Origin of the sequence: Streptomyces sp. NBC_00885, from assembly GCF_045207475.1 — a bacterium.
In the GTDB taxonomy this organism is placed as follows: domain Bacteria; phylum Actinomycetota; class Actinomycetes; order Streptomycetales; family Streptomycetaceae; genus Streptomyces.
Window position 1 is genome coordinate 2,210,001 of sequence record NZ_CP108796.1, and the last position, 57,671, is coordinate 2,267,671.

Genomic DNA, 57,671 nt, shown 5'->3' on the forward strand with positions numbered 1-57,671 from the left:
CGACGACCACCGGAAGGATCATCGGGCGCCGACGGTAGGTGTCGGAGACCCACTTGCCCGCCACGCGGCGGACGAGTTGCTGCAGCTGGTGCGGCTCGGCGACGCCGTCGGAAGCCGACTTGGCGATCGCTTCCTCGATCTTCGGGAGCACCGCGCCGAAGGCGGTGTCCTCGATTCCGGAGCCGCGGGCGTGGATGTGCGGACCGCCGACGACCTTGCCGGTGCTCGAGTCGACCACGAGGAAGACCGAGATGATGCCCTCGTCGCCGAGGATCCGGCGGTCCTTGAGGGAGGCCTCGGTGACATCGCCGACCGAGAGGCCGTCGACGTACACATAACCCGCCTGGACCTTGCCGACAATCTTGGCCTTGCCGTCGATGAGATCGACGACGACCCCGTCCTCGGCGATGACGATGTGGTCCTTCGGGACACCTGTCAGGGCCCCGAGTTCGGCGTTGGCGCGCAGGTGGCGCCATTCGCCGTGAACCGGCATCAGGTTCTTCGGCTTGCAGATGTTGTAGAAGTACAGGAGCTCGCCGGCCGAGGCGTGGCCCGAGACATGGACCTTGGCGTTGCCCTTGTGGACGACGCTCGCGCCCCAGCGGGTCAGCCCATTGATCACGCGGTAGACCGCGTTCTCGTTGCCAGGAATCAGGGACGACGCCAGGATCACGGTGTCGCCCTGGACGATGCGGATCTGGTGGTCCCGGTTGGCCATGCGGGACAGGGCCGCCATCGGTTCGCCCTGGGAGCCCGTACAGACCAGGACCACTTCGTGGTCCGGGAGGTCGTCGAGCGTCTTCACGTCGACGACCAGCCCCGCAGGGACCCGCAGATAGCCCAGGTCGCGTGCGATGCCCATGTTGCGGACCATCGAGCGGCCGACGAAGGCCACGCGGCGGCCGTACTCGTGGGCCGCGTCGAGGATCTGCTGGATGCGGTGGACGTGGCTGGCGAAGCTGGCCACGATGATGCGCTTCTGGGCGTTCGCGAAGACCGTACGCAGGACGTTCGAGATGTCGCGCTCGGGCGGGACGAAGCCCGGGACCTCCGCGTTCGTCGAGTCCGAGAGCAGGAGGTCGATGCCCTCCTCGCTCAGCCGGGCGAACGCGTGCAGGTCGGTGAGCCGGCCGTCCAGCGGAAGCTGGTCCATCTTGAAGTCGCCGGTGTGGACCACCATGCCCGCGGGCGTGCGGATGGCGACGGCCAGCGCGTCCGGGATGGAGTGGTTGACCGCGATGAACTCGCAGTCGAACGGGCCGATGCGCTCGCGGTGGCCCTCGGTGACTTCGAGGGTGTACGGGCGGATGCGGTGCTCCTGGAGCTTTGCCTCGATCAGCGCGAGGGTCAGCTTGGAGCCGATCAGCGGGATGTCCTGCTTCATTCGGAGCAGGAAGGGGACGCCACCGATGTGGTCCTCGTGGCCGTGCGTGAGAACGATGCCGTCGATGTCGTCGAGGCGGTCCCGCAGGGTGGTGAAGTCCGGCAGGATCAGGTCGATTCCGGGCTGCTCCTCCTCGGGGAAGAGGACGCCGCAGTCGACGATGAGCAGTCGGCCGTCGTATTCGAAGACCGTCATGTTCCGGCCGATCTCACCGAGACCGCCGAGTGGGGTGACGCGCAGGCCACCCTTGGGAAGCTTCGGCGGGGCGCCGAGTTCAGGATGCGGATGACTCAAAAGACTCTCCTCACCACGCACGCCACGTACCGCTCGGCACGTGGCGTACATGACATTCGTGCACTTGCTGTTGTCTTGGTTCCGACCGGTTTCGGTCGGCCTTCTTCGCGTATTCAGTTATGAAGTCTGTGTTTAGAGCTCTACCCCACCGGCCGCGAGGTCGATCTTGAGCTGCGCGGTTTCCTCCGGAGAGAGCTCCACCAGGGGAAGCCGGAGCGGTCCGGCCGGGAGGCCCTGCAGGGCCAGTGCGGCCTTGGTGGTGATGACGCCCTGGGTGCGGAACATGCCCGTGAAGACGGGGAGCAGCTGCTGGTGGATCTCGGTGGCCTTCTGGACGTCACCTGTGAGGTGGGCGTCGAGGAGGGCGCGGAGCTCCGGGGTGACGACATGGCCGACGACGGACACGAAGCCGACGGCGCCGACCGAGAGCAGCGGGAGGTTCAGCATGTCGTCGCCGGAGTACCAGGCGAGACCGCTGCGGGCGATGGCCCAGCTGGCGCGGCCCAGGTCACCCTTGGCGTCCTTGTTGGCGACGATACGCGGGTGATCGGCGAGGCGCACCAGAGTTTCGGTGTCGATCGGGACGCCGCTGCGGCCGGGGATGTCGTAGAGCATGACGGGCAGTTCCGTCGCATCGGCGATGGCCGAGAAGTGACGGAACAGGCCCTCCTGCGGGGGCTTGTTGTAGTACGGCGTCACCGCGAGCAGGCCGTGCGCGCCGGAGCGTTCGGCCGTGCGGGCGAGCTCGATGCTGTGGCGCGTGTCGTTGGTGCCGATACCGGCGACGATGTGGGCCCGGTCTCCGACGGCTTCCAGTACGGCTCGTACGAGCTGGTCTTTCTCCGCGTCGCTGGTGGTCGGCGACTCACCGGTGGTGCCATTGATGATCAGGCCGTCGTTGCCTGCGTCCACCAGATGGGCCGCCAGGCGCTGTGCGCCGGCGAGGTCGAGTGCGCCGTCCGCCGTGAAGGGCGTGACCATGGCGGTGAGGACCCGCCCGAAGGGGGTCTGCGGAGTGGAGATCGGAGCCATGGGTAACACGCTACTCGCTGCTCAGTACGCAGTGTCCCCTCGGGGGACGTGACGTAGGACGTGACATGCGGAGCCCGGCACTGCCTGCTCGGGGGTTCAAGCAGTGCCGGGTCCGTTTGATCAGCCTAGATGAACTTCATGAAACACCGCAATGCGGACACTTCTCCGGGCCGACCCGCACATCTGTGCTCAACGGGACGATTGTGCCCTATGGGGCGATGCGCCCATTGGCATTGAAGGCCGCGTAGGTGAGCGGCATGAGCCTTGCCCAGTGCTGCTCCATCTTCTCGCCGACCATCTCGATCTCCCGCTGGGGGAAGGACGGGACCTTCGCCAGCTCGTGCTGCGTGCGCAGGCCGAGGAAGTGCATCAGCGAGCGGGCGTTGCAGGTGGCGTACATGGACGAGAACAGGCCGACGGGCAGGACGGCGCGGGCGACCTCGCGGGCGATGCCCTCGTCGAGCATCTCCTTGTACGTCTCGTACGAGCGGCGGTACGAGTCGATCATGGCGTCGCTGACGACCTTGTGCTGCTCCGGGCTGCCGTCGATGAAGACGTACTTGCCGGGGCGGCCCTCCTGCACGAGCTTGCGCTGCTGGCCCGGGACGTAGAAGACCGGCTGCAGCTCCCTGTAGCGCCCGGACTCCTCGTTGTAGGACCAGCCCACACGGTGGCGCATGAACTCGCGGAAGACAAAGATCGGGGCGCTGATGAAGAAGGTCATCGAGTTGTGCTCGAAGGGGCTGCCGTGGCGGTCCCGCATCAGGTAGTTGATCAGTCCCGTGGAGCGCTCGGGGTCCTTCTGGAGCTCCTCCAGAGACTGCTCGCCTGCCGTGGAGACGCGGGCGGCCCACAGCACGTCGGAGTCACCGGCGGTGTGCTTCACCAGCTCGACGGTGACATCGCTGCGGAAACTGGGCGTGGCTGTCTCGGCGGGGGTGTCGGGCACCAGGAGTCCTTCCGGTTGAACGCATAGGCGGCGCCCACTTTAACGACGGAACGCCTCGGCAGTGCCTCTGGCCCCTTTGAGTAAATCTGGGAATGTGGGCACCAAATGACTGCTTTTGACGTCTCTACCAGTAGACCACCGACACGTTGCCAAGGAGAGTGTTGTGATGTTCCTCCCCCAGCTACCGCTGGGCGGTGCCCCCAGGCCCGAGGCCTCCCTGCTCTTCGGGCTTCCCGCGCTGGAATCCGGCCGGGCGGCGGGGCATTCGCAGCAGTCCGAGGCGTCCGACGGGCGCTGACTCTCTCCCCCCACATGCCCTACGTGGGGGCACCCCCATGGCCCCCCGGGGGTGGTCGGGCCATAGGTGCCTCGGTAGCCTCACCGGGCACAGCCGAATCGAGTGTGCTGGTGAGTGAGGATCAGTCGTGCCCCTGCCTTTTCTGACGGCCGACCGTGCGTTCGGCACGAGCGATGACGACGTCGCGCTGCCCTTCGACGATCACGACCGCTGGCGGCGTCCGTACCGTCCGGGTCCCTGGCGGGTCGGCGCCGCGGCGCTGTTGCTGCTGCTCGCCTCGTTCGTCCTCATCGCTGCGATGATCATCGCGTTCGCCGGTGCGCTGCCGGGTGCGGGCGTCTGTCTGGGCCTGGGGCTCGCGCTCATCTTCACCTCGCTGAGGCTGCTGCGGGCGGGCGTCTGGGTCAGCCGGCACGGCGTTCGGCGCGTGGCCTTCTTCTCGACCGCGACGGTGCCGTGGAACCGCATCGTGGCGGTACGCACCGTGCAGCAGCCCGTGCGCTGGCTCGGGCTGCCGCGCACCGTACAGGGGCAGGCGCTCGTCGCCGTACCGCAGGGCGGGGAAGCGCTGCCCCTGCTGACCGATCACAACGCGGACTTCCTGTCACGCACCGAGGCGTTCGACCGGGCGGCGGACTCCATCGAGGCCTGGGGTGCCGAGTACCGCGGGGCCTGACCGACAGTTCCGCCGCCGGACCCCGCTTCTCAAACCCCGGAGGGGCTTGTTCTGCGCAGCGTGATCGCGCGCTGCATCGCCTTGCGGGCACGCGGGGTGTCGCGGGCATCTTGGTAGGCCACGGCCAGCCGGAACCAGCAGCGCCAGTCCTCCGGCGACTCTTCGGTCTCGGCCCGCCGCTTCGCGAAGATCTCGTCGGCCGCGTCACGGTCGATCCGCCCGCCGGGCGTGCGGTCCGGCTCCTGAACCGGCAGCCCGCCTTCGGCCTCCAACTCCCGGGCCAGCCGATGCGCGTTGCGCGCGAAGCTGGTGTTGTGCCAGAGGAACCAGGCGCCGACGACCGGCAGCAGGAACGCCACCGCGCCCATCCCCATGGCGGCGGGCTCGCCGGTCAGGACGAGCAGCACGCCCTCCAGCGCCACCACGCCGAAGACGAGCACCAGCGCGGCGGCGAGGAAGAAGTACGTGATCTTTCCACCCATGGCCGTCAGCCCAGGTCGAGGAAGTTTTCCAGGCCGAAGGTGAGGCCCGGAGTGGATACGACACGGCGGGCGCCCAGCAGGATGCCCGGCATGAAGCTGCTGTGGTGCAGCGAGTCGTGGCGGATGGTCAGGGTCTCGCCCTCGCCGCCCAGCAGTACTTCCTGGTGGGCGAGCAGACCGCGCAGCCGTACGGCATGCACGGGGACACCGTCGACGTCCGCGCCGCGGGCGCCGTCCAGCCCGGTGACGGTCGCGTCCGGCTGCGGGGCGCAGCCCGCCTCCGCGCGCGCCGCCGCGATGAGCTGTGCGGTGCGGGTGGCGGTGCCGCTCGGGGCGTCGGCCTTGTTCGGGTGGTGCAGTTCCACGACCTCGACGGACTCGAAGTACGGCGCGGCCTGCTGTGCGAACTTCATGGTCAGGACCGCGCCGATGGAGAAGTTCGGAGCGATGAGGACACCGGTCCCGGGCGATGCGGCGAGCGAGGTGCCCAGCTGCGCGAGGCGCTCGTCGGTCCAGCCGGTGGTGCCGACGACCGCGTGAATGCCGTGGCGTACGCAGAAGTCGAGATTGCCCATCACCGAGGCCGGCGTGGTCAGTTCGACCACGACCTGGGTGCCGGAATCGACCAGGGCCTCCAGCTTGTCGCCCCGGCCGAGAGCCGCGACCAGGTCCATGTCTTCCGCGGCCTCGACGGCTCGTACCGCTTCCGAGCCGATACGGCCCTTGGCACCGAGAACGGCCACGCGCAGCTTGCTCATTGCTCTCTTCCTTAACGTTAGGAGACCGCTTCGTGGAGGCGGTCCGCCTGCTTGTCCTTGAGCGGGCCGATCACCGACAGGGAGGGACGGTGTCCCAGCACCTCGCCTGCTACCGCGCGTACCTCGTCGGGCGTGACGGAGGCTATCTGCCGCAGCATGTCGTCGACGGACATCTGCGAGCCCCAGCACAGTTCGCTCTTGCCGATGCGGTTCATCAGCGCGCCCGTGTCCTCGAGGCCCAGCACGGTGGATCCGGAGAGCTGGCCCACGGCGCGGCCGATCTCCTCGTCCGAGAGCCCCTCGGACGCGACCCGGTCGAGCTCGTCACGGCAGATCTTCAGCACGTCGTGGACCTGGCTGGGGCGGCAGCCCGCGTAGACGCCGAAGAGACCGGTGTCGGCGAAGCCGGAGGTGTACGAGTACACGCTGTAGGCCAGGCCGCGCTTCTCGCGGACCTCCTGGAACAGGCGGGATGACATACCGCCGCCGAGGGCGGTGTTCAGTACCCCGAGCGCCCAGCGGCGCTCGTCGGTGCGGGCGAGGCCGGGCATGCCGAGGACGACATGGGCCTGCTCGGTCTTGCGCTCCAGCAGCTCGACGCGGCCGGCGGTGCGCAGGGTCCGGTTCCCGTCGCGGGGCGGGGTGGGGGCCGCGTCCGTACGGGACAGAGCGCCGGCTTTCTCGAAAGCCCTGCGGACCTGGCGTACGACGGTGGCGTGGTCGATATTGCCCGCGGCCGCGACGACCAGATGGGTCGGGTCGTAGTGCTTCTTGTGGAAGCGGCGGATGCGGTCGGCGCTCAGCGCGTTGACCGTGTCGACCGTGCCGAGAACGGGACGGCCGAGGGGGCTGTCGCCGAACATCGTGTGCGCGAACAGATCGTGCACACAGTCGCCCGGGTCGTCCTCCGTCATCGCGATCTCTTCGAGGATGACGCCGCGCTCGGCGTCGACGTCGTCCTGGAGGATCAGCGATCCGGTGAGCATGTCGCAGACGACGTCGATGGCGAGCGGCAGGTCGGTGTCGAGCACACGCGCGTAGTAGCAGGTGTACTCCTTCGCCGTGAAGGCGTTCATCTCGCCGCCGACCGCGTCGATCGCCGATGAGATGTCGAGGGCGGAGCGCCGTCGCGTGCCCTTGAAGAGGAGGTGCTCCAGGTAGTGCGTGGCGCCGCCGAGCGAGGGCGTCTCGTCGCGGGAGCCGACGTTCGCCCAGATACCGAAGGTGGCGGAGCGTACGGAGGGCAGGGTCTCGGTGACGACGCGCAGGCCGCCGGGCAGGACGGTGCGGCGGACGGTGCCGATGCCGTGCTCGCCCTTGAGAAGCGTTTGGGTACGGGCGACGGCCCGCGCCTCCGAAGAGGTGCGGGCCGTCGTCCTGGAACTACGGGACGTCACTTGGCAGCGTCGTCCTTGTTCTCGTCGGCGGACTCTTCGCCCTCGATCACGGGGATCAGGGAGAGCTTGCCGCGGGAGTCGATCTCGGCGATCTCGACCTGCACCTTGGAGCCGACCGCGAGCACGTCCTCGACGTTCTCCACACGCTTGCCACCGGCGAGCTTGCGGATCTGCGAGATGTGCAGCAGGCCGTCCTTGCCCGGGAGCAGGGACACGAACGCACCGAAGGTGGTCGTCTTGACGACCGTGCCCAGGTAGCGCTCGCCGACCTCCGGCATGGTCGGGTTGGCGATGCCGTTGATCGTGGCGCGGGCGGCCTCGGCGGCCGGTCCGTCGGCGGCACCGATGTAGATGGTGCCGTCGTCCTCGATCGTGATGTCGGCGCCGGTGTCCTCCTGGATCTGGTTGATCATCTTGCCCTTGGGGCCGATGACCTCACCGATCTTGTCCACCGGGATCTTGACGGTGATGATCCGCGGGGCGTTCGGGGACATCTCGTCCGGGACGTCGATGGCCTCGTTCATCACATCGAGGATGTGGAGGCGGGCGTCGCGGGCCTGCTTCAGCGCGGCGGCCAGGACCGAGGCGGGGATGCCGTCGAGCTTGGTGTCGAGCTGGAGCGCGGTGACGAAGGTCTTCGTACCGGCGACCTTGAAGTCCATGTCACCGAAGGCGTCTTCCGCACCGAGGATGTCGGTGAGGGCGACGTAGTGCGTCTGGCCGTCAATCTCCTCGGAGATCAGACCCATGGCGATACCGGCGACGGGGGCCTTGAGCGGCACACCGGCGTTCAGCAGCGACATGGTCGAGGCGCAGACCGAGCCCATCGACGTGGAGCCGTTGGAGCCCAGCGCCTCGGAGACCTGGCGGATGGCGTACGGGAACTCCTCGCGCGTCGGCAGCACCGGCACGATGGCGCGCTCGGCGAGCGCGCCGTGGCCGATCTCGCGGCGCTTCGGCGAACCGACGCGGCCGGTCTCACCGACGGAGTACGGCGGGAAGTTGTAGTTGTGCATGTAGCGCTTGCGGGTCACCGGGGAAAGGGTGTCCAGCTGCTGCTCCATACGGAGCATGTTGAGGGTGGTGACGCCCAGGATCTGGGTCTCGCCACGCTCGAACAGCGCCGAGCCGTGCACACGCGGGATGGCCTCGACCTCGGCGGCGAGCGTACGGATGTCCGTGACGCCGCGGCCGTCGATGCGGACCTTGTCCTTGATGACGCGCTCGCGGACCAGCTTCTTGGTCAGCGCGCGGTAGGCACCGGAGATCTCCTTCTCGCGGCCCTCGAACTGCGGGAGCAGCTTCTCGGCGGCGACCTCCTTGATGCGGTCGAGCTCGGTCTCGCGCTCCTGCTTGCCGGCGATGGTGAGCGCCTGCGCGAGCTCGCCCTTGACCGCGGCGGTCAGCGCCTCCAGGACGTCGTCCTGGTAGTCGAGGAAGACCGGGAACTCGCCGGTGGGCTTGGCGGCCTTGGCGGCGAGGTCCGACTGGGCCTTGCACAGCGCCTTGATGAAGGGCTTCGCGGCCTCGAGACCGGCAGCGACAAGCTCCTCGGTCGGCGCCTCGGCGCCGCCCTTGACGAGCTCGATGGTCTTCTCGGTGGCCTCGGCCTCGACCATCATGATCGCGACGTCGCCGTCCTCCAGGACGCGACCGGCGACCACCATGTCGAAGACGGCGTCCTCGAGCTCGGTGTGCGTCGGGAAGGCGACCCACTGGCCCTTGATCAGGGCGACACGGGTGCCGCCGATCGGGCCGGAGAAGGGCAGGCCGGCCAGCTGCGTGGAGCAGGAGGCGGCGTTGATCGCGACCACGTCGTACAGGTGGTCGGGGTTGAGCGCCATGATCGTCTCGACGATCTGGATCTCGTTGCGCAGGCCCTTCTTGAAGGAGGGGCGCAGCGGGCGGTCGATCAGGCGGCAGGTGAGGATCGCGTCCTCGGAGGGCCGGCCCTCACGACGGAAGAAGGAGCCGGGGATCTTGCCGGCTGCGTACATCCGCTCCTCGACGTCCACCGTCAGGGGGAAGAAGTCGAGCTGGTCCTTGGGCTTCTTGGAAGCGGTGGTGGCCGACAGCACCATGGTGTCGTCGTCCAGGTACGCCACGGCGGAACCGGCGGCCTGCTTGGCCAGGCGGCCCGTCTCGAAGCGGATGGTGCGGGTGCCGAAGGAACCGTTGTCAATGACGGCCTCGGCGTAGTGGGTCTCGTTCTCCACTAGCGTTTTCTCCTCGTCTTCGTCCCCTCGCCCGTGTGGCGGGGGACGGTGGCCGAGAAGCGCTCGTTCTGCGGGCCGGTCTTCGATCGAAGCACCCGGGGCTTGGTTCTCCGGGGGCCACTACCGAGGACCGGCGGCGGTGAGGCGGCTTCTCGTTCGTTCGTTCGTTCGTTCGGTATTGCGTTGTCGTTCGGTACTGCCTTGTGCGACCAGACTAAATGCCGTCCGGCAGGTCGCGCACGTACAGCAAAGGGAGCGGCCCCCTAAGAGTGGGAACCGCTCCCTTCACGGCGTCTTACTTGGCACCGCCGGCCGCACCGCGGCGGATGCCCAGGCGGTCGACCAGGGCACGGAAGCGCTGGATGTCCTTCTTGGCCAGGTACTGCAGCAGACGGCGTCGCTGGCCCACCAGGATCAGCAGACCACGGCGGGAGTGGTGGTCGTGCTTGTGCGTCTTGAGGTGCTCGGTCAGGTCCGAGATCCGGCGGGAGAGCATCGCGACCTGGACCTCGGGGGAGCCGGTGTCGCCCTCCTTGGTGCCGAACTCGGCCATGATCTGCTTCTTCGTAGCGGCGTCGAGAGACACTCGGTACTCCTCTTTGATGTTCGATGCGCCCACGAGTGCCCCTGGTCTTGATCTCAGGGGAGCTTCCGTGACTCGGAGGCGAAGGTCCGATGAGCGCTGCACCCAGATGCTCCGGGAGCGCGTACACAAACGGCCGTCACCCACAGTACCAGCCCCGGGACGGGCTCTGGACAGCCCCTCTAGCTGGTCATGGAGCGGGCCATGTTGAAGACGTCCAGTACGGCCAGGCAGAGCGGGACCAGCGAAAGCAGCACCGCGCCCTCGGCGAGGTCGAGCAGTCGGCCCCAGAAGGGCGAGAGGCCCTTCCGCGGGATGATCAGGCCGATCGCGGTGATCAGGGCGGCGCCGGCGGCGACGGCCGCGGTGAGCCAGATCGTACGGATGTCCAGGCTGCCGCGGTCCCCGTACATCAGCAGATCCTTGACCAGGTCGACGGGCGGGTTCAGGGAGAGACCGAGGACCAGGAGCGCGATGGCGGCGATGCCGGCCACGAGCGTGCAGGCGACCTGTGAGGTGTAGCGGAAGAGGCGGGCCCGCAGCAGCATCGCGAGACCGGCGGCCAGGGCGAGGAACTGGCCCCAGACGCTGTTCGAGAATCCGAGCACGGCTGCGCAGGCGACGACGACCGCGGCGCAGCCGCCGACCAGGCCGAGCAGCATTTCGTGGCCGCGGCGGGCCTGGGCGGCGATCCGCTCGCCGTCGACGGGCTGGGCGTCGGGCGTCTCGGTGGGGTCGGCCTCGAAATCGTCCTCGGCGGCGCTGCGCGGCGAGGCGTAGCCGATCGGCAGCCGGGCGAAGCGGGCCGAGAGGCCGGGCAGGAATGCGACCAGGCCTATCGCGACGGGGGCGACGACGGAGGCGGTCTCGGTGGCGGAGGCCTCGGTGATGATCGCGACGAAGGTGGCGATGGTGCCGGTGGCGCTCAGGAAGGTGGTGGCGACGAAGGGGGCGTCACCGCTCGGGGTGAGCGCGACGAGGGCGACCGAGGCAACCAGGACGGTCACGCAGCCGAGCAGGAACTGCAGCTTTCCGGGACCGTGACCGGCGTCCGGGCCGACGATGCCGGAGCCCGCGATCAGCAGCAGCGGCAGGGCGCCGAGGCCCAGCGCGACGGCGGTGGCCCGGTCGGAGTAGACCCGGGCGCGTACTCCCGCGAATGAGGTGAGCAGAAGTCCGGCCGCGCCCGCGATGATGCCGGGCAGGCTGTGCATGTCGTGGCGGACCGGGTCGGCGAACCAGAGCACGAAGCCCATCAGGACCAGCAGCAGGACGCCGCCCACCAGCCCGGCGCCGCGCAGGAGTTCGTCGCTCCACAGGTGCCGGTCGCGGGTGACGGCGGAGGCGACGGCGTCGGAGACGTCGTCGAAGACGGCGGGCGGCAGCGACTCCGCGAAGGGGCGCAGGCTCAGTACTTCGCCGTCGAGCACCTGCTGGGCGGCGAGCGAGCGGGCGCCGTCAAGTACGTTGCCGTCGCGGCGAACCAGGTGGTAACCGGTCGGAGTTCCCGGAGCCTGGGTCTGGCCGGTGAGGCGCAGAATCTCCGGGTAGACGTCGGCGACGGCGATGTCCTCGGGAAGAGCGACATCGATACGGCTGTCCGGCGCCACGACTGTGACGCGGCAGAAGCCGGTCGCTGCGGTCGTACTCACGTGTCTGGACCCCCTGATTCGCGGTTGCGCACGGTGCGCGCGCCACCCTACCGGGACACACCCGATGGGTCTGCAAGTAGGATCACCGTCGCGCGGAGGGAAGTCCGCAGCAAAGGCAGTCACGGGGGCGCCGGCGCGGAATTCGCCCGTCCGTCTTCCGTCCGTATCGAGGGATTGATGCTCCGGTGAGCCAGATCGTCGTGAAACGCCCGCCGAGGTCGCTGCCACCTGAAGTGCCCACGGAGGAACTGACTCTGGAGGCTCCTCCGGAACTGCCGCGGGGTCAGCAGGAAGGCATGCTGATGCAGATCCTGCCCGTCCTGGGCATGGGTTCCTCGGTGGTCTTCTTCTTCTCGCCGCAGGCGCCTCCGTTCATGCGCATCATGGGCGTGATGATGCTGGTTTCGACGGTCGGAATGGTCGTTGCCCAGATCGTCAGGTTCCGCAAGGGTACGCAGGGGCAAATGGCGGATGTCCGCCGCGACTACCTCAAATACCTTGCCCAGACGCGGCGTACGGTGCGCAAGACCGCGCGCAAGCAGCGCGACGCGCAGTTGTACCTGCACCCGGCCCCCGAACAGCTGTGGTCGCTGGTGGCCGAGGGCTCCCGGGTCTGGGAACGACGTGTGGGCGACGGGGACTTCGGGCAGGTGCGCGTCGGCCTCGGCGCGCAGCAGCTGGCCACGCCGCTCGTCGCTCCCGACACCGCGCCGGTGGACGAACTGGAGCCGCTGTCGGCCGGTGCCATGCAGCAGTTCCTCGCGGTGCACGGCTCGTTGGACGGGCTGCCGATGGCGGTCTCGATGCGTGCCTTCTACCACGTGACGGTCTCCGGCGAGCCGGAGTCCGCGCAGTCAGCCGCGCGGGCGCTTGTGTCCCAACTGGTGACACTGCACTCCCCCGACGACCTGATGCTGGCTGTCGTGACGGCGCCGGGCGCCGTCGAGCGCTGGGACTGGACGAAGTGGCTGCCGCACACGCAGGTGCCCGGACAGGTGGACGGCGCAGGGACCAAGCGGCTGTTCGGCGACGACCTCGGTGAGCTGGAGCAGCTGCTGCACAGCCGCCTGGACGGCCGTCCGCGGTTCAGCCGGGAGAACCAGCCGGTCATGGATCAGCCGCACGTCGTCGTCGTACTGGACGGCGGGATGGTGCCGCCGGACTCGCTGTTCGCGGCGGCCGAGGGGCTGCAGGGCGTCACCATAGTCGAGGTCGTTTCCGGCGATCTGGACGAGCCGCGCGGCGGTCTCTCGGTGGTCGTGCGTCCCGGGCGGCTGCGACTGGAGTCCGGTGCCCGGGTGGCGTACGAGGGGTTCCCGGACGGGATTTCGCTGCCGGCAGCCGAGGCGCTCGCGCGTCAGCTGGCGCCGCTGCGCATCGGCGGGGGCGACGACGACGAACCGCTGCTCGCCAACCTGGACTTCACGGATCTGCTGAACCTGGGTGACGCGGCCGGGGTCGATGTGGCGCGCACCTGGCGCCCGCGTTCGGTGGCCGAGCGTCTTCGGGTGCCGATCGGAGTCGGCGAGGACGGCCAGCCGGTCATGCTCGACCTCAAGGAGGCCGCGCAGGAGGGCATGGGCCCGCACGGTCTGTGCGTCGGCGCGACCGGTTCCGGAAAGTCCGAGCTGCTTCGCACGCTGGTGCTGGGCCTTGCGGTCACGCACTCGTCGGAGACCCTCAACTTCGTTCTCGCGGACTTCAAGGGTGGTGCGACCTTCGCGGGAATGTCGCAGATGCCGCACGTCGCGGCCGTGATCACCAACCTCTCGGACGACCTCACGCTGGTCGACCGCATGGGTGACGCGATCCGCGGTGAACTTCAGCGACGGCAGGAGCTGCTGCACAAGTCCGGCAACTACGCGAACATCCACGACTACGAGAAGGCACGTGCCGCCGGCGCTCCTCTGGAGCCGCTCGCCTCGCTGGTTCTCGTCCTCGACGAGTTCTCCGAACTCCTCACCGCCAAGCCCGACTTCATCGATATGTTCATCCAGATCGGCCGGATCGGCCGTTCCCTCGGTGTGCATCTGCTGCTCGCCTCGCAGCGCCTGGAAGAAGGCAAGCTGCGCGGCCTGGACACGTATCTCTCGTACCGGATCGGTCTGCGGACCTTCTCGGCGGCCGAGTCGCGCACCGCGATCGGTGTGCCCGACGCGTACCACCTGCCGTCGGTGCCCGGCTCCGGCTATCTGAAGTTCGGCACCGAGGAGATGACCCGTTTCAAGGCGGCGTATGTCTCGGGCACGTACCGCACCGGAGGCCCGGACCTGTCGGTGGGCCAACTGCCCATCGAGCGGCGGCCCGCTGTCTTCACCGCGGCTCCGGTGCCGGTGGTGTACGCGGCTCCCGACCCGGCCGCCACGGCCGCGGCCGCCGCCGACGACGAGGCGCTGGCCGACACGGTGCTCGATGTGATCGTGCGCCGTCTGGAGGGACAGGGTGTGCCCGCACACCAGGTGTGGCTGCCGCCGCTGGACGAGGCGCCCACGCTCGATCAGTTGCTGCCGGGTCTCGCGCCGACCGCCGAGCGGGGTCTCACCGCGACGGAGTACACGCGCCCCGGCGGTCTCACCGTTCCGCTGGGTCTGATCGACAAGCCCTTCGAGCAGCGCCGCGAGGTGCTGTACCGGGACTTCTCCGGAGCGGCGGGCCACATGATGGTCGTCGGCGGTCCGCAGTCCGGAAAGTCGACACTGCTGCGGACGCTGATCTCGTCGTTCGCGCTGACGCACACGCCGAGCGAAGTGCAGTTCTACGCACTGGACTTCGGCGGTGGCGGTCTGGCCTCGCTGTCCGACCTGCCGCATGTGGGCGGAATCGCCTCGCGCCTGGACCCGGAGCGGGTGCGCCGTGCCGTCGCCGAGGTGATGGGCGTACTGAACCGGCGCGAGGAGTTCTTCCGCGCCAACGGCATCGACTCCATCGCCACCTACCGGCGCAAGCGGGCCGCGGGTGAACTGCCGGGCGAGGCCTGGGGAGACGTCTTCCTGGTCATCGACGGCTGGGGCGGTTTCAAGAACGACTACGAGATGCTGGAGCCGGTCGTCGCGGACCTCGCGGCCCGCGGTCTGGGCTACGGCATCCATGTCGTCATCACCGCCGCCCGCTACATGGAGGTGCGCGCGGCGCTCAAGGACCAGATGCTGGGGCGTCTCGAGCTGCGGCTCGGTGACGTCATGGACTCCGAGTTCGACCGCAAGGTCGCGGCGAACGTCCCGCCCGGTGTGCCGGGCCGTGGCCAGGTGCCGGAGAAGCTGCACTTCATGACGGCTCTGCCGCGTATCGACTCGATCAGTGGCTCCGGCGATCTGGCGGAGGGCACCGCCGCCTTCGTCCAGGCCGTCAAGTCGAACTGGGCGGGCTCCCCGGCTCCGGCCGTGCGGCTGCTGCCGCGCCGGCTGCCGGCGGAGCAGCTGCCGAAGGGCTTCGAGTATCCGCAGCACGGCATCGCGATCGGCATCGACGAGACAAACCTGGAGCCGGTGTTCATCGACTTCGAGACCGATCCGTTCCTGCTGATCTTCGGTGAGAGCGAGTCCGGGAAGACGGCGCTGCTGCGGCTGATCGCCAAGCAGATCACCGAGCGCTACACCCCGGAGCAGGCACGGATCGTGGTCGGCGACTACCGGCGCACGATGCTGGAGGCCGTACCGTCCTCGCATCTGCTCGAGTACGCGCCGATGACGTCCGCGATGGAAATGCACATGGACGCGATCAACACGGTCATGGGCAAGCGCGCGCCGAAGCCGGACATCACTCCGCAGCAGCTGCGCGACCGCAGTTGGTGGACGGGACCGCAGCTGTTCGTGTTCATCGACGACTACGAACTGGTTGCCACCAACTCCGGCAACCCGCTCTCGGTGCTGGTGGAGAATCTGCCCTTCGCACGCGATGTCGGCATCCGTTTCATCATCGCGCGCAGCCAGGCCGGAGCTTCCCGCGCCATGTACGAGTCCTTCATGCAGCGCATCAAGGAACTGGGCGCGCAGGGCGTCATCCTGTCGGGCGACCCCGGCGAGGGCGACATCCTCGGCAATGTCCGGGCGCGGCCGATGCCTCCGGGGCGTGGCACCTTCGTCTCGCGCAAGCGGGGCGCGCCGCTGATCCAGGTCGGATGGCTGCCGGACCACCAGTAGGGTGGTTCGCGCACCTCGTTCGACACGTCTGGGAGGGACCGCGCCGATGGCTGACGCAAGCGAGAAGGAACGCCAGAAGGAAGAGCTGTACGCCCTCGACATCTCCGGTGTGGAGTGGCTGAGCGCACCCGGCACCAGCAAGGACGAGGAGCGCGTCGAGATCGCCCATCTGCCGGGTGGGGCGGTCGCGATGCGCTCGTCGCTGGACCCGGAGACGGTGCTGCGGTACACGGAGGCCGAATGGCGTGCCTTCGTCCTCGGCGCGCGCGACGGCGAGTTCGATCTGAGGTAAGTGGACGTACGACAAGGGGGGTTGCCCGCCAGTGGCGGGCAACCCCCCTTGTGCGTTCGGCCGATGCCCGTCAGTGCATCATGCGGAAACGGGCAGCGTTGCCCTTGTCCGTGTCCTGGTAGCCGATGACCGATTCGTCGAGCAGGCGCGCGATGTGGGCCAGGTCGGCGTTCAGGCCGTCCATGTCCGTGGCGAGGTTGCTCTGGATCTCGATGTAGGCCGTCTTGGCTTCACCGTCCCAGTTGCCGGCGACGGTCTTGACGTGCGACAGCAGGTCACGGAGCTGCTCGTTCAGGTACTTCGAGGTGCCACGGACGTCACTGGCGGCGGTGGTCACTGTGTCGTAATTGACAGCAGTCGTCATGCTTTACTCCTGGTAATTCGGCGAGGTCCGGACGGCTCAGATGCTGAGGATGGCGCTGCTGCCCTGCGAGGACTCAGCCTTGCGGAAGGTCTGAATGCGCTCGGTCTCCTGCGCATCGAAGCCGTCGGCGCTCATCTTCACGAGGTTCTGGAGGTTCTCCAGGTCGCGCTGCACATTGCGCAGACGCAGGTTCAGGTCCTTCTGAACCCGGTCGTACTCCTGGGCCGCCGCGCCCTTCCAGCCGGCCTGGATCTGGTCGACGACGCTGTTGAGCGACCCGATCCGGCTGTTCAGCTCGCCCTGGAACTTGTCGATCTGCTTGGACAGACCGGTGATTTCGCCACTGGTTACATTCAGGTCTTTGCCGCTACCCGACATCGTGCCCCTTCTTCCTTCGACGGTGACGTAGACGGAAGCCATGTGGATGCCGCCCCCGTGCGGACCGGTCCTCACCGGGTCCTACCGCCACTCTAGCCACTTGATATGACAGTTCCAACTGCAAAGGGCTGTATGGGACTTGGCTCACTGGGACCGTTTGCGCCGGGTGTCCCGGATGACCGTTGCCGAACCGCCGACCACCGCCACCAGTACGACGCCGATGCCCAGCGCATAGGTTGCGTAACGCTCGTTGCGTTCTTGGACGGTCTCCGTCATCGCCAGATGCGCGGCTTCCGGAGCAGGCGGCTTCGGCGGCCCGGGGTCCGCGCTCGGGGCGCTGATCGGCTTGCCCTCGCCGCTGAGGGCGCGCACCGGGTCGACCACGCCCCAACCGACGAAGTTGTCACGGCCATTGATGCTGCGCTCGGCGGTCTGCTCGATCTGGGCGATGATCTGCGCCACGGTCCAGTCGGGGTACTTGGCCTTCAGCAGCGCCGCGACTCCCGCGATGTACGGCGCCGAGAAGCTGGTGCCGTTGTCGACGCACTGGCCGTTGCCGGGGACGGTGGAGACGACGTCGACGCCGGGAGCCGCGATCCCGACGAACTCGCCCGCCTGGGAGAAGGCCGCCCGTTCGTTGTTACGGTCCGACGAGGCGACGGCGAGGACGCCCGGGAACGCCGCGGGATAGGTGTTCCTCAGCTTGCCGTCCATGCCGTCGTTGCCGGCGGACGCGACGACGACGGCCTTCGCCCTGATGGCCCGCTGCACGGCCTTGCCCAGCTCCGAGTCGAGCGCCAGCGGCTTGACCGTGTCCTGCGAGATATTGATGACGTCGGCGCCCTTGGCGACGGCATGGTCGATCGCCGTGGCCATCGTCCTGTCGTTGCCGCTGTTGTTCTCGTCGTTCTGGCGGATCGGGATGATCGTGGCCTCGGGCGCCAGGCCGACGAAACCGGTGCCCTTGCGAGGACGCGCGGCGATGATGCCCGCGACCTTGGTGCCATGGCCGACCAGGTCGACCGTGCCGTCGGTCTTGCCGCGTTTCTCGTCCTGGTTGTTCTTGTCGGGCTTGAGCAGATCCCTGCCCGCGGAGGCATCGACGGCCGACTTGAGCTGGACGTTGTCGTTGTCCACGCCGGTGTCGATGACGGCGACGCGTATGCCCTTGCCCTTGGTGTCCTGCCAGAGTTCGTCGAGCAGGACCCGCTGGAGCGGCCAGGGAATCCCCTCGATCTGCTGCTTCATCGGGAATGTGCACTCGCCACTGCCGTCGATGCCCAACTCGTGGGGGACATCGTCAGCGTGGGCGGGAGGCGTGGCCGCCAGGCCCGTCAGCGCCGCCGCGACGGTCAGCAGGACGGTCTTCCTGCGCAGATACGGCATCGGTCGCACCCCCTACGAACCCTGCGGCTGGCGCGCGCTGTTGGTGTCGAGGCGCGGCCCCTTGGACAGGAACTCCGACCAGGTGATCGGGACGAGCGTCGGGGTGACCTTCTCGTAGCCGAGCCGGATCTGTGCCTGGCTGGGCTCGGGGCGGCCGTCCTGCGGCTTCTCCTGACCGCCCGTGCCTATGTCGGAGCGGTCCTTGTCACTGTCGCCGTTCGCCTGGACCGCGTACCGCAGTCCGGTGTCGGTCACCAGGAACAGCGACCCGTCGGGCTTGGTCTGGTTGCCCTGCACCTGGGTGAACAGCAGGCCGGTTCCCGGGGTGACATAGGTGCTGGTACCACCCGCAGTGATCTCGGCGGGGTACGCGGATCCGGCCCAGGTCGACAGCGTCGTACGGCCCTTGCCGTCGACCTCGCGCAGCACGCTGCAGACCGTGTTGCGTTCGCCGCCCGCGTCATTGACCTGCTTGGAGCGGAGCGAGGGCCAGTGCTTCTCGGCGAAGAGGAAGTCGTCCTCGGGCGCGATCGACTGCGCGTCGACGGTGGTGGCCTCGCCGCCCATGTTGAGCTTGTCGGTCTGCGGGGAGTTGATGAGCAGCCAGGCGACGAAATCGGAGACCGGCTGCACCTTGCCGGCCAGTACGACGTAGTGCTGGGGGCCGGAGCCGGTCTGGGCCTGGAGCACCATGCCGATCTGGTCCTGCTTGTCCGTCAGCCCGCCGCCGACGCCGGCCTTGGAGCCGACCTGACCGGGAATCACCGGGAAGTCGACCGGGCTGCCGTCGTGCAGGGTGGCCAGCCAGTCGTCCGTGACGGTCTGGGGCTGCTTGCTGCCGACGAGGGTGCGGGTGAGGAACGAGGCGTCGGTCCCCGTGCCGCGCACCAGGTACTTCGTACCGGCCGCGTCCACCAGGTAGCGCTGCTTGTCCTTCTCGCTCTGGACGTACAGGACTTGGCCGGCGCTGAGGCGCTGCTTGCCCTCGGTGCGCTTCAGATCGCGGTCGCCGAGGACGAAGGTCGCCTTCTGCACACTTGACCCCTTGCCGGCGCCGGGCTGCTCGCACACGGCCCAGCGCTTGGCCTCGGCGGCGTCCGAGGCGGACGGCAGCCGGTCGGGTGCGTAGGGAATGCCGAGAATGGGGCCGCGCGGGGGCTTGCCGGAGTCCAGGATGTCGTCGCTGACCTGGATCACCTTGAACTGCTGGGGCGTGAGCAGCAGTCGGGCGGACGCGAGGTTCAGTACGGGGTGGAGCAGGACCTTCTTGTTCTTGCCCTTACCGGTCGTCAGGACCACGTAGCGTGTGGTGGAGCTCTTGCCGACGATCACGTTGGCGAAGGGCTTGTCCCAGTCCTTGGGCGCCTTGGGCTTGAACATGCCGAAAGCACCGAAGCCCGCCGCGATCAGCGCGCCGACGATCAGGCTGGGGATCACGGCGCGCATCGGGCGCGGCGCCCCCTCCTCCGTACCTGTCGCGGAGGGTTGGAGGAATGCCGCCACCGTGCGCTTCTTCGCAAAGGTGTACGCGTTGAGCTCATCCCGCCGTGATGCCATGAGTCCCCATTGATAAAGAAGGCACTGTCTCCCCGCGGGGGCCTTGTGGTGAGCACAGTCCCCCGGGCCCGGCTTGCCGGACCGGCCCCCTACTATGCCTGTTGATCGATGGTGCTTGTGGGGCGGGTAGGGTGATCCAGCCGTCAGATGCCTTGCTGGGCAGGGCTGGACAGGGGTGATCGGGATGAATTGGGGCCTAATGAACTGGGGGGTGCCTGAATAATGGCTTCCGCGACGCGGGTACGGCCCTCGGCCCACGGCCAGACCTCCGCGCGGCCCGCAGCGCCGTCCCCGGCACCGGCCGCACCCCGGCTCAAGGCACGACCCGGGCACTTCGGTTCGTTCCGACTGCAACAACTCGTACTGATCGAGATCGCCGCCGCTCTGCTTCTTGTGGCGTGGGTGATCGACCCCTTGATGCTCGTCCCGGCCGCCGTGGTGGCCGCGTTGCTGGTGCTGCTCGCGCTGTTGCGCCGGCACCGGCGCTCCCTGCCCGAATGGCTCGCGACCGTCTTCGCCCTGCGCGCACGCAGGCGCAGGGCCGCTTCACTGGTTTTGCCCGCCGATACGGAGCCGGGCCTCGCGCCCGCCGTCGAGTGCGACCCCGCCCTGCGGACGTACACCTACAGCGACCGCGACCGGCGCCCGGTCGGCATGATCGGCGACGGAACCTTCCTCACCACCTTGCTGCAGGTCGAGTCCGACGCGACGGCCCTGCGGCCCGAACGCACCGCCAGGCCACTGCCGATGGCTCTCATACGGGACGTGCTCGACGTCGACGGCATACGGCTGGAGTCCGCCCAGATCGTCCAGCACACGCAGCCCGCGCCCGCACCACACCTGCCGCAGCAGTCGGTGGCCGCGCGCAACTACGCACCCCTGCAGGCCCAGACCGGCTCGCCCGCGCTCCGTATCACCTGGATCGCGCTCAAGCTCGACCCGGAGCTCTGCCCAGAAGCCGTCGCGGCGCGCGGCGGCGGTCTCGAAGGCGCGCAGAAGTGCCTCGTGCGCAGCGCCGACCAACTGGCGAGCCGGCTCACGGGCGCCGGGTTCAGGGCGACCGTGCTGACCGAGCAGGAGCTGACGGCAGCCATCGCCACGTCCTCGTGCGCCAGCCCCATGGCCATCGCCCAGGCGGGCCGGGCGGAGGCGCCCGCCCGGCGCACCCAGGAGACGTCGCGCACCTGGCGCGTCGACGACCGCCGCCACACCACGTACTGGGTGGGCCGCTGGCCCCAACTCGGCGGCGGCGGGGCCCCGATGCCGCAGCTTGTCGCCCTGCTCACCTCGATTCCCGCGCTGGCCACGACCTTCAGCCTCACGCTGGGCCAAGGTGACCGGCAGGGTGTGTCGGTCACCGGGCATGTCCGTATCACCGGGCGCAGCGACGAGGAGCTGGTCGCCGCCCGCCATGAACTGGAGCGCGCCGCCCGCGGAGTGAAGACCGGTCTGGTCCGGCTCGACCGCGAACAGCTGCCCGGGATGCTCGCCACTCTGCCTCTCGGGGGAGCCCGCTGATGCCTTCGTCTGCCGCCAGGCCGCGTATCGGCTTCGGACTGATCGGACCACGCAGGGACCGTCACGCGCTGTCGATGGACCAACTGGCCGCGCTCGCGCTGCCGGTCGGTGACGACGGCGTGGTCATCGGCGTGGACGCCCAGGCCAAACCGGCCGTGCTCGGCATCAACCGGCCAACCCCCTACGACGTCACGCTGATCGGCGGCCTGTGGACGGCGCAGGTACTCGCGCTGCGCGCAGCGGCGACGGGAGCGCGGGTCACGGTGGAGACGGGCCGGGGGCACGCCTGGACGACGCTGGCTCAGGCCGCGGGCGGGGGGACGCAGGTCATCTCGCTGCACGACGTCGGGCGGGTGCCGCCGCAGGGTGCGTCCGCGGGCAGTCCGGTTGTCGTCGTCCGCGACTGCGGAATGCGGCCGCCGCGCGGCCGGGTGGTCTCGGGCCCCTGGCAGTCGGTGCTCACGCTGCTGCCGTATCTCAGTCCAGTGGCCCCCCGCTTGATGGAGAAGTCCGCTCTGGTCGGCATCCAGCGCGTCTCGCCGGACGAGGCCGCGCAGATCGGCCGCATCATGCATCTCCCCCGTGCCGAGACGGAGGCCCTGTCCACCCTCGCTGACGGCGTCACACTCTGGTGCACCGCGCGGGACCGGCAGTTCGTCATGACCCAGGCCACGGACGCCGAGACCGGATTGTTGGGCAGCGCCCGGCGGATGGACTGACGAGGGAACGACGGTCGCAAGTCCGTGGGCACTTGTACCGATTTGACCTGTCGGCTTCCTTGCGCTTGGCCGCACCCGGCTCACTTGGGGGCGCGGCGTGACGTACGGGACAGTGGACGACGGGCGGTCGGGCCTGCCGGTCGGGCGTTGTTGACGATTAGGGTGGGACATGACGCGGCAGGAGAACCTGCGGGCATGGTGGCCGCGTCCCCAGGGGGAGAGCCGGGCCGATCGGACGAAGAGGTCGCCCCCCACCCACGACGGCACAAGGGTGCTCGACCACACCAGGAGGCAAAGTGAACGGCGATCGGGACGAGATCCACGGGGGCTGGAACATTCCCGTCGATGATCAGTCCGACGCGGAGCCCGCCGAGCTGACGGGTGAGTTCACCATCGACTACACCCCGCCGGCCTGGTACACGCAGAACGCGGGCGACACATCGGGCGGGGGCGCCGGGCAGACGCCGCCTCCCCCGCCGCCGAACGGGGCGCCTGTGGCCGTGCCCGGGCTTCCGGCGGGCAGTGGCTTCGAGCCGAACTGGGCGCCGACGCCTACGCCTCCTCCGGCGCAGGTCCCGGCACCCGCGCCCGCGCCATCACCCGCCCCCGCGCCCGCGCCCGTACAGCAGGCACCTGCTCCTGCGCCTGCGCCCGTCCCCGTGCAGCAGACGCCTCCCACGGCTCCGGCTCCGGCTCCCGTCGCCGAGGCGGCCCCCGAGCCCGCGCCGCAGCCCTTCGGTGGCGGCGATCTGGAGAGCGGGGCGACCATGAGGTTCTCCCCGGCCGCTCTGAAGCGTGAGATGGAGGAGCGGGCGGCGGCCAAGCAGGCCGAGGCCGCTCCCGAACCGGCCCCGGAGAGCGCCGCGGAGGGTTCCGGCGAGCCCCAGGCGGACGCCACGGGCGTGCCCGCCGTGACGTCGGATACGGCCGCGGATGCGGATGCGGATGCGGATGCGGATGCGGAAGAGACGCCGGCCGAGGACGTCGTCGACGGTGGCGACGAGGCCGAGGCCGACGAGCCTCGTGACGAAGACGCCTCTGAGGGTGCGGCCGCGGAGCCGGCCGACTCCGTGCCGCAGGACTCGGTACCGCAAGACGCCGTGCCGCAGGACTCCGTGCCCGCCGTGCCCGCCGTGGCCGACGAGCCCCAGGACGCACCGCCCGCCCCTGCGCCCGCACAGCCCTGGGCGCCCGTGGCGCCCGCGCAGGTGCAGGGTGGCGAGCCGCCGCTGCCCCTGCCGCCCGCCTTCCAGCCGGCCGCGCCGACCTCGGCGCCGCAGTGGCCCGTGTCTCCGCAGACCGCCGAGCAGTCCGCGGCTCCGCAGGGCGGTTACGGCTTCCCCCAGCCAGGCCAGGCGAGCCAGCCGGGTCAGGCCGGACAGCCCGCGCCCGCAGCCCCGCAGAGTGGTTACGGCTTCCCCCAGCCCGGGCAGCAGCCCGCACAGCAGGGCGGTTACGGCTTCCCGCAGACCGGGCAGCCCGCACAGCCCACACCCGCCGCCCCACTGCCGCCGGCCGTTCCCGGCCCCAACACCCCCGGCCCCCCGGGCGGTTACGGGTTCCCTCAGCCCGGCCAGCAGCCCGGCGCGAACGCACCCGTACCACTGCCGCCCCAGATGCCCCAGGCGCCGCAGACGCCGAATCTTCCCGCGCCCGCCACGCCCCATCTCCCCGCGCAGCAGTCCCACCCGCAGGCCCACCCACAGGCGCTGCCCCAGCCCCAGCCGCCGGTCGGGCCCTCCGATCCGCGTGCCGGTGCCGCCTGGCCCACTCCGGTCACGCACGACCAGCGCGAGCGTTCCGTGCCGGGTGCGCCCCTCGGGTACACCGCAGCCGTCGAGCTGTCCTCCGACCGCCTCCTGCGCAACAACAAGCAGAAGGCCAAGAGCAGCCGTAACCCCGGCGCCTCCGCCCGGTTCAAGATCGGCGGCAAGAAGGAAGAAGCCGAGCGCCAGCGCAAGCTCGAACTCATCCGTACGCCGGTGCTGTCCTGCTACCGGATCGCGGTCATCAGCCTCAAGGGCGGTGTCGGCAAGACCACGACGACCACCGCGCTGGGCTCGACCCTGGCCACCGAGCGGCAGGACAAGATCCTGGCGATCGACGCCAACCCCGACGCGGGTACGCTCGGCCGTCGCGTGCGCCGTGAGACCGGGGCGACCATCCGGGATCTGGTCCAGGCGATCCCGTACCTCAACTCGTACATGGACATCCGCCGGTTCACCTCGCAGGCGCCCTCCGGTCTGGAGATCATCGCCAACGACGTGGACCCGGCCGTCTCGACGACCTTCAACGACGAGGACTACCGGCGCGCGATCGACGTGCTGGGCAAGCAGTACCCGATCATCCTCACCGACTCCGGCACCGGTCTGCTCTACAGCGCGATGCGCGGGGTGCTGGATCTGGCCGACCAGTTGATCATCATCTCGACGCCGTCCGTGGACGGTGCGAGCAGTGCGTCGACGACGCTCGACTGGCTGTCGGCGCACGGGTACGCGGACCTGGTGCAGCGGTCCATCACGGTCATCTCCGGAGTCCGCGAGACCGGCAAGATGATCAAGGTCGACGACATCGTGCAGCACTTCCAGACGCGCTGCCGCGGGGTGATCGTGGTGCCCTTCGACGAGCACCTCGCGGCCGGTGCCGAGGTCGACCTCGACATGATGCGGCCCAAGACCCGTGAGTCGTACTTCAACCTCTCGGCCCTCATCGCCGAGGACTTCGTACGCGCCCAGCAGCAGCAAGGGCTGTGGACGGCGGACGGCAACCCGCCGCCGCACCTGGCTCCGCCGATGCCGGGCCAGCAGCAGGTGCCCGGTCAGCAGGTACCGGGCCAGCCGATGCCCGGCCAGCCGTACCCCCCTCAGCAGCCCCACCAGCCGCTGCCTCACCAGCCCCAGCCCCAGCCCCACCAGCCGCATCCGCAGCCGCCGTACGGAGGCCAGCAGCCCTATCCGCAGGGTCCCTACCCGCAGGCTCAGCCGCCGCAGCCGTACCCGGGCCAGCAGCCGCCCCAGCAGCCCTACCCGCCGCAGGGCTGGCAGCAGTCGCACCCCTCCCAGGCCCAGTCCCCCGCGAACCCGGCCGGACCGCCGCCCGGACAGCCCGGGCACCCCGGACAGCCCGCTCAGCAGGGCCAGTCGGGTGGTCCTGGACAGCAGGATCTCCAGGGGCCTGTGCCGCCCGGCGGATGGCCTCAGCAGCAGCCTCCGCAGGCACCGCCAGCCCCTCAGCAGTAGCGCAGCAGAGGTCTCGACCAATGAGGGCCCGCACCGTCCCGACGGCGCGGGCCCTCAGCGCATTCGCGCAGCCCAGACGACATCTGACGGACCGTTGACTCGACTCGGCCACCGCTGATAAACCTTCGCTTCACCAGCTGGCGAGCCAGGCATCAAGCCGCCTTTCCGAGCGAGTGACGACGCGAGGTCCCCGTCTCATGGTCCATAAGAATGCGCCCCGCATCCGACTGCTGCTGGCCTCCGGCGCCGCCATACTGCTGGCCGGTTCGGCGACCCCTCCAGCCGGGGCCGCCGACGACGGTGGCAAGAACGACGGTGGCAAGAAGGTCCTCACCGTCGCCGTCTCGCAGAGCGTGGACTCGCTCAGCCCGTTCCTCGCGCAGAAGCTGGTCAGCACCAGCGTCCACCGGCTGGCGTACGAGTACCTGACGAACTACGACGTCAAGGACGCGCACCCGATCCCCGGTCTCGCCACGGAGTGGAAGACGTCCCCGGACAAGCTGACGTGGACGTACACCATCCGCAAGGACTCCACGTGGTCCGACGGACAGCAGGCGACCGCCGAGGACGCCGCCTGGACCTTCAACAAGATGATGACGGACCCGAACGCCGCCACCGCCAACGGCAGCTTCACAGCCAACTTCAGGAAGGTCACGGCGCCGGACCCCGAGACCCTGGTCATCGAGCTGAAGAAGCCGCAGGCCACCATGCTGGCGCTGGACGTCCCGATCGTGCCCAAGCACATCTGGGAGAAGGTCGGCGACTTCTCGAAGTTCAACAACGACAAGCAGTTCCCGATCGTCGGCAACGGCCCCTTCGTCATCACCGACTTCAAGGTCGACCAGTTCGTCAAGCTCAAGCCCAACAAGGACTTCTGGCGCGGCGCGCCCAAGTTCGACGAGCTGGTGCTCAAGTACTACAAGGACGGTGACGCGGCCGTCGCCGCACTGCAGAAGGGCGAGGTCTCCTTCGTCCAGGGCCTCACCCCCGCCCAGGCCACCGCCCTGGGGCGCGACAGGAACATCAAGGTCAACGACGCTCCGGGCCGCCGCTTCTTCGCCCTCGCCACCAACCCGGGAGCCAGGTCCAAGGACGGCAAGACCTTCGGCAGCGGCCACAAAGCGCTGCTCGAACCGGCCGTACGCAAGGCCCTGTTCCATGCCACCGACCGCAGGACGCTTGTCGACAAGGTCTTCCAGGGCCATGCCGTGGAGGGCGAGGGCTATATCCCGCCCCGCTTCGGCTCGTACTTCTTCAAGCCCGAAGCGAGCCAGAGGATCGCCTACGACCCGGCGAAGGCGGCAGCCCTCCTCGATCGGGCGGGCTACCGGAAAAACAGCGGCGGCAAGCGCGTCGGCAAGGACGGCAAGCTGCTCGATCTGCGCATTCTCTGCCACGCCACCGACCCCAACGACAAGGCGGTCGGCAAGTACCTGCAGGAATGGTGGGGCGAGCTCGGCGTCGGGCTCAAGGTCGACTGTCTGGACAATGTCTCCGACCCCTGGATCAAGGGCGATTACGACCTGGCCTTCGACGGCTGGTCGGTCAACCCGGACCCGGATTTCGTCCTGTCCATCCACACCTGCTCCGCGCTCCCGGCCACGCCCGAGGACGCCGGCGCGACGGACAACTTCATCTGCGACCAGCAGTTCGACGGGCTGTACGCGCAGCAGACCGCGGAGTACGACACCGCCAAGCGGGCCGCGCTGGTCAAGCAGCTGCAATCGCGGCTGTACGACACGGGCTACATGAATGTCCTCGCGTATCCGAACGCCGTCGAGGCCTACCGCACCGACCAGATCAAGTCCATCACGACGATGCCGGAGGCCGCGGGCAATCTCTGGGGCCAGGACGGTTACTGGAGCTGGTGGTCGGCCGAGCCGGCCGCGGGTGACGGCGGCTCCGACAGCGGCACCTCCACGGGCGTCGTGGTCGGCATCGGCGTGGTCGTGGTCCTCGGCGCCGCAGCTGGTTTCCTCCTCGCGATGCGCCGCCGTTCCACCGCGGAAGACCGTGAGTAGCCGATGAGCACCACGAGCACGACCGGCACGACGGGCACTGCCGCCGTGGCCCGGGCCCCCGAGGCCCGTGCCGCGAGCGGCAGCACCCGCGCGTACATCCGCTATGTGGCGGGCAAGCTGGGCGGCGCGGCCGTCTCGCTGCTCGCCGTCCTCGTCACGAGCTTCTTCCTCTTCCGGATCATTCCCGGCGATCCGGTGAAGGCCATGACGCACGGCGCGCCGACGTCCGCCGAGCAACTGGCCGCGCTGCGACGCCAGTTCGGCCTCGACCAGCCGATGTGGCAGCAGTTCACGGACTACTGCGGCAAAGCGCTGACCGGCGACCTCGGCAGGTCGTACCAGTTCCACGCGCCCGTCGGGGAGCTGATCACACAGAAGCTGCCCGCGACGCTCCTGCTCACCGGTGTCGCCGTGGTGATCTACTCGGCGATCGGGCTCTGGCTCGGCACCCGCTCGGCCTGGCGCCACGGCAGCACCGGCGACCGGCTCAACACGGGAGTGGCGCTGACCCTGTGGTCCGTTCCGTCCTTCTGGCTCGGACTGCTCCTGATCATCACCTTCTCGGTGGGGGTGGGGCCGATCCCCGGTCTGTTCCCGACCGGCGGCATGGAGTCGGGCGACGCGACCGGTTTCGCGTACGCCGTCGATGTGGCCCACCACATGGTGCTGCCGGTGATCACCCTGGTCGCGGTCGGATACGCGCAGACGCTGCTGGTGATGCGCTCCTCGCTGCTGGACGAGATGGGCAGCGACTATCTGACGACGGCACGGGCGAAGGGGCTGCGGGACGACGCGGTACGCCGCAGGCATGCGGTGCCCAACGCACTGCTGCCCACCGTCACCATGGTCTTCATCAACCTGGGCCATGTGGCGGCCGGTTCGATCCTGGTGGAGACGGTGTTCTCCTGGCCGGGGCTCGGCGGGCTGTTCTACCAGGCGCTGAGTGTGCCCGATCTGCCCCTCGTCCAGGGCCTGTTCGTGGTCTTCGCGGGGGCGATGATCCTGATGAACCTGCTCGCCGACCTCCTCTATCCGCTGCTCGATCCCCGGGTGGGCCGATGACGACCGCCGCAGCTCTCACGTGGACGCGGCGCCGCGATTCGGTGTCCCGCTTCTGGCACGCGTACCGCACTCACCGGGCGGGGCTCTTCGGCCTCGGCGGGCTCGCCGTCATCGCCCTGATCGCGCTCGCCGCGCCGCTGCTCGTCGGCAGCGACGTGCAGAGCGTGACCAACGCGCCCGGCACCGCGCTGGAGCCGCCGAGCAGTCAATTCCCTCTCGGCACCGACCAGTTCGGGCGCTCCCTGCTCGGGCTGCTGGTGTGGGGCGCGCGGATCTCCCTCACCGTCGGGCTGCTCGCGGCCTCCCTCTCGGTGGCCATCGGCACGCTCGTCGGCATCATCGCCGGTCATTACGGCGGCTGGTTCTCGACGGTCCTCATGCGGGTCACGGACTGGTTCCTTGTGATGCCGACGCTGGTGCTGGCGATCGTCCTGGCGACCGTGATGTCCCGGAGCGTGTGGACGGTGATCCTGGCGATCGGCGTCACCAGCTGGCCGACCACCGCCCGGCTGGTGCGGGCGCAGACGATCGCGGTCGAATCGCGTCCGTACATCGAACGCGCCAGGGCACTCGGCGGCGGCCACAGCCACGTCATGACCCGCCATGTGCTGCCGAACGTCATGCCGCTCGTCCTCGCCCAGACGACGCTGGGCATCTCGACCGCGATCCTTACGGAGGCGACGCTGGCCTTCCTCGGGCTCGGCGATCCGTCCGTGGTTTCCTGGGGCGGCATGCTCCAGGACGCACGGGAGGCGGGCGCTGTCTCGTCCGGCCACTGGTGGTATCTGGCGCCGCCCGGGATCGCGATCGCGCTGGTGGCGCTCGCGTTCACGCTGTGCGGGCGGGCCATCGAGGCCGTGCTCAACCCGAAGCTGGGGGTGACCCGATGACGGCGCAGCGCCTGCTCGAAGTCAAAGACCTCTCGGTGACCTACGGTTCGGGGGCCCGGGCGGTCCCCGCCGTACGCGGCGTCGATCTGAGCGTGGCCGCCGGGCAGAAGCTGGGCATCGCGGGCGAGTCCGGCTGCGGCAAGTCCACCGTGGCACTGGCGCTGCTGCGACTGCTGCCCGCCTCCGCGCACCTGAGCGGCGAGATCCTCCTCGACGGGGAGGACGTCCTCACCATGAAGTGGGGGCGGCTGCGGGCCGTGCGCTGGGCCGGTGCGTCGATCGTCTTCCAGGGCGCGATGCATTCGCTCAACGCGGTGCACCGGATCGGCGACCAGATCGCCGAGCCGATTGTGCTGCACCACAGGACCACACAGGCCGAGGCGAACAGACGCGTCCGCGAACTGCTGGCGCAGGTCGGGCTGCCGGTCGCCCGCGCGGACGCGTATCCGCACGAACTGTCCGGCGGCCAGCGCCAGCGCGTGATGATCGCGATGGCGCTCGCCTGCGAACCACGGCTGATCGTGGCGGACGAGCCGACGACCGCCCTCGACGTCATGATCCAGGCGCAGATCCTGCGGCTGATCGAGCAACTGGTCGCCGAGCAGGACATCAGCCTGCTGATGATCAGCCACGATCTGGCCGTGCTGGCGGACACCTGCGACCGGCTGGCGGTGATGTACGCGGGCCGGATCGTCGAGGAGGGCCCGGCGCGGGCGGTGTACGGCGCGGCCTCGCACCCGTACGGGCGGGCCCTGTCCGCTGCCTTCCCGCGCATCGGCGACGCGGCCGCCCGCCGGGCGCCACGCGGTCTGCCGGGCGATCCGCCCGATCCCTCCGCGCTGCCGGGCGGTTGTACGTTCCACCCGCGCTGCCCGGTCGCGGTGGACGCCTGCGCCCACGAGGACCAGACCCTGGTCGCGGCCGGCGAGGGGCACCTGGCGGCATGCGTGCATGTGGGCGCGCCCGTACGGACGGAGAAAGCCCTGTGACCACCTTGCCCACCCCCCTCCTCTCGGCCGCCGGACTGCATGTCACCTTCCCCGGGCGGCGCGGCGGCCCGACCGCCCGTGCCGTCGACGGGGTCGACCTCGACATCGGCGCGGGCGAGATCGTGGCCCTGGTCGGCGAGTCCGGCTGCGGCAAGACGACACTGGCGCGCTCGCTGCTCGGCCTCGTGGCGCCGACGTCGGGGCGGGTCACCTTCGGCGGCATGCCGCTCGGCTACGGCTCGCGTGCGCTCAAGGCCTACCGCAAGCGCGTGCAGCTCGTCCTCCAGGACCCGAGCGGCTCGCTCAACCCGCGGCACACGGTGTATGAGGCGGTGGCCGAGGGCCTGCGGATCCACGGGTACCCGGGCGACGAGCACTCGGCGGTCTCCCGGGCCCTCTCGCGCGCGGGCCTGCGTCCCCCCGAACGCTTCTTCCTCCGCTACCCGCACGAGCTCTCCGGCGGCCAGCGCCAGCGCGTCGTCATCGCGGGCGCGCTGGTCCTGGAGCCCGAACTGATCGTCGCGGACGAGCCGGTGGCCTCACTGGACGCGTCCGTACGCGGCGAAATCCTCGCGCTCCTGCTGCGCCTGCGGGACGAACTGGGCCTGTCCGCGCTCGTGGTGACCCACGACCTCGGTCTCGCGTGGAACATCGCGGACCGGGTGGCGGTGATGTACCTGGGCCGGATCGTGGAGTCGGGCACGGTCGAGGAGGTCCTGACGTCGCCCCGCCACCCCTACACCCAGGCCCTGCTCTCGGTCCTCCCGGAATCGGACGTCCCCCCGGTCATCCTCACGGGCGAACCCCCCGACCCGTCCCGCATCCCGCCCGGCTGCCGCTTCCACGCGCGCTGCCAGGTGCTGGCGTCGGGGGAAGCGGAGAGGGCGGGGGTGGCGGAGATGTGCAGGACGGGGGAGGTGGGGGTGCTGGGGAGTGGGGCGGGGGTGGCGTGCCACCTGGCGTGAGGGGGTTGTGTCCCCCAACCCGCCCCTTCCCGAAACTGGGGGCTTCGCCCCCAGGCCCCAGAAGAGGTTCACGTGGGGCTGACGCCCCACACCCGAAGCGGCAGCTTCGCGCCGCAGCCCGCAGGTGCGGGCCAGGGCTGACGCCCCCACTGCCCCGCTGGCAGCAGCTTCACGCCGCCGACCCGCAGGTGCAGGCCCGGACTGATGCCCCACTCTCCCCTGCGGCAGCGTCACGCCGCAGGCCGCAGGGGCGGGCCCGAACTGATGCCCCCACTCCCCCTGCGGCAGCTTCGCGCCGCGAGCCGTCGACGCGGGCCCGGCTCAGGTGCGGGCGTGAGTCCGCGGCCCCGGAGGCCCACTCCCCGAACCCCCGCCCCGCGGCAGGCCCGAGCAGCCGGGCGGACCGAGAGGAGCCTACGCCGCGCCCGTCAGCTCGCGGCACTTCTTCACGTCCGCCGCAATCGCGTCCAGCAGCGCATCGATCGACTCGAACTTCTCCTGGCCCCTCACATACGCCAGGAAGTCCACCGCCACATGCAGCCCGTACAGATCCAGCCCCACCCGGTCGATCGCGTACGCCTCCACCGTTCGCTCCGTACCGTCGAACTGGGGGTTCGTGCCGACCGAGATCGCCGCCGGCATCCTTTCGCCGTCCGCCGTCAGCCAGCCCGCGTACACCCCGTCCGCCGGGATCGCGGTGTGCGGCAGTGTTTCCACGTTCGCCGTCGGGTAGCCCAGCTCGCGGCCGCGCTGCGCGCCCCGCACCACCACGCCCTCGACACGGTGCGGGCGGCCCAGGATTTCGGCCGCTCCCTCGACGTCGCCCTCGGCGATGAGGCGCCGGGTCAGGGTCGAGGAGAACGGCTCGCCGCCCCCCGCCGCGCCGCTGACGTAGAGGTCGACGACCTCGACCTCGTAGTCGTACGTCGTGCCCAGCTCGGCGAGGAATCCGACGTTCCCCGCCGCCTTGTGGCCGAAGCGGAAGTTCGGGCCTTCTATGACCGCCCGCGCGTGCAGCTTGTCGACGAGCACCTTCACGATGAAGTCCGCGGGCGACAGCTTCGAGAACTCGGTCGTGAAGGGAAGGATGAGGACCGCGTCGACGCCCAGCTCGGCCATCAGCTCGGCCCGCCGGTGGTGCGGTGCGAGCAGCGGCGGGTGGCTGCCGGGGCGGACGACCTCGCTGGGGTGCGGGTCGAAGGTCACGACGACGGAGGGCACGCCGAGCTCGCGGGCGCGGGCCACGGCCCGGCCGATGATCAGCTGGTGTCCGCGGTGCACACCGTCGTAGGAGCCGATGGTGACGACGCTGCGTCCCCAGTCCTGGGGGATGTCCTCCAAGCCACGCCAGCGCTGCACTGTGACCGCTCCTCGCCCGAACCTGTGTACGTCATTGCCGATTACGCAGGTCTAAGACTGCCATGCCCGCGGCCGTCGGTTCGCATCGGCTCCGGGCTGCCGCCACGGGCGCGGCCGAGCCGGGCACCTCCGCGGCAGAGGTCGCGTAGTGAACGCGCCCCCCAGTACACCGCCGTTCACTCCGAGCGCCTCCCCGATGTGGTGAATCCCGGGTGCGCGGCGGATAGACCCTTGGGCGAGGGGGATCGTGGAACGGGCAGTGGCCCTGCCCGTTCCACGATGGGACCTCAGGGGCCGACCCGGTCAGCCGAAGACGGCGAGGCTCTTGGCCTTGCCCTTCTGCTCCTCGACCAGTGCCAGGAAGCGGCCGTCGGGCCCGAAGACGGCCACGGGCGCGGTGTCGTACGCGGGCATGTCCAGCCGTACACCGTTGATGAGAAGCTTGGCGCGCTTGTCGTCCACGTCCCAGCGGGCGAACGCCGCGGCGGCAGCGTCGGCGATCGGCATCACGATCAGCTCCTCCTGGAGCTGCTCCAGCGTCTTCGCCGCGTCCAGGCCGTAGGGACCGACCCGGGTGCGCCGCAGCGCCGTGAGATGCCCGCCGACACCGAGACCGGCCCCGAGGTCACGGGCGAGGGCGCGGATGTACGTACCGGACGAGCAGACGACCGAGACGACCAGGTCGACGACCTGAGTCCCGTCCTCGGCCTCCGCCTCCCGTACGTCGTAGACGCGGAAGGCCGAGACGGTCACCGGGCGGGCGGGGATCTCGAAGTCCTCGCCCCCGCGCACGCGCGCGTACGACCGCTTGCCGTCGATCTTGATGGCGCTGACCTTGGACGGCACCTGCATGATGTCGCCGCTCAGCGCGGCCACGCCCGCGTCGATCGCGTCCCTGGTCACCTTGGAGGCGTCCGTGGAGGACGTGATCTCGCCCTCGGCGTCGTCGGTGACGGTGTTCTGCCCCAGCCTGATGGTGCCGAGATACTCCTTCTCGGTCAGTGCGAGGTGACCGAGGAGTTTGGTGGCCTTCTCGACGCCCAGGACCAGCACACCGGTGGCCATGGGGTCCAGCGTCCCCGCATGCCCGACGCGGCGGGTCCTTGCGATCCCGCGCATCTTGGCGACGACGTCGTGCGAAGTGAAGCCGGACGGCTTGTCGACGATGACAAGGCCGTCCGGCGTCTTGTTCTGCTGCGTCATTCGGAGGCTTCGTCCCCACCCGCGGCGGACATGTCATCGGTCTCCGGCTTGCGGTACGGGTCGGCCTCGCCGGCGTACGCCGCGCCCGAGGACGCCTCGCGCACCTTGGCGTCGGAGGCCCGTGCCTTGTCGAGGAGGTCCTCGATCGTCTTGGCGTTCTCCGGGAGGGCGTCCGCCACGAAGGTCAGGGTCGGCGTGAACTTCGTCCCCGCCGCCGCTCCGACCGCCGACCGCAGGACGCCCTTGGCGCTCTCCAGCCCGGCTGCCGCGCTCGCCCGGTCCTCGTCGTCGCCGTAGACCGTGTAGAAGACCGTGGCCTCCCGCAGGTCGCCGGTGACGCGGGTGTCCGTGATGGTCACGTGCGTGCCCAGACGCGGGTCCTTGATGCCGCGCTGCATCTTCTCGGCGACCACCTCCCGGATGAGGTCCGCCAGCTTTTTCGCCCGCGCGTTGTCGGCCACTGGTCCTTCTCCCTTTTCCTGCTGTGCCCAGCTCATTCAGTCTTCGTCGCTGTGGAGCCTGCGTCGAACCGACAGCAGCTCCACCTCGGGCCGGGCGGCGACGAGGCGCTCGCACCGGTCGAGTACATCTGTGAGATGCCCGGTCTCCCCGGACACCACGGCCAGGCCGATCTGGGCCCGGCGATGGAGATCCTGACCGCCGGTCTCGGCCGCGCTCACCGCGTACTTGCGCTGGAGCTCGGCCACGATCGGGCGGATCACGGAACGCTTCTCCTTCAGCGACCGTACGTCGCCGAGAAGCAGATCGAAGGACAGTGTCCCCACATACATGTATGTCCGGATGTCCCGCCGGTACGGGTTCGACGGCCCCGCCAACGACTTGGCAGGGACACAAGAACCGTACACGCAACGGCCGGGGCCGATCGACGGAAATACGTCCCGTCGACCGGCCCCGGTCAGAGGTGTCGATCAGCCGCGAGGCTTCTCGCGCATCTCGTACGTCGCGATGACGTCGTCGATCTTGATGTCGTTGAAGTTTCCGAGGTTGATACCGCCCTCGAAGCCTTCGCGGATCTCAGTGACGTCGTCCTTGAAGCGGCGCAGACCCTCGATGTTGAGGCTCTCCGCGATGACCTTGCCGTCGCGGATGAGGCGGGCCTTGGTGTTGCGCTTGACCTCGCCGGAACGGATGAGAACACCCGCGATGTTGCCCAGCTTGGACGAGCGGAAGACCTCGCGGATCTCCGCCGTACCGAGCTCGACCTCTTCGTACTCCGGCTTGAGCATGCCCTTGAGGGCCGCCTCGATCTCCTCGATGGCCTGGTAGATCACCGAGTAGTAGCGGACGTCGACGCCCTCGCGCTCCGCCATCTGCGCGGCACGGCCGGCCGCACGGACGTTGAAGCCGATGACGATGGCGTCGGAGCCCATCGCCAGGTCGATGTCGGACTCGGTGACCGCACCCACACCACGGTGCAGGACACGGATCTCGACCTCTTCGCCGACGTCGAGCTGGAGCAGCGAGGACTCGAGAGCCTCCACCGAACCGGACGCGTCGCCCTTGATGATGATGTTGAGATCCTGCACCAGACCGGCCTTGAGCACCTTGTCGAGGTCCTCGAGGGACACCCGGCGGGTGCGCTTGGCGAAGGCGGCGTTGCGCTCACGCGCAGCACGCTTCTCAGCGATCTGACGGGCCGTACGGTCCTCGTCCACGACCAGGAAGTTGTCGCCGGCGCCGGGGACGTTGGTGAGACCCAGGACCAGGACGGGGGTCGACGGACCCGCTTCCTCGACGTTGTTGCCGTTGTCGTCGAGCATCGCGCGGACTCGGCCGTACGCGTCGCCAGCGACCATCGTGTCGCCGACGCGGAGCGTTCCGCGCTGGACGAGCACAGTGGCGACGGCACCGCGGCCGCGGTCGAGGTGGGCCTCGATCGCAATACCCTGCGCGTCCATCTCGGCGTTCGCCCGGAGGTCGAGCGAAGCGTCCGCGGTGAGGACCACGGCCTCCAGCAGGGAGTCGATGTGCAGACCCTGCTTGGCGGAGATGTCGACGAACATGGTGTCGCCGCCGTACTCCTCGGCCACCAGACCGAACTCGGTCAGCTGACCGCGCACCTTGGTCGGGTCCGCGCCCTCGACGTCGATCTTGTTGACCGCGACCACGATCGGCACACCGGCCGCCTTGGCGTGGTTCAGCGCCTCGATCGTCTGGGGCATCACACCGTCGTTCGCCGCCACCACGAGGATCGCGATGTCGGTGGACTTGGCACCACGGGCACGCATGGCGGTGAACGCCTCGTGACCCGGGGTGTCGATGAAGGTGATCTTGCGCTCTTCACCGTTGACCTCGGTGCCGACCTGGTACGCACCGATGTGCTGCGTAATACCGCCGGCCTCGCCCGCAACGACGTTCGTCTTGCGGATCGCGTCCAGCAGTCGGGTCTTACCGTGGTCGACGTGACCCATGACGGTCACGACCGGCGGACGGGAGACGAGCATCTCCTCGCCGCCCTCGTCCTCGCCGAACTCGATGTCGAAGGACTCGAGAAGCTCGCGGTCCTCCTCCTCGGGGCTGACGATCTGAACCGTGTAGTTCATCTCGTCGGCCAGCAGCTGCAGCGTCTCGTCGGAGACCGACTGCGTGGCCGTGACCATTTCGCCGAGGTTCATCATCACGGCGACGAGCGACGCCGGGTTGGCGTTGATCTTCTCCGCGAAGTCGGTGAGGGACGCACCGCGCGACAGGCGAACGGTCTCGCCGTTGCCGCGAGGCAGCATCACACCGCCGACCGACGGGGCCTGCATGGCCTCGTACTCCTGGCGCCTCTGCCGCTTCGACTTACGGCCACGACGCGCCGGGCCGCCGGGACGGCCGAAGGCGCCCTGCGTGCCACCACGGCCGCCGGGACCACCCGGACGTCCGCCGAAGCCGGGACGGCCACCGCCGCCACCGAAGCCGCCGCCACCACCGGGGCCACCGCCACCGGGACGACCGGCGAAACCGCCGCCGCCGCCACCGGGACGACCGCCACCGGGACCGGCCGGACGACCGGCGAAACCGCCGCCGCCACCACCGGGACGACCGCCACCGGCACCGCCGGGACGACCGCCGCCGCCACCGGGACCACGGCCACCGCCGCCACCGGGACCGCCACCAGGACGGGGGCTGGCAGCGGGACGCTGCGGCATCATGCCCGGGTTCGGGCGGTTACCCGCGGGGCCGCCACCGGGGCGGGGAGCCTGCGGACGCGGCATGCCGCCGGGGCTCGGACGGGCGCCGCCCTGACCCTGCGGCCGGGGAGCACCGCCGGGACCACCCTGCGGACGCGGGGCGCCGGGACGGTCCTGACCGCCGCCGGGGCGCGGGGCACCACCCGGACGGGGCGCCTGCGGGCGCGCCATACCGGTGGATCCACCCGAGGTGAAGGGGTTGTTGCCCGGACGGGGACCGGCCGGGCGACCGCCGGGACGCGCGGCGCCCTGACCGGCGGGACGTGCGGGACGCTCGCCACCACGGCCACCGTCACGGCCGCCGTCACGCTGACCGCCGGCCGGAGCCGGACGGGCGGGACGCGGGCCGGGAGTGGCACCCGCGGGACGCGGGGCCTGCGGCGCGGCGGGCTGGGCCGGAGCCGGGGCCGAGAACTCGGCCGCAGGCACCGGAGCCGCCGGAGCGGGCTTGGCCGGTGCGGGCTTGGGGCCCGGACGCGGACCCGTGGAGGCCGGGGCCACGGAGGGGGCGCTGCTCGCCGGAGCCTCGGCTGCGGCCGGCTTGGGGGCCGGGACGCCGGGCTTGGGGGCAGCGGGACGGGCCGACGACGCCGGGGACGGCGCAGCAGGCTTGGCGGGCGCGGCCTTGCGGGGCGCGCCGGGCTTGGCAGCGGACTTGCCGGCGGTGCCGCCGGGTCCCTGCAAAGCGTCAGTCAATTTACGTACAACCGGCGCCTCGATCGTCGAGGACGCCGAACGGACGAATTCACCGAGTTCTTGGAGCTTGGCCATGACGACCTTGCTCTCCACACCGAACTCCTTGGCGAGTTCGTATACCCGGACCTTAGCCACTTCGCTCCTTTTAGGTCCGGGTTACCGCCGGACCGTCGCTACTTCATGGGCGTACTCATCGCGTACTCATCGAGTGCTCATCGCAATCTCGACCTACTTCCAACTCGCGAGGTACCTGACCGCACGGGGTCCCGTGCCGTTCTCTTCTTACTGTGCTGCCTGCTCGACATACCGCCGTACATCGGCGGTATCGAGCGGTCCCTTGGCCCTGAAGGCCCTGGGAAACGCCCGGCGGCGAACCGCCAGGTCGAGACAGACCAAGGCGGGGTGTACATATGCACCCCGGCCGGGCAGCGTACCGCGATCATCGGGGACGCAGGCGTCTCCGGTCACCACGATGCGCAGCAGATCGCTCTTGGCCGCCCGCTCCCGGCATCCCACACAGGTTCGCTCAGGGCATGCGCGGGCGCGCGTCCGGCCAGACACCTTCAGTCTACCTCCCCGCACCGACCTCACCCCTTTGGGGCAAGAATCGAACGGTTGTTGTCTTGATCGCGGCCGGGCGCCACCGTCAGCGCAACGGCGTCCCAGCCGGATTCATTCCTCAGCGCTGGTCTGAGCGGTGGTCGGAACCCTGCTCGCCGGTCTGCTCCGTGTCGGGACGGATGTCGATGCGCCAGCCGGTGAGGCGGGCGGCCAGGCGGGCGTTCTGCCCTTCCTTGCCGATCGCCAGCGACAGCTGGTAGTCGGGCACGGTCACCCGTGCGGAGCGGGCGCCGAGGTCGACGACCTCCACCTTGCTGACGCGGGCCGGCGAGAGGGCGTTCGCCACCATCTCGGCCGGGTCGTCCGACCAGTCCACGATGTCGATCTTCTCGCCGTGCAGCTCGGCCATGACATTACGCACACGGCCGCCCATCGGGCCGATGCAGGCGCCCTTGGCATTGAGGCCCGAACGGGTCGAACGGACGGCGATCTTGGTGCGGTGACCGGCCTCTCGGGCGATCGCGGCGATCTCGACACTGCCGTCCGCGATCTCCGGAACTTCCAGCGCGAAGAGCTTCTTCACCAGGTTCGGGTGGGTGCGCGACAGGGTCACGGACGGGCCGCGCACACCCTTGGCGACGCGTACGACATACGTACGCAGGCGCAGGCCGTGGGTGTACTCCTCGCCCGGCACCTGCTCCTGCACCGGAAGGATGGCCTCGAGCTTGTCGTCCAGCCTGACCAGGACGTTCTTTGGGTCCTTGCCCTGCTGCACCATGCCGGCGACGACATCGCCCTCACGGCGGGCGTACTCACCGAAGGTGACGTCGTTCTCGGCGTCCCGCAGGCGCTGCTGGATGACCTGGCGGGCGGTCGTGGCCGCGATCCGGCCGAAGTCGGAGGGAGTGTCGTCGAACTCCTTGGGCTCCTGACCCTCTTCGAGGTCGGCAGCGTCCTCCTTCGCCCACACCGTCACATGGCCGGTGTCCCGGCTCAGCACGACGCGGGCGTGCCGGCGGCTGCCCTCGGTGCGGTGGTACGCGATGAGGAGGGCCGACTCGATCGCCTCGACCAGCAGGTCGAAGGGGATCTCCTTCTCTTGTGCCAAGCCCTTCAGGAGCTTTACGTCGATGTCCACGGCTACGCCTCCTCTTCCTTCTTGTCCTTGCGGTTGAACTCGATCTCCACGCGGGCCTTCGCGATCTCCGCGAAGGTGACCCGGCGGGCGGTGGGCCTGCGCCCCTTCACACCCGGCACCTCGAGGTCGAGTCCCTCGTCGTCCACGGTGAGGATGCGCGCGACCAGCTCGCCACTCTCGTGCAGCTGGAGCTTCACGAGGCGGCCGGTCGCGCGAACGTAGTGGCGGTGCTCAGTCAGAGGGCGGTCGGCGCCGGGCGAGCTCACTTCGAGTACGTACTCGTCCTCGCCCATCGCGTCCGTCTCGTCGAGCTTCTGCGAGATGACGCGGCTCAGCTCGGCACAAGCGTCCAGCGTGGCGCCCTCGTCGGAGTCCACGATGATCCTCAGCATGCGGCGCTTGCCCGCCCGGGACACCTCGATCTCTTCCAGATCCAGGTCCGCGGCGCTGACGAGCGGTTCCAGAAGCCCGCGCAGCCTCTCGCTCTGGGTGGTGCTCATCCGGGTGACTCCTCGGCCGCGTGTGCTGTTGTGGGATCGTCGCGTGTCAGCTCAAAGGGTATCCGGTTCGGAGGGGTGTTGCCGTCCACCTGTGCCGGACTCGCAGGTACGCTCGCCTGCGGCGATGATCACTGGTCGTAGGGAGACAGGCGTGGAGCGCACGGCGACGACACGCAGGCGTGCGCTCATCGCGACGGGTGCGGTCGCGGTCACGGCGTTGACGGGCTGTTCGAACGAGGAGCCGGAGCGCCGGCGGACCGCCGGCCCGGCTCCCGATCCGGCGCGTGCGGAGGCGGCGCTGCGGCGGCGGCTCGCCGCTGCGAGCGGTGCGCTGCGTGACCAGTACGACGCCGTCATCGCGCAACATCCGGCCCTGGCAGGGCAGTTGGCCGCTCTGCGGGCCGCGGTCGCCGAGCATGTCACGGCGCTCGGCGGGACGACACGGGTGGCGCCTGCCCTGCCGGTTCCCGCCGCTGCCCCGGCCGCGCTCAGATCACTGGCCGCGGCCGAGCGCCGCACCGGCGACGCGTATTCCGCCGCGCTCCTCGACGCGGAGCCGGAGCTGGCACGGCTGCTCGCCTCGGTGGCGGCGGCCGGAGCCGCGCATGAGTACCTGCTGACGAAGGGGGCTCGCGATGAGCACGCTTGACGCCATACAGGCCGCGCTCGCGGCCGAGCACGCGGCGGTGTACGGGTACGGGGTCGTCGGGGGACGGATCGGCGAGGCACGCGAGGCCGAGGTGAGGGCCGCCTACGCCGCGCACCGGGCCCGCCGCGACGCGCTGGCCCGCACGGCCCGGGACCTGGGCGGCGAGCCCGCCGCGTCGGCCGCCGCGTACGCGCTGCCCTTTCCGGTCCCGGACGCGGCCGCGGCCCTGCGGCTCGCCGCCGTGCTGGAGGACCGGGTCGCGAACGTCTACTCCGACCTCGTACGGGCCGCGGGCGGACCGCTGCGGAAGGAGGCCGCGGGCGCGCTGCGCGAGGCGGCGGTCCGCGCAGTGCGCTGGCGCGGCAGCGGCGTAGCCTTTCCTGGGCTCGCCGAGCGGTCCGGGAGTCGAACAGGCTGAAGGGGAAAAGGATCAACGAACGCATGGCTTTCGAAGCGCCGCAGCGGCTCGTCCGGGCTCTGGGTGAGAGTGACGACTGGCTCGGGCAGCTGCCCAAGACCGTCCAGGAGGCGGCGGACCGCTGGGAGCTGGACGTCGAGCGGGTGATGGCACCCGGCGGACGGAGCAGTCTGGTCGTTCTCGTACGGCAGCCCGACGGCACGGCCGCGACCCTCAAGGTCGCCCCGCCCTCCGCGTCCCCGCCACTGGAGCAGGCGGCGCTCGCACACTGGGACGGTTTCGGCGCGGTCCGTCTCCTCGGCGCCGCGGACGGCGCGCTGCTGCTCGAACGGCTGCATCCGGAAGTCTCGCTGCGGTCCCTGCCGGAGGCCAAGGCGCTGCTGGAGGCGGCGGGGGCGGTGCGGCGGCTGTGGGTCGAGCCTCCGGCGGGCCACGACTTCGAGACGGTCGCGGAACGGACGGCACGTCAGGCGGAGTCGATGCGGGCGTCCGCGGAGCCGGGGCCGGGGTCCGGGTCGACGGCCGGGCTGGTCTCGGCGGCGCTCGCGGCGCGGGACGAGCTCACCGCTCTTTCCCCCGAACTCCTGCTGCTGCACGGCAACTTCCGCCAGGGCAAGGTCCTCGCGGCCGACCGCACCCCCTGGCTGACGGTCGGCCCCGAGCCGCTGGTCGGAGAGCGCGCCTACGACCTGGCCCGGCTGGTCCGCGACCGCGTCGAGGACCTGATCGCCTCCGCGGCGGGCGCGTCGGCGGCCCGCCGCAGGGTGAACAGGCTTGCGGACTCGCTCGAGGTGGACGCGGACCGTTTGCGGGGGTGGACGCTGTTCCGGGCGGTGGAGTCGGGCACGCGGGCGATTGCCGCGGGGCGGCGGCAGGAGGGCGAACTGGCGCTGGAGTTCGCGGGCTGGTTGTAGTTCCCCACCCCGCCCCTTCCCGAACTGGGGGCAAGCCCCCAGACCCCCATACGCGCTTCGCGCGTGTCCTCAAACGCCGGACGGGCTGAAATGTGCAGCCCAGCCGCACACTCCAGCCTCGTGGGGGTCCCCCCGGACGAAGTCTGGGGGAGTTTGAGGAGCGGGGTCCGGGGGCAGCGCCCCCGGGGGCCCGCCGCAGGCGTCAGCCCCGCAGCCGCGACACCGCCTCCGCCACCGTGAGCTCCTCGCGCTCACCCGTCCGGCGGTCCTTCAGTTCCACCACGCCCTCCGACGCACGACGTCCCGCCACCACAATCTTCGGGACGCCGATCAGCTCCGCGTCGGTGAACTTCACACCCGGCGAGACGCCCGGCCGCTCGTCGACGAGCACCCGCAGGCCCGCCGCCGCCAGCTGGTCCGCGACCTCCAGGGCCAGTTCCGTCTGGAGCGCCTTGCCCGCGGCGACCACGTGGACGTCCGCCGGGGCGATCTCGCGCGGCCAGCACAGACCCTTGTCGTCGGCCGTCTGCTCGGCCAGGGCCGCCACCGCGCGGGAGACGCCGATGCCGTACGAGCCCATGGTCACCCGGACCGGCTTGCCGTTCTGGCCGAGGACGTCGAGCTGGAAGGCGTCGGCGTACTTGCGGCCCAGCTGGAAGATGTGGCCGATCTCGATGGCGCGGTCGAGCTTCAGCCCCGCCCCGCACTTGGGGCACGGGTCGCCGTCCTCAACGACGACCACGTCGAGGTAGTCGTCGACCGTGAAGTCCCGGCCCGCGACGACATTGCGCGCGTGCGTGTCAGGCTTGTTCGCGCCGGTGATCCACGCGGTGCCGGGCGCGACCCGCGGGTCGGCGATGTAGCGGACCTTCTCCAGACCCTGCGGGCCGACGTAGCCGCGTACGAGGTCGGGTCGGCCCGTGAAGTCCTCCGCGGTGACCAGCTCGACCTCCGCGGGGGCCAGGTGGTCCGACAGCTTGCCCAGGTCCACCTCGCGGTTGCCCGGCACGCCGACCGCGACGATCTCGCCGTCGACCTTGACCAGGAGGTTCTTGAGCGTGGCCGAGGCCTGGACGCCCAGGTGCTCGGCGAGGGACTCGATCGTGGGGGTGTCGGGGGTGTCCAGCTCCTCGACGGGACCGTGCCCGGCGGAGTCGACCGCCTCGGCCGCGAAGGTCACGGCCTCGGTGTTCGCGGCGTAGTCGCAGGAGGGGCAGTAGACGAAGGTGTCCTCGCCCGCCGCGGCCGGAGCCAGGAACTCCTCCGACGCCGAGCCGCCCATCGCACCCGAGACCGCCGAGACGATGCGGTGCTCGAGTCCCAGGCGCCGGAAGGTCTTGATGTACGCCTCGCGGTGCAGCGCGTACGACTCGGCCAGGCCCTCGTCGCTCGTGTCGAAGGAGTACGAGTCCTTCATCTGGAACTCGCGGCCGCGCAGGATGCCCGAACGCGGACGCGCCTCGTCGCGGTACTTCGTCTGGATCTGGTAGAGGATCACGGGCAGGTCCTTGTAGGACGTGCACTGGTCCTTGACGAGCTGGGTGAAGATCTCCTCGTGCGTCGGGCCGAGGAGGTAGTCCGCGCCCTTGCGGTCGTGGAGGCGGAAGAGCTCCGCGCCGTACTCCTCCCAGCGGCCCGTCGCCTCGTAGGGCTCCTTGGGCAGCAGCGCCGGCAGCAGCACCTCCTGCGCGCCGATCGCGTCCATCTCCTCGCGCACCACGCGAGTGACGTTCTCCAGGACCTTCTTGCCCAGCGGCAGCCAGGACCAGATACCGGCGGCGTTGCGCCTGACGTAACCGGCGCGCACCAGCAGCTTGTGGCTGAGCGTCTCGGCGTCCGCCGGGTCGTCGCGCAGTGTCTTGACCATCAGACGGGACATGCGCTGGACCTGGGCCATGGTGAACTCCTGCTCGGAATGTGTGATGAGCAGGAGGTTAGCCGGGCCGCACCGGTAGGCGGAAATCAGTTGTCGCGCAGCAGCGGCAGCGGGGCGCCCATCACGGCGTACGGACTGGGTGCACTGGGGAACATCACCTGGCGCGCGAGGTCCTGGTATCCGAGCGCGCGGTACAGGCCGCGGGCCGGGCTCTCGATGTCGATCGCGGAGAGGATCGAGCGCGGCTGCTTGACGCTGTCGGTGATCGTGGTGATCAGCGAGCGGCCGATGCCGCGCCCCTGGAAGCCGGGGTGGACATGGAGCTCGGTGATCACGAAGGAGTCGTCGAGCCAGCTGTCGGCGCCGTTGCGGCGCAGATACGGCTCGACAACGGTGGACCACCAGTGGGTGCGGCTGTTGGGCATGCCGTACACGAAGCCGACGAGTCGTCCCGTCTCCGTCAGCGCCCCCAGCGCACGCGCGCCGGGGTGGAGGAGATGCCGGTGGACGATATGGCGGCGCACGCCGACCTCGTCGTCGCTGAGCCCGAAAGCGAGGGCCTGCACCGCGAGCGCTTCGTCGATCCGCGCGGAGAGATCGACCGGGGCCACGACGACGCTGGGAGTCTGCGGTCCACCGCCTGAGAGTGCTGCCATGCGCGAACCCTACTTTGCGCGGCTCGAGGTCAGAACAGCACGCTCATGAAGGCGCCGACCTCACTGAAGCCGACCCTGCGGTATGCCGCTCTGGCTGCTGTGTTGTAGTCGTTGACGTAGAGGCTGACGACCGGGGCGACGTCCGCGAGGGCGTAGCGCAGCACGGCCGTCATGCCGGTCTCGGACAGCCCGCGGCCGCGGAACTCCGGTGCCACCCAGACGCCTTGGATCTGGCAGGCCTCATTGGTGGCCGCGCCGATCTCGGCCTTGAAGACGACCTGGCCGTCGTCGATGCGGGCGAACGACCGACCGGCGCCGACGAGTTCGGCGACGCGGGATTGGTAGAGCAGTCCGCCGTCGCCGGCCATCGGCGAGATGCCGACCTCCTCGGTGAACATCGCCACGCAGGCCGGCATGATCACGTCCATCTCGTCCTTACGGATCCGGCGGACGTACGGGTCGGGCTCGATGCCTTCGGGAATCTGCTGGGTGACCATCAGCGGCTGGTTGGCGCGTACGTCCCTGGCCGGACCCCAGCTCGGCTCCAGCAGCCGCCACAGCTGGGAGGTGGGCTCGGCGGGGCCGACGATGGAGGAGCAGCGCCGGCCCGCTCTGCGTGCCCGGTCGGCGAAGGCGCGCACGGCCTCGGGGGTGGCACAGATGGGGACGAGGTTGGCACCGGAGTAGCACAGCGAGCGCAGCCGCCCGTCCGCGTACCAGCCCCACATCTCGCCGCCCAGGCGCCACGGGTCGAGTCCGGCCACCTGGACGCGCGACGTGATGAAGGCGTTGGCGACAGGCTCGCTCTCGAGGATGGCGAGCGCTGCGCCGAGGTCACTGGGGTCGAGGACCCGGGTGGTGGTCTGCGTCAACACGAGGGGGCCTCACCATACGGTCTGCTGATCTCCGAACTGTACCTGGCAGGTCCAGGGGCTGCCGAGCTCAGCGCAGGGCCCCGCTGAACGCCCTGAGGCGTACAACGGGGCCCGTACCTCGTTGTCAGCTGACGGAGACCTCGGGCTCGCCCGAGAGGACGCCGTCCTTCTCCATCTGATCGGCGATCTTCAGCGCCTCTTCGATGAGCGTCTCGACGATCTTCGACTCGGGCACGGTCTTGATGACCTCGCCCTTGACGAAGATCTGGCCCTTGCCATTGCCGGAGGCGACGCCGAGGTCGGCCTCTCGGGCCTCGCCCGGGCCGTTGACGACGCAGCCCATGACGGCGACGCGCAGCGGCACCTCCATGCCCTCCAGACCGGCGCTGACCTGGTCCGCGAGCTTGTAGACGTCGACCTGGGCGCGGCCGCAGGACGGGCAGGAGACGATCTCCAGGCGGCGCTGCTTGAGGTTGAGGGACTCCAGGATCTGGATGCCGACCTTGACCTCTTCGGCGGGCGGGGCGGAGAGCGAGACCCGGATGGTGTCGCCGATGCCCTCGGAGAGCAGCGCGCCGAAGGCGACGGCGGACTTGATGGTGCCCTGGAAGGCGGGTCCGGCCTCGGTGACACCGAGGTGGAGGGGGTAGTCGCACTGGGCGGCGAGCTGCCGGTAGGCGTTGACCATGACGACCGGGTCGTTGTGCTTGACCGAGATCTTGATGTCGCGGAAGCCGTGCTCCTCGAAGAGGGACGCTTCCCACAGCGCGGACTCGACGAGCGCCTCGGGGGTGGCCTTGCCGTACTTCTTCAGCAGCCGGGTGTCCAGCGAGCCCGCGTTGACGCCGATACGGATCGGGGTGCCGGCCTCGCCCGCCGCCTTGGCGATCTCCTTGACCTTGTCGTCGAACTGCTTGATGTTGCCCGGGTTGACCCGGACCGCGGCGCAGCCCGCGTCGATCGCGGCGAAGACGTACTTCGGCTGGAAGTGGATGTCCGCGATGACGGGGATCTGGGACTTCCTCGCGATGGTGGCGAGCGCGTCCGCGTCGTCCTGGGTGGGGCAGGCGACACGTACGATCTGGCAGCCCGACGCGGTCAGCTCGGCGATCTGCTGAAGCGTCGCGCCGATGTCGGAGGTCCGGGTCGTCGTCATCGACTGCACGGACACGGGGGCGTCCCCGCCGACGGCCACGGAGCCGACCTGGATCTTGCGACTGACCCTCCGGTCGGCGAGCTTCGTCGGAACGGACGGCATTCCGAGAGAAATTGCAGTCATCTGCTGTGCAACCCCAAGGTGTGGATCGAGGTCCCGAGATCGGCGGGCTCCAGGCTCCGAGATTACGGCACGGACGTTGACCCGAGCACATCGCAAGGGAAACGCCACACAAAGGCGAAGGCCGGACACAAAGGGTGTCCGGCCGTCACCAAAGGGATCACTCAGCTGATTTTGACCGGGTTGACGATGTCGGCGACCAGCACGAGCAGGGTGAAGCAGATGAAGATTCCCGCCACCACATAGGCGACCGGCATCAGCTTGGCGACGTCGAAGGGACCCGGGTCGGGACGCCGGAACACCTTGGCGATGTTGCGGCGTACGGACTCCCACGCAGCTCCCGCGATATGTCCGCCGTCCAGCGGCAGCAGGGGCAGCATGTTGAACAGGAACAGGGAGAGGTTGAAGCCCGCGAGCAGCATCATGAACGTCGCGATGATGCTCTGCGTCGGGACGTCCAGGTTCAGCACCTCACCGCTGATGCGGGCCGCGCCGACCACGCCCACCGGGGAGTCGGCCTTGCGCTCGCCGTCCGAGAACGTCGCGTTCCACAGGTCGGGGATCTTGGACGGAAGCGCGACGATGGACTCGACGCCGTTCTCGATCATGTCGCCCATGCGGTCCACGGAGTCGGTGAAGGAGAGGGGCAGGATCTCGGTCCGCGCCGCGAAGCCGAGATAGCCGGCCTCGACGAAGTCCTCGGGAACGGGCTCGCCGTCCGAGTCCTTCCTGACCACCAGGTTCTTGGCGAGCGTGGCCTTGAGGACCTGCTGCTTGCCGTCCCGCTCGACGGTGATGTCGGCCGGGCCGATCGTCTCGCGGATGTGGTTGGACAGCGTGGTCCAGTCGCTGACGGGCTCTCCGTTGAAGGCGACGATCTTGTCGCCCACCTTCAGGCCCGCGGCCTGGGCGGGCGAGACAGGGTCGCCCTTCTTGCAGGTGTCACGGTCCTCGCTCTGCGAGATGACGCACTTCTGTACGCCCGCGACCTCGGTGGTCTGGGTGGCGAAGCCGTACGCCATCGCGACGCCGAGGAAGATCGCGACGGCGAGGACCAGATTCATGAACGGTCCCGCGAACATCACGATCACGCGCTTCCAGGGCTTGCGCGTGTAGAACAGACGGTTCTCGTCGCCGGGCTTGAGCTCCTCGAAGGCCGCCGAGCGGGCGTCCTCGATCATGCTGCGGAACGGCGAGGTGGACCGCGACTCGATCCGGCCGTCGTCGCCGGGCGGGAACATCCCGATCATGCGGATGTAGCCGCCGGCCGGGATGGCCTTGATCCCGTACTCCGTCTCGCCCTTGTGCCGGGACCAGATGGTCGGGCCGAAGCCGACCATGTACTGGGGCACCCGGATGCCGAAGAGCTTCGCCGTCGACAGATGGCCGAGCTCGTGCCAGGCGATGGAAATCAGCAGGCCCACAGCAAAGAGAGCTATGCCGATAACCGTCAACAGAATCGTCATGCGCGAGCCTCCGCTGTCGCCTTCACTGCCAGTTCCCGCGCCCGTGCCCGGGCCCAGGTCTCCGCTTCCAGGACGTCCGCCACCGTGAGCGGGGTTCCCCTGGCGGGCACACCGTGCTCGGTGACGACTTCGGTGACCGTATCCATGATTCCGTTGAACGGCAGCCGCCCTGTGAGGAAAGCGTCCACGCACTCCTCGTTCGCGGCATTGAACACCGCCGGGGCTGTTCCACCCAGCTCCCCCACGTGCCTGGCGAGTCCCACCGAGGGAAATGCCTCGGTGTCGAGCGGGAAGAACTCCCAGGTCGAGGCCTTGGTCCAGTCGAAGGCGGGCGCGGCGTCAGGGACCCTCTCGGGCCAGCCGATGCCGATGGCGATCGGGCCGCGCATATCGGGCGGGGTGGCCTGGGCGAGGGTGGAGCCGTCCGAGAACTCCACCATGGAGTGGACGTAGGACTGGGGGTGGACGACGACCTCGATGCGCTCGAAGGGGATGTCGTAGAGGAGATGCGCCTCGATGACCTCAAGGCCCTTGTTGACCAGCGTCGCGCTGTTGACGGTGATGACCGGGCCCATCGCCCAGGTGGGGTGCGCGAGGGCGTCCTTGGGAGTGACATCGGCCAGCTCGGCGCGGGTACGGCCGCGGAAGGGGCCGCCGGAGGCCGTCACCACGAGCTTGCGCACATCGGCTCGCGTCCCGGCCGCCAGCGCCTGGAAGAGTGCGGCGTGCTCGGAGTCGACGGGGATGATCTGGCCGGGCTTGGCGAGCGCCTTGACCAGCGGCCCGCCCACGATGAGCGACTCCTTGTTGGCGAGGGCGAGGGTGCGGCCCGCTTCGAGGGCGGCGAGGGTGGGTGCGAGACCGATGGAGCCGGTGATCCCGTTGAGCACGGTGTGGCAGGCGGATGCGGCGAGCTGGGAGGCGGCGTCGGGGCCCGCCAGGATCTCGGGTACGGGTTCGGAGCCGTACTGCTCGGCCAGCGCCTCGCGCAGTGCGGGCACCACGTCCTCGCGGGCCACCGCGACCGTGTCGACCCGCAACTGCCGCGCCTGCTCGGCGAGGAGTCCGACCCGCCCGCCGGCGGCGGAGAGCGCGGTGACGCGGAAGCGGTCGGGGTTGCGCAGAACCAGATCGATGGCCTGGGTGCCGATGGACCCGGTGGAGCCGAGTACGACGATGTCGCGGCGGCCTTCGGTCGCGTCGAAGGCGAGATGCGGGTCGGCGAGGGGGGATGGGCTGTCGCTCATGACCCCATTGTGGCCGTAACTGCTGTCCGACTGGACAGTGCGTCCCTATGCGCCGCTCTTCGCGCCCGCACCGAACTTCTCCCACTGGGCGTTCATGACCTCTTCGGGCACCTTCCCGATGTCCTTGGTACCGAGGAACTCGGCGCGGAAGGACAGGGTGGCCGAGCCCGAGCGGACGACGGTCAGGTACTCGTACAGCTTCAGCTTCCCCTTCACATCGAGGACGGTGAAGCGGTACGCCCTGGCCTCGTCCCCGAAGGCGGGCGCCCTGACGGGCTCCACGGTGAGGACCTTCGCCCTGGCGAGGGCGCGCTCCTCGACATAGCCCCCGGCGCACGAGGCTCCCGCGGTGGCCAGGGCCTTCATGACGGCGGCCGCCCGACCCTTCTCGTACGACCGCAGCTGTACGGCAACGCTGAGTCCGGCCATCTGTCCGGGTACGTCGACCTCACGGTTGACCTCGGCGGCGGGGTCATGGGCGGTGGCGCCCCTGGCGAGGCTGACGAGGGGCTGGCAGACGGCGGGATCGGCGGTGTAGTCCTCCCCGAGCGGCCCGCCGAGGGTGTACTCGGAGGCGGTGTACGCGCCGACCTTCTCGCCCTCGGTGAAGGAGACGGCCTTGAGCTGCGCCTCGGTCAGGGCAGCGGGGACGGCGGCGGACGGCTTGTCGTCGGCCTTCTTCTCCTCGGCGCCGTCGCAGGCGCCGAGACCGCCGAGGACGACCGCCACAAGGGCGGCCGTCCCTGGGCCCTGCCGATTCCCCACCCCGAACATCCCTGCCCCGTTTCCGTGTTGACCGTAATCCGTGATCAGAGGTCGATTGTGGGGCAGGGACGCCGGAGCGGTCGAGTAATCAGCGGATCGGACGGTGGACGTTGGTGCGCTCGGACGGGCCGGGGGTCGCGTCGGCGATCCAGGGGCCCTCGCCGCTGGGGTCGACGATGCCCTCTTCCAGCCAGGTGTACGTGCCGGACAGGACGCCGTCGACGACCTTGCGGTCCAGGTCGTCGGTGTTGGACCACAGGCGCGTGAAGAGCTCCTCGACACGGATCCGGGCCTGACGGCAGAAGACATCGGCCAGTTGGTACGCCGCGCGGCCGTGGTCCTCGCTCCTGCGCAGCAGCTCCGCGCGTACGCATGCCGCGCTCATCGCGAAGAGTTCCGCGCCGATGTCGACGATGCGCCCGAGGAAGCCCTGCTTGGTCTCCATCCTGCCCTGCCAGCGGGACATGGCGTAGAAGGTGGAGCGGGCAAGCTTGCGGGCCGAGCGTTCGACGTAGCGCAGATGGCCGGAGAGATCCGCATGGCCGGCAGGGTGGAACTCGCTGTACGTGCGCGGGAGTTGACCCGGCCCTGCGACCAGTTTGGGCAGCCAGCGGGCGTAGAAGGCGGTTGCGTGGGCGCCGGCCTTGGCCTTGTCGCCGAGCGACTTGTCCGGGTCGATCAGGTCGCCCGCCACCTTGAGGTGTGCGTCGACCGCCTCGCGGGCGATCAACAGATGCATGATCTCGGTAGAGCCCTCGAAGATGCGATTGATGCGCAGGTCGCGCAGGACCTGCTCGGCGGGCACGGCCCGTTCGCCGCGCGCCGCAAGGGAGTCCGCCGTCTCGAAGCCGCGGCCGCCCCGGATCTGGACCAGTTCGTCGGCCATGACCCAGCCCATCTCGGAGGCGAAGAGCTTGGCCAGCGCGCCTTCGATACGGATGTCGTTGCGGTCCTCGTCAGCCATCTGACTGGACAGGTCGAGCACCGCCTCGAGGGCGAAGGTGGTCGCCGCGATGAAGGAGATCTTCGAGCCGACGGCCTCGTGCTTGGCGATCGGCTTGCCCCACTGCTCGCGCGCGACGGACCACTCCCGGGAGATTTTCAGGGCCCACTTGCCGGCCGCCACACAGGAGGCGGGCAGCGAGAGGCGGCCGGTGTTGAGCGTGGTGAGGGCGATCTTCAGACCGGCGCCCTCGGGGCCGATGCGGTTCTCCGCGGGGACCCGGACCTGGTGGAAGCGGGTTACGCCGTTCTCGATGCCGCGCAGCCCCATGAAGGAGTTGCGGTTCTCGACGGTGATGCCCTGCGAGGCGGCCTCGACGACGAAGGCGGTGATGCCGCCCTTGTGGCCCTCGCTCTTCGGCACCCGGGCCATGACGACGAGCAGGTCGGCGACGACACCGTTGGTGGTCCAGAGCTTGACGCCGTCGAGGACGTACGAGTCCCCGTCGGGCACGGCCGTGGTCGCCAGGCGTGCCGGGTCGGAGCCGACGTCCGGCTCGGTGAGCAGGAAGGCGGAGATGTCGGTGCGCGCGCAGCGCGGCAGAAACCGCTCCTTCTGTTCGGGCGTGCCGAACATCTTCAGGGGCTGCGGTACGCCGATCGACTGGTGCGCGGAGAGCAGCACGCCGATGGCGGCGCTGGCGGACCCGGCAAGAGCCAGCGCTTTGTTGTAGTACACCTGGGTCAGGCCGAGGCCCCCGTACTTCGGGTCGATCTTCATCCCGAGCGCGCCGAGTTCCTTGAGCCCGTTGATCACCTCGTCGGGGATCCGCGCCTCGCGCTCGATCAGCGCCCCGTCGATCTTCGTCTCGCAGAAGTCGCGCAGCTTGGCGAGGAAGGCCTCGCCACGCCGGGTGTCCTCGTCCGCGGGCAGCGGGTGCGGATGGATCAGATCGAGGCGAAAGCGGCCGAGGAAGAGCTCCTTGGCGAAGCTTGGCTTGCGCCAGTCCTTTTCGCGCGCGGCCTCGGCGACCTGTCGCGCTTCGCGCTCACTGACCTTCGGAGTCTGTGTCGTGTCGAGTGGTGCGGACATGAGGCTCACCTCGCCGCGAGTCGGGGCTTCCGGGGCGTCGGCCGGGGCACACACGCTCTACCGACCGGTGCTACTCGTCCGTAGTACCCGATTCCTGCCCTCTCCACCAGTCCGCGTACCGCAGTGGAGGGAAGTGCGGGAGAAAACGGCAACGGCCGGAGCCCCCGCACAGTGGGCTCCGGCCGTCGGTCCTGACGCGCAGGGTTGCAGCGCGCGGTTACAGCGCGAGACCCGTGAGGACCAGCACCCGCTCGTAGGTGTAGTCGTCCATCGCGTAGCGCACGCCCTCGCGGCCCACGCCGGACTGCTTGGCCCCGCCGTACGGCATCTGGTCCGCGCGGTACGAGGGGACGTCGCCGATGATCACGCCGCCGACCTCGAGAGCACGGTGGGCGCGGAAGGCGGTCTGCACGTCGTGCGTGAACACACCCGCCTGCAGGCCGTACTTGGAGTCGTTGACCGCGGCGAAGGCCTCGGCCTCCCCGTCGACCTTCCGGACGGTGAGGACGGGTCCGAAGACCTCCTCGCAGGCCAGCGTGGTGTCCTCGGGGACGTCGGTGAGGACGGTCGGCGCGTAGGAGGCGCCGTCGCGCTTGCCGCCCGCGAGCAGCTTCGCGCCCGCCTGCACCGCCTCGTCCACCCAGGACTCGACGCGCTTGGCGGCGTCCTCGCTGACCAGCGGGCCGACGTCGGTGGCGCTGTCGGACGGGTCGCCGGTGACCTGGGCCTCGACGGCCGCGACGATCTTCGGCAGCAGCCGGTCGTACACCGTGGCGTCGGCGATCACGCGCTGCACGGAGATGCAGGACTGGCCGCCCTGGTAGTTGGAGAAGGTGGCGATACGGGTCGCCGCCCAGTCCAGGTCCTGCTCGGACGCGAAGTCGCCGAGGACGACGGCCGCGCCGTTGCCGCCCAGTTCCAGGGTGCAGTGCTTGCGAGGCACCGAGTCCATGATCGCGTAACCGACCTTGTCGGAGCCGGTGAAGGAGATGACCGGAAGGCGCTCGTCCTGGACGAGGGCGGGCATCTGGTCGTTCGGGACCGGAAGCACCGACCAGGAGCCCGCGGGCAGCTCGGTCTCGGCAAGCAGCTCGCCGATGATCAGGCCGGAGAGGGGGGTCGCCGGGGCGGGCTTGAGGATGATCGGCACACCGACCGCGATGGCGGGGGCGATCTTGTGGGCGCAGAGGTTCAGCGGGAAGTTGAACGGTGCGATGCCGAGGACGGCGCCCTTGGGGAAGCGGCGGGTGAGCGCGAGACGGCCCTGGCCGCCGGCGTCGGTGTCGAGGCGCTGCGCCTCGCCACCGTTGAAGCGGCGGGCCTCTTCGGCGGCGAAGCGGAAGACGGAGACGGCACGGCCGACCTCACCGCGGGCCCACTTGACCGGCTTGCCGTTCTCGGCGGAGATCAGCTGGGCGATCTCCTCGGTGCGCTCGACGAGCCGGCGCGACACATGATCGAGCGCTGCGGCGCGTACATGGGCCGGGGTGGCCGCGAACTCGTCCCGCACGGCGTGCGCGGCGGCCACGGCCTCCTCGATCTGGGCCTCGGTCGGGACCGAGACCTGGCCGACGAGGCGTCCGTCCCAGGGGGAGGTGACGTCGAGGGCGGTCTCGCCGGTGGCCTCGCGGCCGGCGAGCCAGAAGGCGTGGGTGGAGGTCATGTCCCGGCCCTTCCGAGATAGATGGGGTGTCTCTGCCCCACGGTAGGGGCGGGAGGGCGCATCGGCGTTTGTCCGGGGTGGAGTGCTGGGCGCGGCGTGCCCGCCGGTTTGGCCAGTCAGCGGGTTCGTGGCGAGCATGGACCGCGACAGGGCCCGGCGCCCGCCCCTCACCGGCCGTGCCCGGGAACTAGCGGCGGCGTTCCGTCGAGACGATCAGGAAGACCCCGGCCACGACGACCGCACCGCCGAGGGCGATCGGCCAGGTCAGCGGCTCGTGCAGGATCAGCGCACCGAGGAGGACGGCGACCACCGGGTTGACGTACGCGTACGTCGCGACCAGGGACAGCGGCGCGGAGTGCAGCAGCCACGCGTACGCCGTGAACGCGACGACCGAGCCGAAGACGACGAGATAGCCGAGCGCAGTCCAGGAGCGGCCGGAGACCTCGTCGAGGGCGAAGCCGTACTGCTCGCCCCGGCCGAGGCCCACCAGCAGACAGCCGATGCCGCCCGCGACCATCTCGTACGCACTGGCGGCGAAGGGATTGGCGGGCATCGGGATGCGTGAGGAGGAGAAGGAGCCCACCGACCACATGACGGTCGCCACGATCACGGTGAGCACGCCCCACAGGCGCACGTCACCACTGAGGCCGGGCAGGGTCAGCACGGCCAGGCCCGCCAGCCCGAGCAGCACGCCCAGATAGGCGCCGAGGCCGGGCCGCTCGCCGGCGGCCCTGCGCAGCACGACCACCCAGGCGGGCACGACGGCGATCAGCAGGGCGGCAAGCCCGGAGGGCACCGAGGTCTCGGCGAGTACGACCATGCCGTTGCCGCCGAGCAGGAGCAGCAGGCCGACCACGGCCGTGGACGCGAGCTGGGCCCGGGTGACCTTGAGTGCCGAGGCCCCCTGCCGCCAGGCCACGAGCCCGGCGAGGATCAGCCCCGCGACGATGAAGCGGGCCCCGGCCGAGAGGAAGGGCGGCATGGTCTCCACGACGACCCGGATACCGAGATACGTGGAGCCCCAGACGACGTACACGATGGCGAGTGCGCCCCATACGGCTCCGGATATCCGGCGGCGGGGTTCGGCGGCCACGAGGGCGTCGGAGATGTCGGGCGCGGGAGTGTCCGAGGGGGAAGCGCCAGCCTCGGAGGTGCTGGAGTTGGTGGCCACGAGGCAGGACTTTAGGCACTTCGGTCGGCACGTTCCAATGATTTTGCCCGACTTCGGGCACAAAACCGGAAGAAACTCTGGCGCCCGCCGATTATTCGGTCGCCGGGCCCGCCGTCGTCTTCAGCGCCAGCCACAGCTCCATACGTACGTCCGGGTCGTCCAGCGAGCGGCCCAGGATCTCCTCGACCCGGCGCATCCGGTAGCGCAGCGTATGGCGGTGGACTCCGAGGTCGGCGGCTGCCGCGTCCCACTGGCCGTGGCGGGAGAGCCAGGCGCGCAGTGAGGCGACCAGATCGCCCCTGCCGGTCGCGTCGTGCTCGTACAGCGCGCGCAGCATGCCGTCGGCGAAGGCGCGCACCGCGTCGTCCGCGAGCAGCGGCAGGACGGATCCGGCGGCCAGCTCCTCGTGCTCGACGAGGGCGCGGCCGCGGCGCCGGGCCACCGAGAGCGCCTGTTCGGCCTGTTTGTACGCGCCTGCGGCGGCGATCGGTCCGGTCGGCGCCGAGAGCCCGACGACCACCTCGGCATCCTCGGCCTCCTTGTCGGCGTACGCCGCGGTGCAGGCCGCGACGACCGCGCCGCCGTCCGCGGCCAGCACCACGAGACGGCCGTCGACGTCGGGGACGACGAGCAGGGGCTCGGGGGCCCGGGACGCCGCGGCCTCCAGTGATTCGGCGAAGGCCGGCAGCGGGTCCTCGGCAGCCGGGTCCGGCTCGCCCGCGAGCTCGGCGATCATCAGCCGGAAGGGCGCGTCGAGCAGCCCGCCGTACAGATCACCGGCGACCGCGCGGGCATGGTCCTGCTGGCCGGAGAGCAGCATGCGCAGCACCGCGGCGCCGAGGCGCTCTTCGGCGGCCTGGAGCGAGCGGGAGCGCTCGGTGGTGAGGGTCAGCAGGGCGACGGCGGAGTGCACGGCATAGCGCTCGGCGGTACCGAGCGGGGCTCCCGTACCGACGGCCAGCGCGCCGCGGACCCGCCGTCCGCTGCCCAGCGACTGCAGTTCGACCCGGTCGTCGTCGGTGTCGCCGACCACCGCGCTGGCGGGTGCCGGCCGCTCGCGCAGCCGCTCCACGTCGGCGGTGAGCCGCGCGGCCCGGCGGGCCGCCCATTCGGGAGCCGCGGCGACGACCGCGCCGGACGCGTCGTACAGCGCGGCCCAGCCGTCCACGGTCGCGGCGAGCCGGGCCACGACGGCCCCCGGGCCTTCGGCGAGCGCGGCCCGCGTCAGCTCCCGCTGGGCCTCGAAACCGGCCGTCACCGCGCGGTACTGGTCGGCCGCGATCGCCGCCGAGACCGCCTTGCTGATGGCGAGGAAGGGCGTGCGCCGCGGTACGGCGAGCAGCGGAAGGTCCTCCTCCTTCGCGGCCTCGACCAGCGCGTCCGGGATGTCGTCGTAGTACACACCGACGGCGAATCCGAGCCCGACGACACCCGCGCCCACCAGCCTGCGGACATAGCGCCGCATGGCCTCGCGGTCCTCGGCGTCCAGGGTCATCGCCGTCACCAGCAGCAGCTCGCCGCCCTCCATGTACGGCACGGGGTCGGCGAGTTCACTGACATGGGCCCAGCGCACGGGCGTCTCCAGCCGGTCCTCCCCGGCGCGCACGGTGAGTTTGAGCGCCGAGTGCTGGACGAGCGAGGCGAGCGTGGGCGGCATGGGGACCGGGGGCCCTTCGAGCAGAGGTGCAGAGGCAGACATGCGGATGATTTCGCCGTCCCGTATGAACGGCCTACCCCGATTCTGCCAGGGCGTAGCAGTACGGGGATCTGCCCAGGTCCAACGGGGACCTGTTCAGGTCCGCAGATCCACCAGGAGCGGCGGTGCGTGCTCGCCCCGTACGGTCGTCAGGGAGAGCACCGCATGCCCGGCGGGCACGGCGTGCGCCAGGTCGGAGGCGGACCAGCGGGCCCGCTCGACCTCGCGGACCGTGACCGCCTCGGCCGTGGCCGCCTTGCCGGTCACCAGGCGGCGCATCATGTGCAGCGCCTTGGTCAGGGGCTCGTCGGAGATGATCTGCCGGTTGGTGACGTCCCGGGTCTGCACCCACTCGGTGCCCCAGGCCTCGGCGAACCGGCCGCCGTCCCAGGGCGCGAGCCCCGCGAACGCCATCCGGCAGCCGACCGCGCCGAGCAGCGGGCCGCGCAGCGGCTCCGGCACGTCCTCCAGCGTGCGCAGCGCGAACAGCACACCGGCGTTGGCGGAGCGCAGCCGCTGGACCGCGCGCACCGAGTCGGCGGTCACGGTGTACGTCGCGTCGTCGAGGACGAGACACGCGAAGAGCGAGCGGTCCGAGCGGGTCAGCGCGGCTTCGTTGAACTGGGCGAGCACCAGGCGCGCGACGATCCGCGAGGCCTCGGCGTGACCGCGCTCGGGCAGATCGATGCGGACCCGCAGCGGGTGCTCGATGGCGCGCAGCGAGAACTGCCGGCCGCCGCCGTCGGTGCGGAAGAACTCCGCGAACGCGGGCCGGTCCAGGAAGGCGATGCGCTCGGCGAGCAGCACGCCGATGTCGTCGGCGCGGGCCGACTGCCGTTCGCGGGCGTCCAGTTCACGCAGCTGGGCCGCCTCCCCGGCCGCCTCCAGTGCGGTGCGCAGCACGCCCACGGCAGCGGGCGCGCCGCCGAGCAGTTCGCGCAGTTCGGGTACGGCCGGGAAGTGGTCGTGCACGCACTGGTAGGGCCCGATCAGCTGCGCCAGCGCGGTGGCCGCGCGCCTGCTGTCGCCGCCGGGCAGCGTGGCGGCGAGGTCCCCGACCAGCGCCTCGG

General features: G+C 70.0%; 48 protein-coding genes (2 of these 48 cut by a window edge). 15 read left to right on the plus strand and 33 right to left on the minus strand.

Annotated features, from left to right (window positions below; genetic code table 11):
• From OHA61_RS09600 to thyX, 3 genes are all read right to left on the minus strand, one after another.
• A protein-coding gene (locus OHA61_RS09600) for a ribonuclease J (protein WP_406302707.1) crosses the window boundary here: on the minus strand, positions 1-1,678 show its 5' portion. It extends 8 nt beyond the left edge of the window; 1,678 of the gene's 1,686 nt are visible here — the first part of the coding sequence; the start codon lies at positions 1,676-1,678; the stop codon falls past the left edge of the window.
• Between the two features lie 132 nt (positions 1,679-1,810).
• Complete coding sequence (dapA, locus tag OHA61_RS09605; RefSeq protein WP_266489047.1) at positions 1,811-2,710, minus strand: 4-hydroxy-tetrahydrodipicolinate synthase; 900 nt, start codon at positions 2,708-2,710, stop codon at positions 1,811-1,813.
• A 208-nt stretch (positions 2,711-2,918) separates the two neighbouring features.
• A complete protein-coding gene (thyX, locus tag OHA61_RS09610; protein ID WP_324983179.1) occupies positions 2,919-3,659 on the minus strand; it encodes an FAD-dependent thymidylate synthase in 741 nt (246 codons plus the stop codon).
• Between the two features lie 166 nt (positions 3,660-3,825).
• Between thyX and OHA61_RS09615 the strand changes: the two genes are divergently transcribed.
• Both OHA61_RS09615 and OHA61_RS09620 read left to right on the plus strand, forming a co-directional pair.
• The gene (locus OHA61_RS09615) at positions 3,826-3,957 is read left to right on the plus strand and encodes a hypothetical protein (RefSeq protein ID WP_406302708.1); all 132 of its coding nucleotides are present in this window, start codon (positions 3,826-3,828) and stop codon (positions 3,955-3,957) included.
• A gap of 127 nt (positions 3,958-4,084) precedes the next feature.
• Positions 4,085-4,633 (plus strand): hypothetical protein, encoded by a 549-nt coding sequence (locus tag OHA61_RS09620; RefSeq protein ID WP_406302710.1) that lies wholly within the window; start codon positions 4,085-4,087, stop codon positions 4,631-4,633.
• A 29-nt stretch (positions 4,634-4,662) separates the two neighbouring features.
• On the opposite strand, the gene OHA61_RS09625 is transcribed toward OHA61_RS09620, so the two are convergent.
• From OHA61_RS09625 to eccD, 6 genes are all read right to left on the minus strand, one after another.
• Complete coding sequence (locus OHA61_RS09625; RefSeq protein WP_406302712.1) at positions 4,663-5,115, minus strand: hypothetical protein; 453 nt, start codon at positions 5,113-5,115, stop codon at positions 4,663-4,665.
• 5 nt (positions 5,116-5,120) lie between these two features.
• Complete coding sequence (gene dapB / locus OHA61_RS09630) at positions 5,121-5,873, minus strand: 4-hydroxy-tetrahydrodipicolinate reductase (protein WP_324983190.1); 753 nt, start codon at positions 5,871-5,873, stop codon at positions 5,121-5,123.
• A gap of 17 nt (positions 5,874-5,890) precedes the next feature.
• Positions 5,891-7,270 carry a M16 family metallopeptidase gene (locus tag OHA61_RS09635; protein ID WP_406302713.1) on the minus strand — a complete coding sequence of 460 codons (1,380 nt, stop codon included), beginning with the start codon at positions 7,268-7,270 and terminating at the stop codon, positions 5,891-5,893.
• Positions 7,267-9,486, minus strand: a complete 2,220-nt coding sequence (locus OHA61_RS09640; protein ID WP_142213339.1) for a polyribonucleotide nucleotidyltransferase — start codon at positions 9,484-9,486, stop codon at positions 7,267-7,269. Before OHA61_RS09640 ends, OHA61_RS09635 begins: the two co-directional genes overlap by 4 nt.
• 295 nt (positions 9,487-9,781) lie before the next feature.
• The gene (rpsO, locus tag OHA61_RS09645; RefSeq protein WP_003958228.1) at positions 9,782-10,072 is read right to left on the minus strand and encodes a 30S ribosomal protein S15; all 291 of its coding nucleotides are present in this window, start codon (positions 10,070-10,072) and stop codon (positions 9,782-9,784) included.
• Between the two features lie 179 nt (positions 10,073-10,251).
• Positions 10,252-11,721, minus strand: a complete 1,470-nt coding sequence (gene eccD, locus OHA61_RS09650; RefSeq protein WP_406302715.1) for a type VII secretion integral membrane protein EccD — start codon at positions 11,719-11,721, stop codon at positions 10,252-10,254.
• A 185-nt stretch (positions 11,722-11,906) separates the two neighbouring features.
• Between eccD and eccCa the strand changes: the two genes are divergently transcribed.
• Entirely contained in the window at positions 11,907-15,860 is a 3,954-nt protein-coding gene (gene eccCa / locus OHA61_RS09655; protein ID WP_406302717.1) for a type VII secretion protein EccCa, read from the plus strand.
• A gap of 46 nt (positions 15,861-15,906) precedes the next feature.
• The gene (locus tag OHA61_RS09660; protein ID WP_324983208.1) at positions 15,907-16,152 is read left to right on the plus strand and encodes a DUF397 domain-containing protein; all 246 of its coding nucleotides are present in this window, start codon (positions 15,907-15,909) and stop codon (positions 16,150-16,152) included.
• Positions 16,153-16,222: 70 nt separating this feature from the next.
• Here OHA61_RS09660 and OHA61_RS09665 read toward each other — a convergent pair whose 3' ends face one another.
• The 4 genes from OHA61_RS09665 to eccB all read right to left on the minus strand — a co-directional run bounded on the left by OHA61_RS09665 (position 16,223) and on the right by eccB (position 19,837).
• The gene (locus OHA61_RS09665) at positions 16,223-16,516 is read right to left on the minus strand and encodes a WXG100 family type VII secretion target (protein WP_406302719.1); all 294 of its coding nucleotides are present in this window, start codon (positions 16,514-16,516) and stop codon (positions 16,223-16,225) included.
• A 36-nt stretch (positions 16,517-16,552) separates the two neighbouring features.
• Positions 16,553-16,936: a WXG100 family type VII secretion target gene (locus OHA61_RS09670; RefSeq protein WP_406302721.1), complete on the minus strand. Its 384-nt coding sequence runs from the start codon at positions 16,934-16,936 to the stop codon at positions 16,553-16,555.
• Positions 16,937-17,038: 102 nt separating this feature from the next.
• On the minus strand, positions 17,039-18,280 hold the full coding sequence (gene mycP / locus OHA61_RS09675) for a type VII secretion-associated serine protease mycosin (protein WP_406307306.1): 1,242 nt from the start codon (positions 18,278-18,280) through the stop codon (positions 17,039-17,041).
• A 12-nt stretch (positions 18,281-18,292) separates the two neighbouring features.
• Positions 18,293-19,837 carry a type VII secretion protein EccB gene (gene eccB, locus OHA61_RS09680; protein ID WP_406302722.1) on the minus strand — a complete coding sequence of 515 codons (1,545 nt, stop codon included), beginning with the start codon at positions 19,835-19,837 and terminating at the stop codon, positions 18,293-18,295.
• Positions 19,838-20,059: 222 nt separating this feature from the next.
• On the opposite strand from eccB, the gene eccE reads away from it, so the two are divergent.
• The 8 genes from eccE (at position 20,060) to OHA61_RS09720 (ending at position 31,240) form a co-directional block, all read left to right on the plus strand.
• Positions 20,060-21,355 (plus strand): type VII secretion protein EccE, encoded by a 1,296-nt coding sequence (gene eccE / locus OHA61_RS09685; RefSeq protein ID WP_406302723.1) that lies wholly within the window; start codon positions 20,060-20,062, stop codon positions 21,353-21,355.
• Positions 21,355-22,074, plus strand: coding sequence for a hypothetical protein (locus tag OHA61_RS09690; protein ID WP_324983222.1), 720 nt, complete (start codon positions 21,355-21,357; stop codon positions 22,072-22,074). The genes eccE and OHA61_RS09690 overlap by 1 nt, the downstream gene beginning before the upstream one ends.
• Before the next feature lie 296 nt (positions 22,075-22,370).
• Positions 22,371-25,313, plus strand: coding sequence for an SCO5717 family growth-regulating ATPase (locus OHA61_RS09695; protein ID WP_406302725.1), 2,943 nt, complete (start codon positions 22,371-22,373; stop codon positions 25,311-25,313).
• A 197-nt stretch (positions 25,314-25,510) separates the two neighbouring features.
• Positions 25,511-27,334 (plus strand): ABC transporter substrate-binding protein, encoded by a 1,824-nt coding sequence (locus tag OHA61_RS09700; protein ID WP_406302726.1) that lies wholly within the window; start codon positions 25,511-25,513, stop codon positions 27,332-27,334.
• Positions 27,335-27,337: 3 nt separating this feature from the next.
• Positions 27,338-28,396, plus strand: a complete 1,059-nt coding sequence (locus OHA61_RS09705) for an ABC transporter permease (RefSeq protein WP_361910139.1) — start codon at positions 27,338-27,340, stop codon at positions 28,394-28,396.
• On the plus strand, positions 28,393-29,286 hold the full coding sequence (locus OHA61_RS09710) for an ABC transporter permease (protein ID WP_406302728.1): 894 nt from the start codon (positions 28,393-28,395) through the stop codon (positions 29,284-29,286). The genes OHA61_RS09705 and OHA61_RS09710 overlap by 4 nt, the downstream gene beginning before the upstream one ends.
• Positions 29,283-30,275 carry an ABC transporter ATP-binding protein gene (locus OHA61_RS09715; RefSeq protein ID WP_406302730.1) on the plus strand — a complete coding sequence of 331 codons (993 nt, stop codon included), beginning with the start codon at positions 29,283-29,285 and terminating at the stop codon, positions 30,273-30,275. The genes OHA61_RS09710 and OHA61_RS09715 overlap by 4 nt, the downstream gene beginning before the upstream one ends.
• Positions 30,230-31,240, plus strand: coding sequence for an ABC transporter ATP-binding protein (locus OHA61_RS09720; protein WP_406302732.1), 1,011 nt, complete (start codon positions 30,230-30,232; stop codon positions 31,238-31,240). The genes OHA61_RS09715 and OHA61_RS09720 overlap by 46 nt, the downstream gene beginning before the upstream one ends.
• A gap of 414 nt (positions 31,241-31,654) precedes the next feature.
• Here OHA61_RS09720 and OHA61_RS09725 read toward each other — a convergent pair whose 3' ends face one another.
• The 8 genes from OHA61_RS09725 to rimP form a co-directional block, all read right to left on the minus strand.
• Positions 31,655-32,599, minus strand: a complete 945-nt coding sequence (locus OHA61_RS09725) for a bifunctional riboflavin kinase/FAD synthetase (protein WP_406302733.1) — start codon at positions 32,597-32,599, stop codon at positions 31,655-31,657.
• Between the two features lie 303 nt (positions 32,600-32,902).
• Complete coding sequence (gene truB, locus OHA61_RS09730; protein WP_406302735.1) at positions 32,903-33,802, minus strand: tRNA pseudouridine(55) synthase TruB; 900 nt, start codon at positions 33,800-33,802, stop codon at positions 32,903-32,905.
• Positions 33,799-34,263: a 30S ribosome-binding factor RbfA gene (gene rbfA, locus OHA61_RS09735; protein WP_324977698.1), complete on the minus strand. Its 465-nt coding sequence runs from the start codon at positions 34,261-34,263 to the stop codon at positions 33,799-33,801. Before rbfA ends, truB begins: the two co-directional genes overlap by 4 nt.
• A 36-nt stretch (positions 34,264-34,299) precedes the next feature.
• Positions 34,300-34,593, minus strand: a complete 294-nt coding sequence (locus tag OHA61_RS09740) for a DUF503 domain-containing protein (RefSeq protein WP_266488968.1) — start codon at positions 34,591-34,593, stop codon at positions 34,300-34,302.
• A 138-nt stretch (positions 34,594-34,731) separates the two neighbouring features.
• Entirely contained in the window at positions 34,732-37,830 is a 3,099-nt protein-coding gene (infB, locus tag OHA61_RS09745) for a translation initiation factor IF-2 (protein WP_406302737.1), read from the minus strand.
• 147 nt (positions 37,831-37,977) lie between these two features.
• Positions 37,978-38,256 carry a YlxR family protein gene (locus tag OHA61_RS09750; RefSeq protein WP_324988990.1) on the minus strand — a complete coding sequence of 93 codons (279 nt, stop codon included), beginning with the start codon at positions 38,254-38,256 and terminating at the stop codon, positions 37,978-37,980.
• Positions 38,257-38,374: 118 nt separating this feature from the next.
• A complete protein-coding gene (gene nusA, locus OHA61_RS09755; protein ID WP_389372085.1) occupies positions 38,375-39,394 on the minus strand; it encodes a transcription termination factor NusA in 1,020 nt (339 codons plus the stop codon).
• A gap of 2 nt (positions 39,395-39,396) precedes the next feature.
• Positions 39,397-39,894, minus strand: a complete 498-nt coding sequence (rimP, locus tag OHA61_RS09760) for a ribosome maturation factor RimP (protein WP_361912085.1) — start codon at positions 39,892-39,894, stop codon at positions 39,397-39,399.
• A 151-nt stretch (positions 39,895-40,045) separates the two neighbouring features.
• Between rimP and OHA61_RS09765 the strand changes: the two genes are divergently transcribed.
• Genes OHA61_RS09765 through OHA61_RS09775 form a run of 3 tightly spaced genes read left to right on the plus strand, consistent with a single transcriptional unit; the run spans position 40,046 to position 41,875 of the window.
• A complete protein-coding gene (locus tag OHA61_RS09765) occupies positions 40,046-40,543 on the plus strand; it encodes a hypothetical protein (RefSeq protein WP_406302739.1) in 498 nt (165 codons plus the stop codon).
• Positions 40,530-40,961, plus strand: coding sequence for a ferritin-like domain-containing protein (locus tag OHA61_RS09770; RefSeq protein WP_361912090.1), 432 nt, complete (start codon positions 40,530-40,532; stop codon positions 40,959-40,961). Before OHA61_RS09765 ends, OHA61_RS09770 begins: the two co-directional genes overlap by 14 nt.
• A gap of 23 nt (positions 40,962-40,984) precedes the next feature.
• Positions 40,985-41,875, plus strand: a complete 891-nt coding sequence (locus OHA61_RS09775; RefSeq protein WP_406302741.1) for an aminoglycoside phosphotransferase family protein — start codon at positions 40,985-40,987, stop codon at positions 41,873-41,875.
• Between the two features lie 202 nt (positions 41,876-42,077).
• On the opposite strand, the gene OHA61_RS09780 is transcribed toward OHA61_RS09775, so the two are convergent.
• The 12 genes from OHA61_RS09780 to OHA61_RS09835 form a co-directional block, all read right to left on the minus strand.
• Positions 42,078-43,772: a proline--tRNA ligase gene (locus OHA61_RS09780; protein WP_406302743.1), complete on the minus strand. Its 1,695-nt coding sequence runs from the start codon at positions 43,770-43,772 to the stop codon at positions 42,078-42,080.
• A 65-nt stretch (positions 43,773-43,837) separates the two neighbouring features.
• The gene (locus OHA61_RS09785) at positions 43,838-44,407 is read right to left on the minus strand and encodes a GNAT family N-acetyltransferase (RefSeq protein WP_406302745.1); all 570 of its coding nucleotides are present in this window, start codon (positions 44,405-44,407) and stop codon (positions 43,838-43,840) included.
• Between the two features lie 29 nt (positions 44,408-44,436).
• Positions 44,437-45,279 carry a GNAT family N-acetyltransferase gene (locus OHA61_RS09790; RefSeq protein ID WP_406307307.1) on the minus strand — a complete coding sequence of 281 codons (843 nt, stop codon included), beginning with the start codon at positions 45,277-45,279 and terminating at the stop codon, positions 44,437-44,439.
• Between the two features lie 127 nt (positions 45,280-45,406).
• The gene (gene ispG, locus OHA61_RS09795; RefSeq protein WP_406302747.1) at positions 45,407-46,561 is read right to left on the minus strand and encodes a flavodoxin-dependent (E)-4-hydroxy-3-methylbut-2-enyl-diphosphate synthase; all 1,155 of its coding nucleotides are present in this window, start codon (positions 46,559-46,561) and stop codon (positions 45,407-45,409) included.
• A 161-nt stretch (positions 46,562-46,722) separates the two neighbouring features.
• Complete coding sequence (locus OHA61_RS09800) at positions 46,723-48,024, minus strand: M50 family metallopeptidase (RefSeq protein ID WP_406302749.1); 1,302 nt, start codon at positions 48,022-48,024, stop codon at positions 46,723-46,725.
• Complete coding sequence (dxr, locus tag OHA61_RS09805; RefSeq protein ID WP_406302751.1) at positions 48,021-49,271, minus strand: 1-deoxy-D-xylulose-5-phosphate reductoisomerase; 1,251 nt, start codon at positions 49,269-49,271, stop codon at positions 48,021-48,023. Before dxr ends, OHA61_RS09800 begins: the two co-directional genes overlap by 4 nt.
• Positions 49,272-49,316: 45 nt before the next feature.
• Entirely contained in the window at positions 49,317-50,036 is a 720-nt protein-coding gene (locus tag OHA61_RS09810; protein WP_406302753.1) for a hypothetical protein, read from the minus strand.
• Positions 50,037-50,124: 88 nt separating this feature from the next.
• A complete protein-coding gene (locus tag OHA61_RS09815; RefSeq protein ID WP_406302755.1) occupies positions 50,125-52,071 on the minus strand; it encodes an acyl-CoA dehydrogenase family protein in 1,947 nt (648 codons plus the stop codon).
• 217 nt (positions 52,072-52,288) lie between these two features.
• Positions 52,289-53,734 (minus strand): aldehyde dehydrogenase family protein, encoded by a 1,446-nt coding sequence (locus OHA61_RS09820; RefSeq protein ID WP_324982237.1) that lies wholly within the window; start codon positions 53,732-53,734, stop codon positions 52,289-52,291.
• Between the two features lie 187 nt (positions 53,735-53,921).
• A complete protein-coding gene (locus OHA61_RS09825; protein ID WP_406307308.1) occupies positions 53,922-54,842 on the minus strand; it encodes an EamA family transporter in 921 nt (306 codons plus the stop codon).
• Positions 54,843-54,996: 154 nt separating this feature from the next.
• On the minus strand, positions 54,997-56,562 hold the full coding sequence (locus OHA61_RS09830) for a PucR family transcriptional regulator (protein ID WP_361903611.1): 1,566 nt from the start codon (positions 56,560-56,562) through the stop codon (positions 54,997-54,999).
• Positions 56,563-56,697: 135 nt separating this feature from the next.
• Positions 56,698-57,671, minus strand: the final stretch of a protein-coding gene (locus OHA61_RS09835; protein WP_406302756.1) for an ATP-binding protein. 1,123 nt of this gene lie beyond the right edge of the window; 974 of the gene's 2,097 nt are visible here — the last part of the coding sequence; its start codon lies beyond the right edge, outside the window — the gene reads right to left on this strand; it ends in the stop codon at positions 56,698-56,700.

Bases quoted from the DNA above. Each gene is read 5' to 3' on its own strand.
- OHA61_RS09720 (WP_406302732.1), top strand. From the start codon at position 30,230: ATGCGTGCATGTGGGCGCGCCCGTACGGACGGAGAAAGCCCTGTGACC.
- OHA61_RS09670 (WP_406302721.1), bottom strand. From the start codon at position 16,936: ATGGCTTCCGTCTACGTCACCGTCGAAGGAAGAAGGGGCACGATGTCG.
- OHA61_RS09710 (WP_406302728.1), top strand. From the start codon at position 28,393: ATGACGACCGCCGCAGCTCTCACGTGGACGCGGCGCCGCGATTCGGTG.
- truB (WP_406302735.1), bottom strand. From the start codon at position 33,802: ATGACGCAGCAGAACAAGACGCCGGACGGCCTTGTCATCGTCGACAAG.
- OHA61_RS09780 (WP_406302743.1), bottom strand. From the start codon at position 43,772: ATGGCCCAGGTCCAGCGCATGTCCCGTCTGATGGTCAAGACACTGCGC.
- mycP (WP_406307306.1), bottom strand. From the start codon at position 18,280: ATGCCGTATCTGCGCAGGAAGACCGTCCTGCTGACCGTCGCGGCGGCG.
- OHA61_RS09830 (WP_361903611.1), bottom strand. From the start codon at position 56,562: ATGCCGCCCACGCTCGCCTCGCTCGTCCAGCACTCGGCGCTCAAACTC.
- eccE (WP_406302723.1), top strand. From the start codon at position 20,060: ATGGCTTCCGCGACGCGGGTACGGCCCTCGGCCCACGGCCAGACCTCC.
- rimP (WP_361912085.1), bottom strand. From the start codon at position 39,894: ATGAGCACCACCCAGAGCGAGAGGCTGCGCGGGCTTCTGGAACCGCTC.
- OHA61_RS09800 (WP_406302749.1), bottom strand. From the start codon at position 48,024: ATGACGATTCTGTTGACGGTTATCGGCATAGCTCTCTTTGCTGTGGGC.
- OHA61_RS09615 (WP_406302708.1), top strand. From the start codon at position 3,826: ATGTTCCTCCCCCAGCTACCGCTGGGCGGTGCCCCCAGGCCCGAGGCC.
- dapB (WP_324983190.1), bottom strand. From the start codon at position 5,873: ATGAGCAAGCTGCGCGTGGCCGTTCTCGGTGCCAAGGGCCGTATCGGC.
- OHA61_RS09815 (WP_406302755.1), bottom strand. From the start codon at position 52,071: ATGTCCGCACCACTCGACACGACACAGACTCCGAAGGTCAGTGAGCGC.
- OHA61_RS09770 (WP_361912090.1), top strand. From the start codon at position 40,530: ATGAGCACGCTTGACGCCATACAGGCCGCGCTCGCGGCCGAGCACGCG.
- OHA61_RS09700 (WP_406302726.1), top strand. From the start codon at position 25,511: ATGGTCCATAAGAATGCGCCCCGCATCCGACTGCTGCTGGCCTCCGGC.
- OHA61_RS09715 (WP_406302730.1), top strand. From the start codon at position 29,283: ATGACGGCGCAGCGCCTGCTCGAAGTCAAAGACCTCTCGGTGACCTAC.
- dxr (WP_406302751.1), bottom strand. From the start codon at position 49,271: ATGAGCGACAGCCCATCCCCCCTCGCCGACCCGCATCTCGCCTTCGAC.
- ispG (WP_406302747.1), bottom strand. From the start codon at position 46,561: ATGACTGCAATTTCTCTCGGAATGCCGTCCGTTCCGACGAAGCTCGCC.
- OHA61_RS09690 (WP_324983222.1), top strand. From the start codon at position 21,355: ATGCCTTCGTCTGCCGCCAGGCCGCGTATCGGCTTCGGACTGATCGGA.
- OHA61_RS09785 (WP_406302745.1), bottom strand. From the start codon at position 44,407: ATGGCAGCACTCTCAGGCGGTGGACCGCAGACTCCCAGCGTCGTCGTG.
- OHA61_RS09705 (WP_361910139.1), top strand. From the start codon at position 27,338: ATGAGCACCACGAGCACGACCGGCACGACGGGCACTGCCGCCGTGGCC.
- OHA61_RS09775 (WP_406302741.1), top strand. From the start codon at position 40,985: ATGGCTTTCGAAGCGCCGCAGCGGCTCGTCCGGGCTCTGGGTGAGAGT.
- OHA61_RS09665 (WP_406302719.1), bottom strand. From the start codon at position 16,516: ATGACGACTGCTGTCAATTACGACACAGTGACCACCGCCGCCAGTGAC.
- dapA (WP_266489047.1), bottom strand. From the start codon at position 2,710: ATGGCTCCGATCTCCACTCCGCAGACCCCCTTCGGGCGGGTCCTCACC.
- eccB (WP_406302722.1), bottom strand. From the start codon at position 19,837: ATGGCATCACGGCGGGATGAGCTCAACGCGTACACCTTTGCGAAGAAG.
- OHA61_RS09625 (WP_406302712.1), bottom strand. From the start codon at position 5,115: ATGGGTGGAAAGATCACGTACTTCTTCCTCGCCGCCGCGCTGGTGCTC.
- OHA61_RS09820 (WP_324982237.1), bottom strand. From the start codon at position 53,734: ATGACCTCCACCCACGCCTTCTGGCTCGCCGGCCGCGAGGCCACCGGC.
- OHA61_RS09660 (WP_324983208.1), top strand. From the start codon at position 15,907: ATGGCTGACGCAAGCGAGAAGGAACGCCAGAAGGAAGAGCTGTACGCC.
- OHA61_RS09740 (WP_266488968.1), bottom strand. From the start codon at position 34,593: ATGTATGTGGGGACACTGTCCTTCGATCTGCTTCTCGGCGACGTACGG.